The sequence below is a fragment of the Stenotrophomonas sp. GbtcB23 genome (assembly GCF_019091045.1).
Taxonomy (GTDB): domain Bacteria; phylum Pseudomonadota; class Gammaproteobacteria; order Xanthomonadales; family Xanthomonadaceae; genus Stenotrophomonas; species Stenotrophomonas rhizophila_A.
In genome coordinates, this window is the sequence record NZ_JAGXKC010000003.1 from 55738 (window position 1) to 113253 (window position 57516).

Consider the following 57516-nt stretch of genomic DNA (forward strand, 5'->3'; position numbering starts at 1 on the left):
TCGGCACCGTCCATCCAGCCCACGCTGTCGGACGCCACGTACAGGGTGAAGCCGTCGCAGTCCACCGCCCACTCGTCGCCGAGCAGGTCGGCCGGTTCGGCGAACTCCAGCCGGGCATCGGCACGCGGGGTGCCGGCATCGACGGCGCTGAGGCGCACGCCCATACCGGGCACGGCTTCGCGCTCGATGAGCTTGCGGAAATAGGTCTGGGCAGTGTCGGAGATCTGGATCATGCGGCTATTCTAGCGGCTTACATGTTATGCGCTCATTCGGTTTATACACTGTCCGGCGCATTGTTCAGGCATACACGAGGTGGAGGATTTCATGGCCGACCTGATTCCGCTGGCGCAGGCCCGTTGCGTACCGCGCAAGGGCAGCGACCACAAGCTGGGCGAAGCCCGCATAGCCGAGCTGCTGCCGCAGGTTCCCGGCTGGGAGCTGGCCGAACTGGGGCAGGCCCTGACCCGGACCTTCCGCTTCGCCGACTACTACAAGACCATGGCGTTCGTGAACGCCCTGGCCTGGGTGGCCCACGCCGAGGACCACCACCCGGACCTGGGGGTGCATTACGACCGCGCCGTGGTGCGCTTTTCCACCCACGACGTGGGCGGGTTGAGCGAGAACGACTTCATCTGTGCAGCCAAGGCTTCGGGCCTGACGGAGTGATTTTGATGAACATCCAGGTACGCGTGGCGGTGACCGCAGCGGTGCTGACCCTTGCCGGGTGTGGCGGGTCGTCGGAGCCGGCCGCACCGGTGGCGGCGCCTACCGAGGTGGCTGCGGTGAAGACCCCGCCGCCGGTGTACCCGATCGAGCTGGCCTGCCAGGCCATTGGCGGCACCACCACGCTGAAGGTGGTGGTGGGGACCGACGGCAAGCCCGGCCAGGTGCAGCTGGTGAGCGGCAGCGGCAACGCACAGCTTGATGAGCAGGCGCAGAAGGCGGTGGAAGGCTGGCAGTTCAAGGCGGCCACCCGCGCCGGCCAGGCGGTGCCCACCACCATCCAGGTGCCGGTGAGCTTCAACCCGCCGCAGCCCAAACCCGATGAGTGCTTCGCGGTGGAAGAACGCCTGCGTCGCGGCGGCTGATCAAAGGACGCTGTGGCGGATGCCGGAAATCTCGAGTGAAAACGTATGGGTCGCCCTGCTGGTGACCCTGGCTGCCGGGCTGGCCACCGGCCTGGGCAGCCTGATGGTGTTGTTCTCGCGCCGCCCCAATCCCCGCCTGCTGGCCTTCGGCCTGGCCTTCGCCGGCGGCGCGATGGTGTTCGTGTCGCTGACCGAGATCCTGACCAAGGCGATCGATTCGTTCACCCAGGCGTATGACGCGCGCGTGGGCTATGCCTACGCCACGGCGGCGTTCCTGTGCGGGGTACTGCTGATCGTGCTGATCGATCACCTGATTCCGAACCCGCACGAAAGCCTGGACAAGCAGGACCCGATGTTCCGGGAGAACAACAAGGCCTACATCAAGCGGGTGGGCCTGCTGACGGCGGTGGCGATCACCGCGCACAACTTCCCGGAAGGCCTGGCCACGTTCTTCGCGACGCTGGAAAGCCCCTCGGTGGGGATGCCGCTGGCGTTCGCCATTGCGATCCACAACATCCCCGAGGGCATCGCGATCGCGGTGCCGGTGTATTTCGCCACCCAGAACAAGTTCTATGCGTTCGGCGCCAGCCTGCTGTCGGGCCTGGCCGAGCCGATCGGCGCGGCCATTGGCTACGTGGTGCTGTCTGGCGTGCTCAACCACGCCACCTTTGGCTGGGTGTTCGGGATTATTTCCGGGGTCATGGTGTTCCTGGCCCTGGACGAACTGCTGCCGGCCGCCAAGCGTTATGCCAAAGGCCACGAAACCGTCTACGGCCTGGTCGCCGGCATGGCCAGCCTGGCCATCAGCCTGGTGTTGTTCAAATGGTGATGTGCGTGCGGGCGTGGCGCAGATTGCGTGGGCCGGCCAACGGCCGGCGCTACCGGATGCGGGTTGATTTGATTCCAATCCCGATGGGCCTGCGACGGTTACCGGGCCTCTGGTTGGTTGATCCCGATCTGTGGACGTTACGTAGCGGTTCGTAGCCCCGGCCGTTGGCCGGACACCGCGCGCAGCGCGGCCCAAGTCTCAGGAGGTGGCCGAATGCGGCCTCCCGATACTCCGTCCGGCGTTTAGACGATCCGAAGCGGTAGCGCCGGCCGTTGGCCGGCTGCTCTTCGTTCCGGGATCATGAACGCCTGACGGGCGGCTTCGGAACGTCTAAACGCCGGGTGGTGGCGGCAATCGTTGGGTGACCGTCTCCGGACGCTTGGGCCGCGCTGCGCGCGGTGTCCGGCCAACGGCCGGGGCTACGAATTCATATGGGCCCATTGGGATTGGGATCAATCAACCAACGGTCGACGACTTTTTCCGGGCCCATCCGGGCCCGGATCAATCAACCAACAGTGTCACCCCAACCGGTTCAACGCCTCGGTCAGCTCTTCGGCCAATGGCGCATTGAGCAGGTAGGGGGTCTTGCCGGCGTCCAGCGAGAACTCCAGCGAGGCGGCGTGCAGGAACAGGCGTTTCAGGCCGATCTGGTCACGAAGCCGCTTGTTGACGTCCGGATCGCCGTATTTGTCGTCACCGGCCACCGGGTGACCCAGGTGCCGGGCGTGCACGCGGATCTGATGGGTACGGCCGGTTTCGATCCGGACTTCACAGAAAGAATGGCCGCCCTTGCGCTCCAGCACGCTGAAGTGGCTGATGGACTCCTTGCCGATCGCATTGACCTGGACGTGGCGCTCGCCGCCCTGGCGCAGGCCCACGTGCAGCGGCGCGTCCACGGTCATGGTGCCGTCGGGCATGCGCCCCACCAGCAGGGTCAGGTAGCGTTTGCGGATGCCGGCGCCGTGGTCTTCCCGCAGCAGCGCCTGCAGCTCGCTCAGCGCCGAGCGCTTCTTGGCCACGATCAGCAGGCCCGAGGTGTCCCGGTCCAGCCGGTGCACCAGCTCCAGGGTCTTGCCGGGGCGAAGGGCGCGCAGGGTCTCGATGGCGCCGAAACTGATCCCGCTGCCGCCGTGGCTGGCCACGCCGGAGGGCTTGTTCAGGGCCAGAAGCCGCTCGTCTTCGTAGACGATGGCGTCTTCCAGCCGCTTCATGAACGCCGCCGGCGGGCCGGCCTTGTCTCCCTCTTCGGTGAGACGGACCGGCGGGACGCGCACTTCGTCGCCCTCCACCAGCTTGCGTTCGGCCTTGGCGCGGCCGCCGTTCACCCGGACCTGGCCGCTGCGCACGAGTTTGTAGACCAGACTGCGTGGCGCACCCTTCAGCTGGCCGAGCAGGAAGTTGTCCAGGCGTTGCCCGGCGCGGTCGGCCGGGACAGTCAGGAGACGGACGCTGGTCTTGCCTTCAGCGGGTTTGGGGGACGGCACGGTATCAGTCATTGGCCTTTTATTCTGTTACACTCGGCGGGCGAGATAAGGGATTGATTTCGTTGGAAGTTGCTCTGGGCCAGAAGCCCGACTTCCCTCGATTCCGGCACAGTGCGCAGCCACCGCCCCCGGGGCGGCCATGTTAGCGGCTCACCGGCAGTCCCGGCCATCGCCGGATGCCTGACACGCGTCTGCGCTGAAAAAATGTCCCTGTGGCGCTCCAGCCTGGCTGAAAGCTGCCTCCGGCCCGCAACACCCAAACCAAAACAAAATGAAGCGCTCCCGCGGCCTGCCGTGGTGTTGTAGCGCTGGAAACCCAAGCCGCCCTCCCCGCGCATGCGCGATGGGCGTGCAAGCGTGACCAGAAGCGAAACCCCATGGCGTTCCGCGCGGTAGCAGCGCGCGAGGAACGCAATATGAAGCGAATGCTGATCAACGCCACGCAGGCTGAAGAGCTGCGGGTAGCCATCGTGGATGGCCAGACGCTGTACGACATCGACATCGAACAGCCGTCCAAGGAACAGAAGAAGTCGAACATCTACAAGGGCCGCATCACGCGCCTTGAGCCGTCGCTGGAAGCGGCCTTCGTGGAATACGGTGGCGAACGCCACGGCTTCCTGCCGCTGAAGGAAATCTCCCGCGATTACTTCCAGGCCGGGGTCGACCACAACAAGGCCGGCATCCGCGAACTGCTGCGTGAAGGCCAGGAAGTGGTGGTCCAGGTCGACAAGGAAGAGCGCGGCAACAAGGGCGCCGCCCTGACCACGTTCATCTCCCTGGCCGGCCGCTACATGGTGCTGATGCCGAACTCGCCCACCGCCGGTGGCGTGTCGCGTCGCATCGAGGGCGAAGACCGCGCCGCGCTGAAGGAAGCGCTGGACAAGCTGAACATCCCCGACGACATGGGCGTGATCATCCGCACCGCCGGCGTCGGCCGCGATGCCGAAGAGCTGCAGTGGGACCTGGACTACCTGCTGCAGGTCTGGAAGTCGATCGCCGAAGCGGCGCTGACCAAGCCGGCCCCGTTCCTGATCTACCAGGAATCGCGCCTGATCGTGCGCGCCCTGCGCGACTACCTGCGCGCCGACGTGGGCGAGATCCTGGTCGATACCCAGGAGCTGTACGACACCGCCCGCGAATTCATGCAGCAGGTGATGCCGCAGACCCTGCGCAAGCTCAAGCACTACACCGACGACATTCCGCTGTTCAACCGCTTCCAGATCGAATCGCAGATCGAAGGCGCCTATGAACGCAACGTGCGCCTGCCCTCGGGCGGCTCGATCGTGGTCGACCAGACCGAAGCGCTGACCGCCATCGACGTGAACTCCTCGCGCGCCACCAAGGGCAGTGACATCGAGGACACCGCGTTCCAGACCAACCTGGAAGCGGCCGAGGAAGTGGCCCGCCAGCTGCGCCTGCGCGACCTGGGCGGCCTGGTGGTGATCGACTTCATCGACATGTCCTCCAACAAGCACCAGCGGGAAGTCGAGAACCGTCTGCAGAACGCGCTCAAGTACGACCGTGCGCGCGTGCAGCTGGGCCGCATTTCGCGCTTCGGCCTGATGGAAATGAGCCGCCAGCGCCTGCGTCCGAGCCTGGGCGAATCCAGCCAGATCGTCTGCCCGCGTTGCGACGGCCATGGCCGCATGCGCTCGGTGGAATCGCTGTCGCTGTCGATCATCCGCGTCGCCGAAGAGCATGCGATGAAGGAAAACACCGGGCAGGTGCTGGTCCAGGCCCCGGTGGAGATCGCCAACTACCTGCTCAACGAAAAGCGCAGCGCCCTGCGCGAGATCGAACAGCGCCATGACGCGCCGATCGTGATCGTGGCCGACGAGCAGCTGCACACCCCGCACTACGAAGTGACCCGCCTGCGTGAAAACGAGCTGGGCGAAGAAAGCGGCAAGCCGAGCTACCAGCGTGGCACCCCGCGCAAGCTGCCGGTGCATGCCCTGACCAAGGCGCAGCTGAACATCCCGGTTGCCCCGGCGGTCACCAACGTCAAGCACAGCTCCCCGGCGCCGGTCCGCGAGGTTGCCGAACCGGTGGCTGCTGCCCCGGCCCCGGTCGCCCCGGCGCCGGTCGCTGCGCCGGCCGCCACCGGCGTGGTCGGCTGGCTCAAGCGCATCTTTGGTGGCGAACCGGCGCCGGCCGCCGCCCCGCAGACCAACGCGCGCCCGGCCCAGGAAGGCAACCGCAACGGCCGCAACAAGGACCGCAACGGCAAGGACCGCAACGGCCGCCGCGATGAGCGTGGCGAACGTGGCCAGGGTCAGGGTCAGGGCCAGCAGGGCCAGGCCCGTGGCAAGGACCGTCGCGACGACCGTGGCGAACGCGCCGGCAAGGGCGAGCGCCGCGATGACCGCCGCCAGGACGTGGCCGCACAGGCGTCCGCACCGGCCGCCGGCCAGGCCCAGCAGGGCAAGCCGCGCAACGAGCAGCAGCAGCCCAAGGCCCCGCGCAATGAGCAGCAGCAGCCGAAGCTGAACCAGAACCAGAAGCAGAAGCCGCCGCGCCAGCAGAACGAGGGCGACAAGCCCGCGCGTCAGCCGCAGGCCGATGCCGCCAAGCCGGTGCAGACCGGCGTGACCGCTGCCGATGCGGCGCTGGTTGCAGCCGCGGTGACCGTGGCCGATGCCGCCACCCCGGCGACCACGGCGCCGACCGCGGCCCCGGTGTCGAACAACGCACCGGCCGATGAGAACCAGGTGACCGCCGTTGCGGTGGATGGCGAAGCCAACGAGCACGGCGAAGCGCCGGGCACCGGCGATGATGCCAGTGGCGAGGGCGCCTCGCGCCGTCGTCGTGGCCGTCGCGGTGGCCGCCGCCGTCGTCGTGGCAATGGCGAGCAGGCTGCAGGCAGCGATGGCCTGAACGATGACGGCGGCCTGGATGACGACGCCGACGGCGACGAGCAGGACGGCGACCAGGACGGTGACACCACCGCCCAGGCCGCCCGCCCCGCCGCCCGCAGCACCGGATCGAACCCGGAGTTCGACTTCGATGACGACGGCGCTGCTCCCGCTGCTCCGGCCGCGCCGGTGCAGGCCCCGCGCCCGGCCCCGGTGGCTGCCGTGGCCGCCGCCGCGCCGCTGGCCGTGGTCAGCAGCCCGGTGGTGACCGCCGGTCACAGCGAGGCCGCCCCGGCCCCGAAGGCCGAGCCGGTGGCAGAGCGCACCCCGTCCTACACCGACCGCGTGCCGTTCGTGGAATCGCCGATGCCGGCCTCCGCACCGGTCGCCAAGGCGCCGGAGGCTGAGAAGCCGGTGGTGGCGGAAGCACCGAAGGCGGTTGAAGCCCCGGTCGCCCCGGTCGTGACCGAAGCGCCGAAGGCTGTTGAAGCCCCGGCTGTGACCGAAGCGCCGAAAGCGGTAGAAGCGCCGGTCGCCGCTGAAGCGCCGAAGGCTGTTGAAGCTCCAGTCGTGACCGAAGCGCCGAAGGCAGTCGAAGCCCCGGTCGTGACCGAAGCGCCGAAGCCGATTGAAGCGCCCGTCGTGACGCCGGCCCCGGTGACCCCGGCCCCGACCGCACCCGTCGCCGTCGAGACCCCGAAGGCCGCCGAAGCCAGCACCAGCGCGCCGGTTGTAGAGCACAAGGGCCCGACCGAAGTCGGTCGTCCGGTGCAGACCAGCATGCTGGATGCAGTGGACGCCGTTCCGGCCGCGCCGGCTGCCCCGGCACCGGTGGCACGCGCGGAATCGGCCGCAGTTGCACCGGCGGTACAGAACGGCCAGCTGTTCGGCAGCGCCGCCAGCGACGCCGCACCGACCGACGCCGCCGCCCAGGCCGCGCACGCCGAAGCCCGCGAAGACATCCCGACCGATGTCGCCAAGGCCGACGATGCCGACAAGCAGGACCCGGAAAAGACCGACAAGGCCTGATCCGGTTCCAGCGGCAAGGTAAAAAAAGACAGCGGCCTTCGGGCCGCTGTCTCTTTTTGGATCCGGATCACGTAGCGCCACGCCCTGCGTGGCTGCCTGCCTCACGGTGCGAACTGCAGGCGGGTCCACACCCCGTAATGGTCCGACGCCCAGCGACCTTCGGCGTAGGGCTGGTCGAACAGCAGCCGCGCTTCGCGGGCCAGCAGCTTGTCCTGCTGGAAAAAGATGTGGTCGATGCGCGAGGGCGCATCGTAGTAATGCCGGTTCAACGTACTGATCTGCGCCAGTTCGTTGTTCACGTGCACGCTGCCATAGCTGTCGCCATAGCGCTGGCGCAGCGCACTCAGATCACTCGCATCCACCAGCGCATTGAAATCCCCCGCAATCACCACCGGCGCATCGCCCGATGTCGTCGCGATGAACGTCAACAGGTCGGCCACCTGCTCGGCACGGATGCGACTGCCGCGCTCATCCGAACGTTCGTTGAGATGGGTGGCATAGACATTCACTGGCTGCCCCTCCACATCGATACGCAGGTGCGCCACGGTGCGGTAGTCGGTCAGCGGCGCCAGCAACCGTTCACCGCGCGCCAGCACCGGGCGCCGGGTCAGCAGCGCATTGCCGTAACGCTTCAATCGGCCCGGCGGATCAGTGGACACGAACTGATAGTCATAGCCGAGCCTGCGCGCCAGCCAGGCGGCCTGGTTGCGCACATGCGGCTTCTGGATCACCTCCTGCAGCGCGATCGCGTCGGGCTGCAGCGCCTGCAGCTCGCGCAGGATCACCTTGCGCCGCTGCGGCCAGTCTTCCCGGTCGTGGTGCAGGTTGAAGGTCACCAGGCTCATGCCCTGCTCCACCGGCATTGCCGCGCGCGCCGGCAATGCCGCCAGCGCAACGGCCAGCAGCACGCCAAGCATGCCGGGGCGGGCGACCACCGCGGTCACGGCGCCTTGCGTTCGGCGCGCCGCACCGAGGCCGGGATCTGCACTTCCACCTTGGCCGGCACCTGGGTGATGCGCAGCTCGCCGTTGAGCCACTGCGCCGGCTCGCCGTTGACGGTGGTATCCCCCGGTTCGCCACTGAACGGCCACGGCAGGATCACCCCGCCCTGCGGTACCAGCAGCCCGGACGCGATCTGCAGCGTGAGCTGCCGGTCGCTGCGGGCCAGTGTGTAGCTCAGTTGCCCATTCGGCGTGCGCAGCCCCTTCACCCCGACCCCGGCGCCGTCCAGCCAGCGGCTGGGCACGCCGGCGGCCAGCACCAGGCTGTCGTCCACGTCGCGGTTGTAGGCGAACATGTCCAGCGCCGAGCGCACGAAGTCCGACGCCACCCACGCATGCGGCAGGTCGCCGACGAAGAACGGCTTGCGCGGCGTGTGCGAGACCACTTCGGCCCACTGGTTCCAGGCCTGCGGCGCGCGGTCCTTGAAGAAGAACTCGGTGGCCTGCCAGGCGCGGTCGCGCCAGCCCAGGCGCACGAACGCGGCCACGTTGCGCCACTCGTACGGGGTGTAGTCCTTCCACTCGCGCTTGCCGTCGCGGCGTTCCTCGAACTGCTTCCAGTAGCGCTCGAACGTGTTGTCCAGGTACGGCTGCGGCAGGCGGCCCTGTTCGCCGCCCGGGGCCAGCGCGATGGTGGTGGAGGTCGCGTCGAAATCACCCAGCTCGGCCGAACCGGGCAGGAAATCGATCTTGTGCAGGGCCGTGGCCGCCAGCAGCGAGGCCTGCAGGTCGTCACGGAACTGGTCGCGCGACTCGGCGATCTGCATCGCCTCCATCTTGCCCAGCGTGGAGGCGATGATCGCCGCATCCTTGTAACCGCGCAGCGCCCAGAAGTTGTCCCAGTACGAATGCATGGGCTTGGCCGAATAGCCTTCATGGCTGATCGACACCGGCATCATCCCGAAGAAGGCCGGGTTGCGCGCGCGGTTTTCCTCGGTGCGTTCGCTCAGGCGCAGCTGTTCCATGTACTGGTAGGCGCCCTGCACGTGCGGCCACATCAGTTCCAGGAAGGTGCTGTCACCGGTGTATCGCCAGTACTCGGCGATGTTGAAGATCAGTTCGCCGTGGCTGTCGTTTTCCGGCACCGGGTCGGCGCCGCGCGGGTCGACGCAGCACGGCACCTTGCCGTTGTCGAACTGGTACGGCGCGTACCAGTTCACGTACTCACGCACCGCATCGCTGCGGCCCATGCGCAGCAGGCCTTCGGAAATCATCGCGCCATCGCGGATCCAGCTGCGCGAGTACGAGCGCGTGCCCGGCTGCAGGCTTGGCCCGATCCGGGAGATCAGCATGTGCGCCAGTGCGGTGCGCAGCGTATCGGCCAGCGGCTTGCCCGCCGCTGGCACCTGCAGCGCCACCTGGTCCAGCTTGGTGCGCCACATCGAGGCCACCTGCTGCTGGGCCTTGTTGGCGTCGAAGTCCTTCGGGGTGGTCCACGCGCCGGTCTGCGGCAGCACGATGGCCACCTCCCTGCTCTGCCCCGGCTCCAGCCGCCAGCGGTACAGCAGCGCGCCCGAGGCCAGCCCGGTGGAATCGCGCACTTCGGTGGCGGTGGGCAGATTGCCAGTGGCCAGGTGGGTAACCTCCAGCTTGCCGTCGAACGGGCTGGCGAAAGCGGCGTCCGGCGTCTGCACCGGGTACACGCGCGGCTTGCCGTTGACCTCGACCTGGCCCGGTTCGAAATCCAGCGTGTCGATCCGGCTCACGCCGCCCACGGTGTTGAGGAACTGCCGCGGCGGATTCACCTGCCACGGCCGCACGGCCAGGGCCAGGGTGTAGTCGTGCGCCACCTTGTCCGGGTTGTGCAGCGTGTAGCGGCCTACCAGCTGCGCCTTGTCCGGGCTGCCCTGCACGAAGCCGGTCACCTTCAAGGCGGCCTTGGGGTGGGCCCAGTCGACGCTGGCAATGGGCAGGTAATCGTCCTGCAGCGACTGCTTTGCCTCGACATCGGCCCAGCTCAGCACCTTCTTGTCGACCACCACGAACGGCTCCACGCTGAAGCTGGCCTTGGCCACTTCCAGTGCACCGTCTTCGCCGATCAGCGCCTGTTCGCGGCCGCCGTCCAGCCCGAGCAGGGTCCAATACGGTTGTTCACCGCTGAAGCCGCGCGGCACGAAGCCACGGGTCAGGTCGGCGCCGACCGACTCAACGAATTCGTTCGGCGTGGCAGCGAAATCCAGCGGCTTGATCGCGATATCGCGGATGCCGTACCGCCAGCTGCTGCCGTGCTGCAGGTCGAAGCGCAGGTAGCGCGCCTCGGTATCGGGCAGTGCCAGCCAGTCGCGCTCGCCGCCACCGCCGGCGGTGATCTCGCGCAGGGTGCGCCAGTCCCGGCCATCGGCCGAGGCACGCACCACGTAGCGGGTAGCTTCCAGGCCGGGCACCCACTGGATCACCGCACCGCCGAACTCGCGCACGTTGTGCAGGTCCAGGCTGATGGTCTGGTCGGGCACGCCACCGCTGATCCACACCGTGTCCGGCTTGCCATCGGCAATACGGCTCTGCAGCGCGGTGGCGGTATCGGCGATCACCGACGGTGCCAGCGCCGAGGTATCGGCCGGCGGCAGGGCCTGCAGGGTGAGCCGGTCGAAGCAGACCGTGCCGCGCCCGCCGACCTTGCTGTAGATGGTGAACTCCACTGCCGCGCTTTTACGCAGGGTCTTGTCCGGGTCCGGGCCCCAGGCCTTCTCGATCTGGCGCTGGCGGTACTGCACCGGCGTCCAGGTCTTGGGGAAGGCGTAGCCGGGGCGGTTGACCCACCACACATTGTCGCCGCTGGCATCGATCAGCTTGAACTGCAGGTCATTGCCGGGCGAATCGCCGCGCAGCTGGAAGCCGACCTGGTAGTTGTCCGGCCAGGTGATGGGCAGCTCGCGGCGGATCGCCACGTAGCCGGAGACTTCGTGGAAGTCGTAGTCCACGCACAGCGCGCGGCCGCCGTTGGCGCCGGCCACGCTGCGCAGTGAGCCGCTGACCTGGTCGGACACCACCAGCTTCCAGGGCGACATGTCGTCGAAGCTGTCCAGGACCTTAGCCGCCGCCGGCACTGCCGGGGGCGCGGCAGGCGCCGCCATCGAGCACACCAGACCCAGACCCAGAACCCCCGCGACGACGGCACGCTTCACCCTTTCACACTCCCCAGCAGCAGACCTTGGATGTAGTAGCGCTGCAGCACCAGGAACAGTGCCAGCACCGGAACCACCGTGACCACCGCGCCGGCCATCATCATTTCAACGTCCATGATGTGTTCGCGCGACAACGTGGCCAGGGCAACCGGCAAAGTGTAGTGCTCCTGGTCGGTCAACACGATCAGCGGCCACATGAAATCGTTCCAGGCGCCCATGAAGGTGAAGATCGACAGGGTCACCAGCACCGGCTTGAGCATCGGCAGCACGATCTGGAAGAAGATGCGCAGCTCCCCTGCCCCGTCGATACGCGCCGCTTCCAGCAGCTCATCGGGAATCGAGCGCGCGTACTGGCGCACCAGGAAGATGCCGAACACGCTGGCCAGCGCCGGCACGATCACCCCACCGAAGCTGTTGACCAGGCCCAGCTGTTTCATCAGCAGGAACAGCGGCAGCATGGCCACCTGCGCTGGGATCACCAGCGCGGCCAGCAGCACCTGGAAGATCCGCTCGCGGCCGACGAAGCGCAGCTTGGCGAATGCATACCCGGCCATGGTGTTGAGCAGCAGCGAGCCCAGCGTGATCGCCAGCGAGACGAACAGGCTGTTGACGAAGTTGTTGGCCATGCCGGTGCGGGCGAACAGCTCGTGGTAGTTGTTGGTGGTCACCGACGAGGGCAGCAGCGGCGGCGGGAAATGCGCCGCTTCGCCGGTCGGCATGAACGACACCGACAGCATCCACAGCAGCGGCGCCAGGCTGACCGCGGCCAGCACCAGCAACCCTCCGTTCACCCACCACGCATGCCAGCGCGACTGGCCAATCTCACGACTCATACCAACTGCCTCTTGCGGCCGAAACGCAGCATCAGGCTGGTTACCGCCAGGATGATCAGGAACAGCAGGAACGCCACGGCCGACGCGCGGCCCAGGTTCCACCACTTGAAGCCTTCCTCGAACATGAAGTACAGCACGCTCACGGTGCTCTGCAGCGGGTCGCCGCGGGTCATCACGTAGGGTTCGGCGAACAGCTGGAAGTAGCCGGACACGGTGATCACGCCCACCACCAGCAACACCGGGCCGAGCATCGGCAGGGTGATGTGCAGGAACTGCTTCCAGCGCGAGGCGCCATCGATGCGCGCGGCCTCGTACAGGTCATGCGGGATCGCCTGCAGGCCGGCCAGGAAGATCACCATGTTGTAGCCGAAGTTCTTCCACACCGCGAACAGCATGATGGTGGGCATGGCCCAGTTCGGATCGCCCAGCCAGTCGATCGGGCTGATCCCCAGATGGCCAAGGCCGTAGTTCACCAGCCCGTAGCTGGTATGGAACAGGTAGCGCCAGATCACTGCCACCGCCACCAGCGTGGTCACCACCGGGGCGAACAGCGCGGTGCGGAACAGCGCCTTGAAGCGCGCGGCCGGGGCGTTGAGCAGCATCGCCGCGCCGAGCGACACGCCAATGGACATCGGCACGCCGACCACCACGAAATACGTGGTGTTCCACAGCGACTTCCAGAACATCGGGGTCTGCAGCAGGTCGATGTAGTTGCCCAGGCCGACGAAGCGCAGATTGCCGCCATCGGCGAGCGCGTACAGGTCAAAGTCGGTGATGCTCAGCGCCAGCGCCGAGAACACCGGCAGGCCGAAGAACACCCCGATCACCAGCAGCGAGGGGCCGGCGAAGATCCAGCCGGCAAGCGAGCGCTGCTTCATGGCAGCACCTCCGGCGCGGCGCCCTGTTCGGCCTGGGTACGCTGCTCATGCATCCAGCGGCGCTTGGCCAGGACCTTGTCCACGCGGTCATCCAATCGATTCACGGCTACATCCTGATCCAGCCCACCGCGTACCACCTGTTCGGTGACGATGCGCATTTCCTGCACGATACGTTCCCACTCCAGCACCTTCGGGGTCGGCCGCACCCGTTCGAGCTGGTCGCGGAACGGCTGCGCCAGCGGGTCGTTGGCCAGCGAGGGGTGTTTCCAGGTGCTGCGCCGTGGCGGCAGGTCACCGATGATGGAATGGAAGCGCTGCTGGATGTCCGGGCGCGACAGGAACTCGATCAGCTTCCACGACGCTTCCTTCTGCTGCGAGCCGCGGAAGATCACCAGGCTGGTGCCGCCGGCGATGCCGGCGCCGGGGCCGTCCGGGCCCGGCAGTGCGGCGGTGCCCCACTTGCCTTCCAGTTCCTTGGGCTGCAGCTTCTTGAACTCGCGGATGTTCCAGGGGCCGGACAGGTAGAACACGTTGAAGCCCTTGAAGAACTCATCCCACACGTTGGAGATCTGGGTTTCGGACATGCGCGGCGCCCAGCCCTGGGCGAACATGTTCTCGTAGAACGCCAGCGTGCGGCGGAAGCCGGGGCTGCGGAAGTTGCCGCGGGTGTCGTGGTCGCGCAGCAGCGGGTCGGGCTGCTGCAGGGCGAAGGACAGCTGCTGCTCGAACTCGTTGATCGGCATCAGCACCGCGTAGCGGTCCGGACCCTGCATCTTCTTGATCGCCGCCATCATGGTGTTCCACTCGTCCCAGGTGCGCGGCGGGTGGTCGAAGCCGGCCTTGGCCAGCAGGTCCTTGCGGTAGTACAGCAGGCGCGTATCGACATACCACGGCACCCCGACCAGCTCGCCGTTGATGACGTTGGTATCCCAGATGCCCTGGAAGTAATCGGCCGGGTCGACCACCTTGGATTGGGCCACGAACGGCGCCAACGGGGTCAGCGTGTTGAGTTCGGCGAACTCGGGAATCCAGGTGTTGCCCAGCTGGCACACGTCCGGCAGGCCGTCGGCGGCGAAGGCGGTGAGCAGCTTCTCATGCGCGGCCGTCCACGGGATGTTCTGCACATCGACGTGGATGCCGGGATTGTCGGCTTCGAATTCGCGGATCAGTTCGCTGACCACTTCCGCTTCGCGGCCCATGGCCCAGAAACGCACGGTCACCCCTTCCGGTTCCTTCCGGCAGGCACTCAACAACAGGCTGCCGGCAACCAGCAGCAGAACACTCACCCACAGCTTGGGGCGCGACGACAATGGCACTGCTTACTTCCCCTGGGGCTGGTTGCGGTTCGAATTGGAATTGTTCTTCTGTTCCTGCGCGGCGGCCGCGCGGGATTCGGCGATGCCCATCGAGCGGGCCGAGGCGGCCTTCTCGTCTTTCTCCAGCGCCATCGGCTGGTCTTCGCCTTCCGGGGTGAGCCAGCCGCCGGTGAAACCGGCGCGCTCCAGGCCGCGACGGATGTGCGGGTTGTTCTTCATCGTGTCCCACACGAAATCGTTGCGGTAGTTGGCGATCATGGTCAGGATCGGACCCTGGTCGATGCCGATGTAATCACTGGCCACCCAGCCACGGTCGGGCACGATGCGCCCGGTCTTGAGCGGAATGTCGAAATTGAAGCTGGGGTTGAACGAATCCAGGAAGCCGTAGCTGGAATACAGGTAATCGCCGTAGCGCTTGTGCATTTCCAGCGTGGCCGGGATCACTTCTTCCGGCGCGAACACCACCGAGGAGATCGCCGCCGTCGGGGCGATGGTGCCGTCGTCGAAGTTCTCGCGCAGGCCGGCGCCGCGCGAGGAATAGTGGCGGAACTGGCGCTGCTCGCCGCGGAATTCCTGCGTGGTGTTCTGCGGGCCGTCGCTGGCGGTCAGACCCCACACATTTTCGCCGTACTCCTTCCACTGCGCCGGGTTGGCGATGGCGTACTCGCGCTGGGCCAGGGCAGCCGAGCGGCTGTTGAGGAAGTAGGTGCTGCCGCGCTCGCGCATGTACGCGTCCTGGATGTCGCGGAAGTCGATCCAGACGTGGGTGTACTGGTGGCCGAACAGCGGGCCGAAGGACAGGTATTCCTGGCCCTGGAACACGCCCCAGTCGTTGTCGTAGGTGCGCGTCCACACCGTCCACGCATCCGGGCTCACCGGGTGGGTGGGCGAACCCAGCGCGAGGATATAGACCATCATCGCCTCGTTGTAGCCCATCCAGTCGTGGTCGATGAAGCCGCTTTCGGGGAACCAACCCATCGAGATCAGCGGGGCGCGCTGCTGCAGCCACGGCCAGTCCACGCGCTTGTACAGCGTATCGGCGATGGCGCGGATTTCTTTTTCGCGCGAATCGTCGCCGGTGTAGTACGACTGCGCGAACAGCACGCCCATCATCAGCAATGCGGTGTCCACGCTCGACAGTTCCACCCAGCTGTCATAGCGGTGGCCCTGCTGCATGTCCAGGAAGTGGTAGTAGAAACCCTTGTAGCCGCCCTTGCCGGTGCGCTGCGGGCCCATCGGCATGTCGCGGAAGAACTTCAGCGTGGTCAGCGTGCGGTCCACCGCCTGGGTACGGCTGACCCAGCCGTTTTCCACGCCGATCGGGTACGCGGTCAGCGCGTAGCCCACCGAAGCGATGCTGGCGAACGGGCGCGACGGATAGCGGTCCGGGCTGAGCCCGTTGATTTCATTGGTGGTGTCCCAGAAGAACTGGAACGTGCGGCGTTCGATATCGTCGAACAGCGGGGGCAGTTCTGGTTTCATCGGGCGCGGGGGAACGTCGGCCTCTACGAGGATGACCGGCGGCTTGGGTTTGGCTGGCGTTTCCTGCGCCTGCGGCTTGCAGCCGACCACGGCTACCGCCAGTACTCCCAGTGCCAATACGCGGGGTACCTTCATCGTGCCAACCCTCCGGAATCTTCGAATTTCAGGCCAGCATAGCTGGCCTTGGAGTGAAATCGTTTACAGCTTGGGTTCATTAAAAGCCGGTTCTCCCCAGACCGCGAGGACACGCATGGCGTGTCTCTACGGCTGGGGGACCGGCCCTCATTTACATCAGAAGCGGAAGCCCACTTCTGCCTTCACCTGGCGCGGCGTACCGACGATATCGCCGGTCTCGTTGTAGCTGGCCAGCAGCTTGCCGTTGGACTTGGTGTAGTTGTAGTTGGAGAAGTTGTCGAAGTTGAACACGTTGATGATGTCGATACGTGCGTACAGCTCGGTGTCGCCCGGCATCTTGAACGTCTTCGTGGCCTGCAGGTCGACCGAGCGGTAGCCCCAGATCTTGCCACCGACCAGGAAGCGGCCGTTGCCGTCCGGCACCGCAGCGCCCGGGGTCGGCAGGTCGAAGCCGCTGGACTGTGCCACCGGGTACCAGTCGTTCACCGCGGTCGGGGTCGCCAGGGTGATCTTGCCACCGAAGGTGATGTCCCAGAAGCCGGCATACGAACCGGTCAGCACGATGCGATGGCGCGGTGCACCGTTGGAACGGATGGTCGGGTAATCGGTGATCAGGCCGCGGTCAAAGGCGTAATGCTCGTTGATGTCGCGATTGTGGCGCGCGGTGGTCCAGGTGTAGGCGATCGAGGTACCCCAGCCGCTTTCCTTGGTGAACGGCTTCTGTGCCGACAGCAGCACCTGGGTGGCACGGGTCTTGATGCCCTGCTGGCCGATGATCAGGCTGCCGAAGCCCGGGATGTTGCAGCTCCAGGCCTGGCTCAGGCCCGGCTCGGTGCCGCCGCACAGGCGCGGGTCATCGAAGAACTGGCCGGTCGGGTAACGGTTGCCCAGGGTGAAGGCGAAGCCGTCATAGGTCAGCGTACGGGCAACGGTGGCGTCGGTCAGCCAGTCGCCAACCTGGTTGGACATGCCCAGGCTGAACTGGTCGGCGTACGGCGCCTTCAGGTTGTTGTTGAGCATGTCCACTTCCAGCCCGGCATTGCTGGTGGAACCCACCAGGGCCTGCAGGTTCTGGATGCCGTTGAGCAGGTTCGGATCCCAGTCGTAGCACGCGGCCTGGCCGTTGAGGCAGGCGCCGGTGGCCGGGTTGCGGAAGTAGATGGTCGGCTGCGGCAGGGCCAGCTTGGTGGTTTCCAGCTGCAGGTAGTCGAACAGGTCGCGGTCGTAGGAACGGCCGGCACCACCGTGGATCACGTGCTGCTCGTCGGCGTTGAGGTCATACGAGAAGCCCAGTCGCGGCTGCCAGGCATTCTTGAATGCCTTGCGGTTGTGGCCGTTGCTGATGTAATCGTTGATGTTCAGCCCGCCCAGCGCCATCGACTGCGCATAGGTCTGGCCGGCGGCTGCACGCGGATCCTGGCTGTTGAGTGCCGCCACCACTTCCGGCGGGGTCACGAAGTCCAGGTAGGTCGGGTTCTTTTCGTAATCCCAACGCAGGCCGAGGTTCAACTGCAGATGGTCGTTGACCTGCCAGTCGTCCTGGATGAACAGGCCGATCTGCTTCACCTTCGAGCGCACTTCACCGGTCACGCCGGACACACCGGTGACCGGCTTGACGAACTGCGCCTTGTACGGGATGTCCGACGGGAAGTCCGGATCGCCCAGGGTGTAGGTGAACTGCGGGTTGATCTCCTGCGCGTCGGACGCGTACAGGTCGATTTCCTTGTACTTGGCGCCCATCTTGATGGTGTGGTCGCCCGCCCATTCGATGCCGTCCAGGGTCAGGTTGTCTTCGATCGACCAGCCCTTCTGGCCCTTCACCTGCGAATCCAGCGCCGAGGCGCCGCCGATCTGCACCAGGGTGCGGTCGTCGGTGCCATCCGGTGCGGTGTACACGTAACCGTTGCCGATGGTCAGCGGCACCGGGTTGTTGAACGAATCTTCGTGGGTGAGCATCAGTTCGTTGTAGAACCGCTCACCGCTGTGGTTCCAGCGCAGCGCGTAGCGACGGTCGGTGTTCTCGGTTTCCTTGCCGTGCGACGGCGCGGTCTGCCCACTGAACTGCTGCTGGGTTTCGTCGCGGTCCTGGAAGGTCAGCTCGATGCGATCGTTGTCGGTCGGCTCCACGTCGATCTTGGCGAAGATCAGGTCCTGCTGGAACGGCTGGCTGGCCGGGCCCAGCTGGGCGGCGGCATCGGCCGGCAGCAGGCCGACACGGTTGGTCACCGAGCCTTCCGGGGCGATGGTCACCGGCAGGTCGAAGCGCTTGGCTTCGTAGGTCACGAAGAAGTGCGCCTTGTCCTGCACGATCGGGCCGCCCAGGGCGAAGCCGTATTCCTTCTCGGCCGAGACTTCCTTGGTCTTGCCTTCCTGGCGCTCGGCCGGGGTCTTGGCGCGCATGTCTTCGTCGGTGTAGCGGTAGAACGCCTCACCCTTGAATTCATTGGTACCGGACTTGGTCGCGGCGGTCACTGCCGCGCTGGAGACCTGGCCGTATTCGGCCTTGTAGTTGCCGCTGATGACCTTGTATTCGCCGATGGCCAGCTGCGGGAACGGGTTGCCGGCGCTGCCGGACTGGCCAGCCACGCCGCCGCCCTTGACGTAGCTCTTCTGGCCCACGCCGTCGATGTAGACGTTGGTGCCGTCGGCATTGGTGGCACCGCCGCGCAGCGAGGTGTTGCCCTTCGCATCACGGGTGAAGATCATGCCCGGCACCGCGTCGGCGAATTCCAGGAAGTTGCGCGACACCTGCGGGGTGGTCTGGATCTGCTGCAGGCTGACCGTCTTGCCCACTTCGGACGTACGCACTTCCTGCAGCAGGGTCGGGGCAACCACGTTGACGGTGTCGAGGTTGGTCGCGTTGGCGGTGCTGCCATTGGCCGGAGCGCCGCTGAAGTTCAGCGTCGCGGTCGAGGCCACGGTCACCGTCACCTTCTGGGTCTGGCCGTTGGCCACCACGTCATAGGTGCCCGGGTCCAGGCCCATCAGCGAATAGGTGCCATCGGCACGGGTGGTGGCGCGGCGCACGCTGCCGCTGGCCACGTTGGTGGCGGTGACTTCGGTGCCCGCCTCGGCCTGGGCGACCTGGCCACGCAGCGAAGAGGTGGCCGACTGGGCCATCAGGGAAGGTGCGGCGCCCAGCAACAGGCAGCTGACCAGTGCGCTCGACAGCAGGCGGCGGGCCGGCATGCGGGTGCGGTGATTGGAATACGTCATGTAAATCTCCGGGTGGTGGAAGCCGTCGTTGCGGCCGCCTGTCTTTTTTTTGGATTGCGTGAAATACCGATACAGCGTTCAGCGGCCCAACAAGTCACGACCAACGGTCGTGACCTACCGCGTTCCGCCTTTCGGCGGAACGCTTGAATCACGCACGATCAGGCGCGGTACAAGTGTCTGCTTGTCACCGGCCGTTTCCGTGTTGTTGCCATCCATCAACTGCAACAGACGCGTCGCCGCCTTATCGCCAAGCTCGGCGATACTCACCTGCATCGTCGTCAACGACGGGTGAACGAAACGCGCCAGGGGGATGTCATCGAAGCCTGCCAATGCCACGTCGGCCGGCACGCGCACGCCGGCCTGCGCGAACGCGTACAGGCAACCGAGCGCCATCATGTCGTTGGCTGCGAATACCGCATCGGGCAATGCACCGGCGGCCAGCAGCTCCTGCCCGGCGCGGTGGCCGGAGGCTTCATCGAAGTCGCCGGGCAGCTCGATGCCCTCGGCGGCACCGCCGAACGCGGCCAGCGCATCGCGGAACCCCCGCAGGCGTTCGCGCGCATCGAAGTTCAGCTCGGGGCCGCCGATGAACGCGATACGGCGGTGGCCGGCCTCGAGCAGGTGGGCGGTCATCGCCATCGCACCAGCATGGTCATCGATGCTCAGCACCGGGTGATCCTGCTCGGGCAGGTACGTGTTGATCAGCACCGTGGGCAGCGCCTGGGGCAGGTTGTCGGTCAGGAAGCCGGGGCTCTCCGCATACGGGGAAAGCACCAGCAGCCCGTCGACCCGGCCGCGCATGGCCCGCAGGGCCGCGCCCTGCTGCTCCTGGTCGCCGTGGTAACTGGACACCAGCAGGTGCTGGCGGCGCGCGCGGGCCACGTTGTCGATGCCGCGCATCAGCTCGGAGAAGAATTCGCCATACAGGTCCGGCAGCACCACGCCAATGGTATTGGTGCGCCGGCTGCTCAGGCTGCGGGCCGCCGCGTGCGGGGTATAGCGCAGGCGCGCCGCCACCTCCAGCACCAGCTTGCGCACCGGTTCGGCGACGTTTTCATGGCCATTGAGCGCACGCGATACCGTCGCCACAGAGACGCGGGCTTCGCGGGCTACATCTTTGATTGTGATAGCTGCCTTGTTCACTTCGCCGCCCTCCACGGCTTAGAGATCTGGGCTTGGCGCGGAATGTAAGCGTTTTCAATCCCGGATGTAAACACTACGTTAGGCAAATGTCGCACGGCGGTAACCTCGGGGTGTCTTGGAGAGGTCGCCCCGGGACTCACCGGGACAAGGCAGGACAAGGGTTTCAGCCCTTTTTTGACGGCGCTTCGGCACGAATGGACAACGCGTGGATATCGGTCTCCATCAGGGTGCCCAAGGCGTTGAAGACCGCGCGATGGCGCGCAAGCGGCAGCTTGCCTTCGAAGGCCGCGCTGACCACGTGGACATTGAAGTGCCCGCGCCCATCGCGCGCGCCCTCATGCCCGGCGTGGCGGTGGCTGTCGTCCTCCACCTCCAGCAGTTCCGGATCGAAGGCGGCCTGCAGCGCCGCCCGGATCATCTCCACCCGGCTCATGGCAGCACCTTGCGGAACGGGCGGACCTCGGTGCGCACATACACCCCGGCCTCCACATAGGGATCGGCCGCCGCCCAGTCCTGGGCTTCGGTGAGCGAATCGAACGCGGCGATCACCACGCTGCCGCTGAAGCCGGCCGGGCCCGGGTCTTCACTGTCGATGGCCGGGCAGGGGCCGGCCAGCAGCAGCCGCCCCTCGTCGCACAGGGCCTGCAGACGGGCAAGATGGGCCGGCCGGGCCGACAGGCGGGCGGCCAGCACATCGGTGCCGTCATAGCCTTCAATCACATACCACACGGGCAACTCCTGGGGTTCAGCTAAACAAACGCCGCGATTCTAGCCCGCCTCGCTGGACACTGCCGTTGTGAAGCCGTACTCTTGACCACATTGCACGTGGCTGGACGCAGCAACCCTGTGGCTACAGGGCCCCACTGCCCCACACCAGCACACGTAGACGACCTCCCGTAGTTCTGTCGCTGCATTTGAGCAGCGCGTCCTGCTGCTGTTTGAAATGTCATGGCTAGCGATCCTGCCGCCCGGGTGTTCCGGTTGCGCCAGGCGCAGCAAACTGGTCCGTTGCAATACCGACGTCAATCTTGATGACCTCTGAACTCGCGCTCGACGCGAACCCGCAAATCCGGCCGACCGCCCCTCAGCAGCAGGAAATGCCGCTGGCCGTGGTGCATGGGCAACCGGTCCTGCAGATTCCGCAGGACCTGTACATCCCGCCGGATGCGCTTGAAGTCATCCTGGATGCCTTCGAAGGTCCGTTGGACCTGCTGCTGTACCTGATCCGCCGGCAGAACCTGGATATCCTGGATATTCCGGTGGCCGAGATCACCCGCCAGTACGTCGAATACATCAACGTCATGCAGGAGCTGCGCTTCGAACTGGCGGCCGAATACCTGGTGATGGCGGCGATCCTGGCCGAAGTGAAGTCGCGGATGCTGCTGCCGCGGCCGCCCAGCGTGGAAGGCGAGGAAGCCGACCCGCGTGCGGAGCTGGTGCGCCGGCTGCAGGAGTACGAACGTTTCAAGCAGGCTGCCGAGGATATCGACGCCCTGCCCCGCCAGGACCGCGACACCAGCCTGGCCCATGCCTTCGTGCCCGACCGCGCGGCGATCAAGCTGCCGCCGCCGGTGGACCTGAAGGAAATGCTGATGGCGCTGCACGACGTGCTCAAGCGCGCCGAGCTGTTCACCGGCCACGCGATCAAGCGCGAGGCCCTGAGTGTCCGCCAGCGCATGGGCGATGTGCTGGGCCGTCTGGAAGACGGCAGGTTCTACCGGTTTGAAACGCTGTTCACCGCCGAAGAAGGCAAGCTGGGGGTGCTGGTCACCTTCCTGGCCCTGCTCGAACTGGCCAAGGAACAGCTGCTGGACATCGTCCAGGAAGCTCCGCTGGCGCCGATCTACGTCAAGTCACTGGCCGCCGGCAACACCAACGAACCGCTGCAGTTCAACAGCGAGTTCGACGACAACGACGCCGCCAACGACCCTGACTGAGCACCCGACCCACGCATGGATCAACCGCTGATCAACCGTATTGTCGAAGGGGCGCTGCTGGCTTCCAGCCAGCCGCTGACCCTGGCCCAGCTGCAGGGCCTGTTCCCGGAAGAAGAGCCGGCGCCGCCGGGCAGCATCGAACGCGCGCTGGAACTGCTGCGCGAAGGCTGCGCCGACCGTGGCGTGGAGCTGGTCGAGGTCGCCTCCGGCTTCCGCTTCCAGGTCACCAACGAAGTCCACGGCTTCATCACCCGGCTGTGGACCGAGCGCAAGACCCGCTACACCCGTGCCACCCTGGAAACGCTGGCGCTGATTGCCTACCGCCAGCCGATCACCCGCGGCGAGATCGAACAGGTCCGTGGCGTGGCGGTCAGCAGCAACATCATCCAGGCCCTGGAAGAACGCGAATGGATCCGCGTGATCGGCCACCGCGACGTGCCCGGCAAGCCGGCGCTGTTCGGCACCACCAAGGGTTTCCTGGATTACTTCGGGCTCAAGCGCCTGGACGAGCTGCCGCCGCTGTCCGAGCTGCGCGACCTGGGCGAACTGGAACCGCAGCTGCCGCTGGACAACGACGGCCAGCTGGCCGGCCGGATCGCCGCAGGCGCGGCGGATCCGGACGCCGAACCGCAACCGGAACCGGAAACCATCCCGGAACCGGAATCCGAACCGGAACCCGAACAGGACCCGGCCACTGCCCGTTCCGCCGCCCGCGCCGCCCTGATGGCCGCGCGACTGGCGGAACAGGACGCCGAGTCAGACAATAGCGATACCCCATCCCATGCGTCGCCGTCGCTCCCCGACGACGACGCGGATACAACCGCCAGCGATGGCGAGCCCGATACCGTGCCGGGACCCCGCGCGGCGCACCAGAACGAAACCGAAAACAACGCCGTCGCGAAGACGACCGTGGCTGTTGACGAAGCCGATCCCGAACCAGAGGCCGACGAAACCGTCGCCGGCCGGAGCCAAGTAAATGAGTGACACCCCCCGCAAGCTGTCGTTGAACAAGCTTTCGCTCAAGCGCGAAAACGAAACCGAACAGCCCAAGCTCGAAGAGCGCCTGCACAAGGTGCTGGCCCAGGCCGGCCTCGGCTCGCGCCGCGCGCTGGAACAGCGCATCGCCGATGGTCTGGTCAAGGTCAACGGCGAAGTCGCCCAGACCGGCCAGTCGATCAAGAGCGGCGACAAGGTTGAACTGGACGGCCGTGGCTTTGTCGCCACCGCGCTGACCGAAACCTCGCGCGTGCTGGCCTACAACAAGCCCGAAGGCGAAGTGACCACCCGCGAAGATCCCGAAGGCCGCCCGACGGTGTTCGAAGCGCTGCCGGCCCTCAAGGGCGCGCGCTGGATCGCGATCGGCCGCCTGGACATCAACACCACCGGCCTGCTGCTGGCCACCACCGATGGCGAACTCGCCAACGCGATGATGCACCCCTCCTACGAGGTCGAGCGCGAATACGTCGTGCGCGTGCGTGCCCCGGAAGGCGAAGAAAAGGTGCCCGACAGCATCGTCGACCGCCTCTCCCGTGGCGTGGCGCTGGAAGACGGCCCGGCCAAGTTCGACGAGATCGAACGCATCGGCGGCACCGATTCGCACGACTGGTTCCGCGTGGTCGTCAAGGAAGGCCGCAACCGCGAAGTGCGCCGCCTGTGGGAATCGCAGGGCTGCCAGGTGAGCCGCCTCAAGCGCACCCGCTACGGCAAGGTCTCGCTGCCGCGCGAACTGCTGCGTGGCCAGTCGGTCGAACTGCCGGCCAAGCAGGTTGAAGCGCTGCGCGCCGAACTGAAGCTGGAAGAAGGCGCCCCCTCGGCGCTGACCCTGCAGCCGGTGATCGGCCAGCGCCGCGCCGCCAAGACCACCGTGCGCGTGTCGCGCGAAGGTGGTCGTGGCAATGCCTACGTCAACGGCCACAACCAGGCCGACGAAGGCCGCGAACTGCGTCGTTTCGACAACGTGCGTGAAGACCGCGGCCGTGGTCGCGGCGGCAAGGGCGGCGGCTTCAAGGGTGGCCTGACGGTCACCGGCGAGGCGGCGGCCAAGCAGTCGCAGCGCCCGTTCAAGCAGCGCCCGGACAAGGGCAACCGCGCCCTGCCCGAAGGCAACCCGGCCGCGTTCCGCAGCTGGTACGTGCCCGATGGCGTGAGCACCGGCCCGAGCAACCACCGCAACGCCGGTCCGGGCGCAGCCCGTGGCCCGGGCGCACGTGGTCCGGGTGCCGGCGCAGGCGCCGGTGGCCAGGGCCGTCCGTACGGCAAGCCGAAGGGTCCGGGCGGCGCAGGCGGCCAGGGCCGTGGCGCCTACGGCGAGCGCAGCGGCGGCGGCTTTGGTGGCGAAGGTCGCGGTGAAAACCGTGGCGGCTACGGCGGCCAGGGCCGTCCGGCCGGTGCCGGTGCCGGCGCGGGCAACCGCAGCGGCCAGGGCGCACAGCGCCACCCGTACGGTCACCCGGGCAATGCCCCGAGCTTCCCGTCCGATCATGCCAATCCGGGCGCCAGCCCGTACGGCACGCCCCGCCCGGCCGGCCGTCCCGGCGGCAACCGCGGCCCCGGTGGCCCGGGTGGCAACCGTGGTCCGGGCGGTCCCGGCGCACGTGGTCCCGGCGGCCCGGGTGGCAACCGTGGCCCGGGTGGCCCCGGTGCACGCGGCCCGGGTGGTCCCGGCGGTCGTCCCGGCGGCGCGCGCCCGGGTGGCAGCCGCGGTCCCGGTGGCGGTGGCCACCGTGGCGGCGGCCCGCGCGGCGGCTGATGCATGAAAAAAACCCGGTCATTGACCGGGTTTTTTTTCGTCGCTATCGGTTCCAGCTCCAATCGGCAATCTTGAAGTACGTAGCATCGTGGTCGGGCGTGACGAAGACGGCATGGATACCGCCGTTGCGGCTGCCGCCGGTCACGATGCGCCAGTTTTCGTAGGGGTGCCCTTTGCCCCACATCACCGGATAACGGTGATAGAAGTTGCCGGTACGGTCGGGCGGAAGCAGCCCTTTGGGGTTATCGAATCGTTTGGAGATTCCCACCTTTGAAGGGTCCGGGGTGGTTCCGCGCGGCCCGAATTGACGGATTTCGACGATCCTGTCCTGGACCGGCGATGGAAGGTCGCCCATGCGCTTCATCACCATGCCGGTCTTGTCGCGATGGATGACGCCCGTGGCGTCCGCCGGCGAAAGTGTCGGCGCCGCACCTTGCGCAGTTGCAGGCGTTGCCCGCGCTGGAGTGCGCGGCGCCGCCGGTGCGGTGCGCGCGACCGGATTCCGCCAGGATGCGGCTGACGTGCCTGGACCGGGCCTGTTGAGATGCATCCGCTGATAGCGCCCGGCCATGCCCACGCCAGCCATCAACCCTACCGCTGCGATCGCGCCACCGATGATCCACGGAAGTGCGCTGCTGCCGCCGTCATCGCGGTCGCCTGCGCCGGCCGATGCCGCGATGCCCGCCCCGCCTACGCCTGCCACCAGGCCCAGCAGCATCACCGGCAGCGCGAACTGCCCGCTGGGGTCGCCGTAGTTGAGCGGATCGCCGCCACAGTAGGCGTAGGCGTTGATTCCCCCGCGGCCGAACGGGCTGAGCCGGTCAGGACTATGGAAGCGGTGCAATACCGGGTTGTACACACGGCGGCCGTTGCCCAGGATCTGCCAGTAGACGGCAGGTTCGTGCAGCTGGCCGTTGAAGCCAAGGCGCGTGAACCGGTTCGCGCGCGTGCTGGTTTGAAGCGACATGGATTCACCCCTCGCGTAGCCCCCGCAGGCGGAGATAGTGTCGGTGCGGTGGGTGTTTTTGGGGCGTGATGGGTCAGCGGCGTTCGATGGTGAAGCGGCTGCCGGCTACGCCGAGGTCCCAGCCCTTGCCGGTGCCTGCCAGGGCGAGCGATACGTCGCCTTTGGTGACGACCTGCGCGCTGCTGGATTTGTCCGCGCCGGCGTGGGCTTCGACGGCGGCGTAGGAGCCGATCAGGTCGTCGACCGAATAGGCGCCGGAGAATCTGCCCTTGCCATCGGTGATCTTGGACTTGCCAACGGTCAGGCCGCCGCCCTTGACGCTGATCTTGACCGGAATGCGCGCACCGTTGTCGCAGGTGATCGTGCCCGTGCCCGAGGCGGTCTTGTAGATCACCGACCAACCGGCCAGGGAGTAATGCAGTTCGCAGTCGATGTTGCCGGCGGCCTGCGCGGCCGGAACCGCGGCCATGCTGGCAAGGGCGAACAGGGCCAGGGAAAGCTTCTTCATAGCGGTGCGCTCGTGCGGAGTGGGAACTGAGCCGAATCTAGCAGTGCCGGCGTCGCGCCGGCATGAGGCCCTTCCACGGCATGCAATCGCCATTCACCTACCGCCCGCCAACGGCCGCCGCAATGCCGATCGATGTACGGGTCAGCCCAGGGTAAAGGTGTCTGCGTCCAGCATCGCCGGGAAGCGGGCGCGGTGCGCGGCGAGCGCCGCAGCGGAAATGGTGGTGGTGACCACCTGCTCGCGCTCGCGGATCTCCACCTGCGGCTGCCCGAGGAAATCGATCACCGCGCTGTCGCCGGCGTAATGCAGGTCGTTGCCGTCCACGCCCACGCGGTTGACCGCCGCGACGTAGCACAGGTTTTCAATCGCTCGCGCGCGCAGCAGGGTGCGCCAGGGATACGCACGCGCCGAGGGCCAGTTGGCCACGAAGATCTGCAGGTCGAAATCCAGGTCGTCGGCACGCTCCACGTTGTAGCGGTTGCGGCAGAACACCGGGAAGCGCAGGTCGTAGCAGACCTGCGGATTGATCCGCCAGCCTTTCCATTCCACGCTCAGCCGTTCATTACCGGCGGCATAGCGCAGGTGCTCGTTGCCGTAGCGGAACAGATGGCGCTTGTCGTAATACTCCAGCCCACCATCCGGCGTAGCCCACAGCAGCCGGTTGTACACGCCCTCGCCCACCCGCAGCTGCACGCTGCCGGTCACCGCTGCGCCCAGCCGCGCCGCCTGCTCGCGGATCCAGTCCACGGTGGGGCCGTCCATGCCTTCGGCACGGAAGATCGCGTCATTGGAAAAACCGCTGGTGAAGGTTTCCGGCAGGATCACCAGATCGGTCTGCCCGGCCAGCGGCGCCAGCAGCGCGCCGTAGTATTCGCGGTTGCCCTCGGGGTCGTGCCAGCGCGTGTCCCCTTGGACCAGACTGATGCGCAGATCGGGACGGTTGGCGGCGCCCATCACAGCACCTGCAGGCGTTCGATCGCCGCGCTGAGCGTGGCGTCGTTCTTGGCAAAGCACAGCCGCACCAGGCGCTGGCCTTCCGGCGCCGTTTCGTAGAACGGCGACAGCGGAATGGCGGCCACGCCCTTTTCGATGGTCAGCCACTTCACGAACTCATGGTCCGGCAGGTCGCTGATGGCCGAATAGTCCACCAGCTGGAAGTACCCGCCCGGCACCGGCAGCGGCTTCAGGCGCGTGGTGAGCAGCTGCTCGCGGAACGCATCGCGCTTGGCCTGGTAGAACGCGCCCAGTTCCAGGTGGTGTTCCGGCTCATCGCGGATCATCGCGGCGAAACCGTACTGGGCCGGGCCGAAGCTGGTGAAGGTGTTGTACTGGTGCACCTTGCGGAATTCCGCCGTCATCGCCGGCGGTGCCACCGCATAGCCGATCTTCCAGCCGGTGCAGTGGTAGGTCTTGCCAAAGCTGGAAATGACGAAGGCGCGCTCGCGCAGTTCCGGGTAGCGCAGCGCCGATTCGTGGCGGCGGCCGTCGTAGATGATGTGTTCGTAGACTTCGTCGGAAATCAGGTAGATACCGGTGCCGCGCAGCACGTCGGCCAAGGCCTGCATGTCATCGGCGGTGAGCATGGCGCCGGACGGGTTGTGCGGGGTGTTGACCATCAGCAGGCGGGTGCGCGGGGTAATGGCGGCGCGCACGCGGTCCCAGTCGACCGCGAAGGTCTGCGGGTCCAGCGGGACGTGCACGGCGCGGGCGCCGGCCAGGTCGATGGCCGGTTCGTAGCAGTCGTACGCCGGGTCCAGCACGATCACTTCCTCGCCGGGGCGGACCACGGCGTGGATGGCGTTGAAGATCGCCTCGGTGGCGCCGCTGGTGACGGTGATTTCGGTGTCGGGGTCGATCTGGGCGCCATACAGGTCCAGCGACTTCTGGGCAACGGCCTGGCGCAGCGGGGCCACGCCGGTCATCGGCGGGTACTGGTTCAGGCCGCCATGCATGGCCTTGACAGTTTCATCGATCAGGCGCTGCGGGGCTGAAAAATCCGGGAACCCCTGACCCAGGTTCACGGCGCCGTGTTCGGCCGCCAGCTGGGACATCACGGTGAAAATGGTGGTGCCCACCTTGGGCAGCTTGGTCTGGGGGTTCATCGGCAACCGGGGGATCAAAGGCGGAGACCCCGAAGTGTACGAAATCTGGAGGCCGAGGCCTCGGCCATTGGGTTCGGGATCGATCCGCCGGTACACTGCGCCGATGCTGAATTCTTCGAATACCCCTCCGTTGCTGGCCGCGCATGGCCTGGCCTTCAGTCGCAACGATGAACCGGTGTTCGGGCCGCTTGACCTCCAGGTCGATGCGGGTGAGGCGCTGCTGGTGCAGGGCGACAACGGCGCCGGCAAGACCACCCTGCTGCGGGTGCTGGCCGGGCTGCTGCGCCCGGGCAGCGGGACGATCCAGATCGATGGGCGCCCGGCCGGGCACCGCGAGCGCGCCCAGTTCGTGGCGTACCTGAGCCACCTGCCCGGCCTCAAGCCGGACCTGGACACGCTGGAGAACCTGAATTTCCTGTGCGGCCTGCACGGCCGGCGCGCGCGGCAGATGCCAGGCAACGCGCTGGCCATCGTGGGCCTGGCTGGCTTTGAGAACACCTTGGTGCGGCAACTGTCGGCCGGGCAGAAGCGGCGGCTGGCGCTGGCCCGCATCTGGCTGTCGCCGGCGCCGCTGTGGCTGCTGGACGAGCCGTACGCGAACCTGGACCTGGACGGCATCAACCTGGTGAACCGGATGATTTCTGCGCACCTGCGCAGCGGCGGGGCGGCCCTGGTCACCACGCACGGTGCGTATGCCGCGCCGCCGGTGCGGACCCGGCTGGTGCATCTGGGGAGTGCCGGGCAGCCCGTGGCCGGGCAGAGCCCGGCACTGCCGGAGGTGCGCGCATGATCGCACCTGGTACCGAACCCGGCCTGTGGCAGACCGCACGCGCCCTGGCCGGGCGCGACCTGCGCCTGCTGTGGCGCCGCCGCGGCGATGCGCTGCAGCCGCTGCTGTTCGCGCTGCTGGTGGTGGTGCTGTTTGCGCTGGCGCTGGGCCGCGATCCGCCGCTGATGGCGCAGGTGGCCGCTGCGGTGCTGTGGCTGGCGGTGCTGCTGGCCGGGCAGCTGTCGCTGGACAGCCTGTTCCGCAGCGACGCCGAGGATGGCTCGCTGGAACAGTGGCTGCTGGCGCCGGTGCCGCTGGCCTGGCTGGTGCTGGTGCGGGTGCTGGTGCACTGGGCCACCACCGCCCTGCCGATGATCGTGGTGGCACCGCTGCTGGCCGAAATGCTGCATCTGCCACATGACCAACTGCCGATATTGCTGGCATCGTTGCTGCTCGGCACGCCGCTGCTCAGCCTGATCGGCGGGGTGGTGGCAGCGCTGACAGTGAGCATCCGTCGCTCTGGTATTCTCGTGGCGTTGCTGGCGTTGCCGCTGTTCGTGCCGGTGCTGGTGTTTGGTGCAGGCAGTGTGGCGGCCGCCGCGCGCGGGCAGGATCCGGTGGGGGCGTTGCTGCTGCTGGGTGCCGGGTTGGTGGTGGCGCTGGTGTTGGCGCCGTTGGCGACTGCTGCGGCCATCAGGATTTCATTGAGTTGATGTGCAAGTGGATTGCGCTGCTTCGTTCGTCATGACACGCATGGCGTGTCACTACGTGTTTGTTGCTTTCTAGCTGGATAGCCATCGCTGCATGAATAGCCTTGTCCGCTGGTTCCACCAACTCGGTTCGCCCCCCACCTTCGACCGCTTTGCGTCGCGCTGGTCGCGTGTGTTCACCATCGCCGCGCTGCCGGTGCTGCTGATCGGCATCTGGCAGGGCATCTTCGTGGTGCCGGCCGAGCAGACCCAGGGCGACGCCTTCCGCATCATCTACATCCACGTGCCCAGCGCGTGGATGAGCCTGTTCGTGTTCGCCTTGATGGCACTGTATTCGGCCATCGCGCTGGTCTGGCGGATCAAGATCTGCGAAATCCTGGCCATGGCCTGCGCGCCGATGGGCGCCGGCTTCACCCTCATCACCCTGCTCACCGGCAGCATCTGGGGCAAAGGCACCTGGGGCACGTGGTGGGATTGGGACCCGCGCATGACCAGCGAACTGATCCTGCTGTTCCTGTACCTGGGCGTGATCGGCCTGTACCACGCCATTGAAGACCGCCGCAGTGCCGCGCGGGCCGCGGGCCTGCTGGCCATCGTCGGCGTGGGCCTGCTGCCGATCATCCGCTACTCGGTGGACTGGTGGGGTGGCCTGCACCAGCGCCAGTCGGTGAACGTGTTTGGCGACAACGCCGTGCGCCCGGAGCTGATCGCGCCGCTATGGTGGATGGTGGTGGCAACCAAGTTGTGGTTTGTCGGCTCGCTACTGGCCAAGGCCCGCGCCGACAACCTCAGCCGCGAAGCCGGCAAGGCCTGGGTGGCGCAACGCCTGGGCACCGAGCCTGCCGGGGAGCTGCAACGATGACGCATGTCGGGTTCATTGCCGCCGCGTACGCGGTGTTCGTGCTGGTGCTGGCGGCCGACGCGCTGGGTTCCTGGCTGCGCCTGCGCAGCGCGCGTCGCCAGGCCCTTCAGCGCCAGCAGCGCCAGGCCGCGCGCGACCAGCGCACGCCGGGCACGCCGCTGGCCACGGAGCTGAGCCGATGACGCCGGTACAGCGCCGTCGCCTGGTCTGGGTGCTGCTGCTCCTGCTTGCATCCGGTCTTGCCACCACGCTGGTGGCGTTCGCGCTCCAGCGCAACATCGCCTATCTGTACACGCCTTCGGAAGTGCTGCGCGGCGAACAGGGCACCCAATCCAATTTCCGCCTCGGCGGCATGGTGGTCAAAGGCTCGTTCCAGCGCGCCGAAGGCTCGCTGGAGGCCCACTTCGTGGTGACCGATGGCGATGCCACGCTGCCGGTGACCACCTCGCGGATCCTGCCGGACATGTTCCGCGAAGATTCGGCCGTGGTCGCGCTGGGCACTCTGAAGAACGGCGTGTTCGTGGCCGATGAAGTGCTGGCCAAGCACGACGAGAACTACATTCCCAAGGAAGTGGCCGACAAGATGGGCGCGGCCCACACCAAGCACGACGTGCCGGTGCCGGCCGTGGAGACACGCTGAGTGCTGCCTGAGCTGGGGCAGGTACTGCTGGTCTGTGCGCTGCTGGCCGCCCTGCTGCAGGCGGTGCTGCCGCTGTGGGGCGCGCAGCGCGGGCGCGGTGCGTGGATGGCCGTGGCCGTGCCGGCCGCCTTCGCACAGCTGGCGCTGGTGGCCGGCGCATTCGCGCTGCTGACCGTCGCCTTCGTGCAGCAGGATTTCTCGGTGCGCTACGTGGCCGAAAACTCCAATACCCTGCTGCCGCTGGCGTATCGCTATTCGGCCGTCTGGGGCGCGCACGAAGGCTCACTGTTGATGTGGGTGCTGGTACTGGCGCTGTGGGGCGGCGCGGTAGCGCTGTGGTCCAAGCGCCTGCCAGACACCGTGCGCGCGCGCGTGCTGGGGGTGATGGGCATCATCAGCCTGGGCTTCATCGCCTTCCTGTTCTTCACCTCCAATCCGTTCGCGCGGCTGCTCCCGGCACCGCTGGAAGGCCGCGACCTCAACCCGCTGCTGCAGGACCCCGGGCTGATCATCCACCCGCCGATGCTGTACATCGGCTACGTGGGCTTCGCGGTGCCGTTTGCGTTTGCCATCGCCGCGCTGCTGGATGGCCATGTGGATGCGCGCTGGCTGCGTTGGACCCGGCCGTGGACCAATGTTGCCTGGGGCTTTCTCACCCTGGGCATCGCGCTCGGCAGCTGGTGGGCGTACTACGAACTGGGCTGGGGCGGCTGGTGGTTCTGGGACCCGGTGGAAAATGCCAGCTTCATGCCGTGGCTCGCCGGCGCCGCCCTGATCCATTCGCAGGCCGTGACTGAAAAACGCGGCAGCTTCGCCAGCTGGACGCTGCTGCTGGCCATCGCCGCCTTCGCGCTGTCCCTGTTGGGCGCGTTCCTGGTGCGCTCGGGCGTACTCACCAGCGTGCACTCGTTCGCCGCCGATCCCTCGCGTGGCGCCTTCATCCTGGTCTTCCTGGCTTTGGTGATCGGTGCGGCGCTGCTGCTCTATGCGCTGCGCGCCGGTGCACTGGGCAGCGATGATCCACGCCGTGGCTTCATGCCCACCTCGCGCGAAACCCTGCTGCTGGCCAACAACCTGCTGCTGGCCGGCGCCTGCGCCATGGTGCTGCTGGGCACCCTGTATCCGTTGCTGGCCGATGCGCTGGGGCTGGGCAAGGTCTCGGTGGGCCCGCCTTACTTCGGCACCCTGTTCATCGTGCTGATGGCGCCGCTGGTGGCGCTGCTGCCGTTCGGGCCGCTGGTGAACTGGCAGCGCGACCAGGCCTCGAAGCGGCTGGCGCTGCTGGCGCCGTGGGCTGGGTTGGCCCTGCTGCTGGGCGTGCTCGCCTGGTTCGTGGCCCCCCAGGGCAAGCTCAAGGCGGCCGCCGGCGTGGCTGCGGCGGCGTGGGTGGCCTTGGGCACCGCACGTTTCATCTGGACCCGCGTGCGTGGCAACGGCCGCTTCAACGCCGAAATGGTCGGCATGCTGCTGGCCCATACCGGCGTGGCGGTATTCCTGGTCGGCGCGTTGCTGGTGGAAGCCCTGAACGTGCAGCGCGAAGTGGCGTTGAGCCCCGGGCAGGACCTGGAGGTGAGCGGTTACACCCTGCGCTTTGAAGGCGTGGACCACCAGGAGGGCCCCAACTACGTGTCCGACCGCGGCCATGTGCGTGTGCTGCAGGGCGGGCGCGAACTGGCCCTGCTGCACCCTGAAAAACGCGCCTACGCCAGCGGCGGGCAGATGATGACCGAAGCCGGCATCCATGCGCGCGTGCGGGGCGATGTCTACGTGGCGCTGGGCGAGCCGCTGGGCAACAATGCATGGGCCGTGCGCGTGCATATCAAACCCTTCGTTCGCTGGGTCTGGCTGGGCGCATTGCTGATGGCGCTGGGCGGCTTCGTCACCGCCGCCGACCGCCGCTTCCGTCGTTTCCAGGAGTAGTACCGTGTCCGATCCCCGCCCCGCCTCCCGCCCGCTGCCTCCGGTCGCCATCGTCATCGGGGTGCTGTTCTTCTTCGGGCTGCTCGGGCTGATGGTGTACGGGGTGATGAAGTCCGGCGCGCCGGACCGCGACATCCTGCCCTCGGCGCTGATCGGCAAGCCCGCGCCGGCGTTCGCGCTGCCGGTCCTGCACGACCCGTCCATCACCGTGCACAGCAGCGAACTGCGCGGCGCTCCGTACGTGCTCAATGTGTGGGGTAGCTGGTGCGCGGCCTGCCGCGAGGAACACCCGATCCTGACCCGGTTTGCCGAAACCAAGCGCGTGCGCGTGATCGGATACAACTGGAAGGACGAACCGGCCGATGCGCTGCGTTGGCTGGAACAGCTGGGCAACCCGTTCGTGCTGGTGCTGAGCGACATCGAAGGCCGAACCGCCATCGACTGGGGCGTAACCGCCGCGCCGGAAACCTTCCTGGTCGACGCCAGCGGCGTGGTGCGCTGGAAATACAGCGGCGCGCTTACCCAGCGTGTGATCGATACGAGACTGCTGCCCGAGCTGGAAAAGCTGGAGCGTGCCAATGCACAATCGCAACGTGCCCTGCCCGCCTCGCCGTAAGCTGCGCGGCGTGCTGCACGCCGTGGGGTTGGCCGCCGCGCTGCTGCTGCCGCTGGCGGTGCAGGCCCAGGCCGTGTCCGACCCGACCCCGCTGCGGTACCGCAGCGCGGAAGAAGAAGCGCGCTTCCATGCGCTGGCCGCCGAACTGCGCTGCGTGCAGTGCCAGAACCAATCGCTGGCCGATTCCAACGCACAGATCGCACATGACCTGCGCCGCGAAGTGCTCACGCTGATGCAGCAGGGCAACAGCGATGCGCATATCAAGCAGTTCCTGGTGGAGCGCTACGGCGAGTTCGTGCTGTATCGCCCCACCATGGACACGCGCAACAGCCTGCTCTGGTTCGGCCCGCTGGTGCTGGTGCTCGGCGGTGCCGGGGTGCTTGTGTGGGTGGTACGCCGGCGCAGCCGCCAGGTGCAGCCCATGGGCGAAAGCGAGGAACGCTGGTGAGCGAATGGATGCAGGTGATTGCCGGGCTGTGTGCCGCCGTGGTGGCGATGGTGGTGCTGTGGCCGCTGCGCAGCAGCGGGAAGCGCGCACCGTTCGTGGCGGCGGTTATCGCCATCGGCGTGGCCGGCGTGGCGCTGTACCTGTTGGTGGGCACGCCGAAGGCCGTGGATGTTGTCGCCGACGGGGGCCCGGCCACGCTGCAGCAGGGGGTGCGCGAGCTGGAGCAGGCGCTGGAACGGGAACCGCAGCGCGCTGATGGCTGGGCATTGCTGGGTCGTTCCGAGTTGGCGCTGGGCAACACCGAAAAAGCGAATCAGGCGTTTGCCCGCGCTGTTGCGCTCGCCCCCGATGAAGCGCCACTGCTGGTGGAAGCGGCGCAGGCGCGTGCGCAGGGCGATGCGGGCAAGCAGTTCGATGACACCGCATTGCAGTGGTTGAAGCATGCGCAACAAGTGGACCCGGCCAGCGAGCGTGCGGGCTGGCTGATCGGCATAGCCCAGCGCCAGCGCGGGCAGGATGCTGAAGCGGCCGCTACGTGGGAGGCACTGCTTCCCCGCCTTGAACCGGCGGCGGCCGCAGCGCTGCGCGAGCAGATTGCGATTGCGCGGGAGAAGGCGGGGATGCCGGCGCCGGCGGGCGCTGATGCGCCATCGGTGGGGCTGGATATCGAGGTGACGCTGGATCCGGCATCGGCGGGCAAGGCCTTGCCCGCCGGCACGCAGGTATTCGTGATCGCACGGGGGCCCGGTGGGCCGCCGATGCCGGTGGCGGTGGAGAAGCATCCGGCAACGGCACTGCCATTGAAGATCCGCCTGGACGACGCCGACAGCCCGATGCCGACGGCGAAGCTGTCCTCGCTGAAGGACGTGGAGGTGTTCGCGCGCCTTTCGGCCTCGGGCACCGCCAGCCGGCAGGACGGCGATGTGGATTCGAAGCCGGTGCGCGTGACGTTGCCGCACAAGGGCACGATCCGATTGGTCCTGTAGATCTCGCCCTGCGTGGATGGATTTCGATGGGCGCCAGGCCGGTACGAAGCGTCCCAGCCGTGACACGGCGCCGTTGACCTGCCCGGTTAGAATGGCCCCATGACTGAATTCATCCCGCCCGGCACCCGCTACCACGCCCTGCCCTCGCCCTTCGCGTTCAAACGCGGTGGGCAGCTGCCAGGCGCGCATGTGGCCTACGAGACCTGGGGCACGCTCAACGCCGATGCCAGCAATGCCGTGCTGATCGTCACCGGCCTGTCGCCCGACGCGCATGCCGCCGCCAATGACGGCAACCCAGCGGCCGGCTGGTGGGAAGGCATGCTTGGCCCGGGCAAGGCGATCGATACCGACCGCTGGTTCGTGGTGTGCGTGAACTCGCTTGGCAGCTGCAAGGGCTCAACGGGGCCGGCCACCATCAACCCCGCCACCGGCGAACTGTACCGGCTCAATTTCCCGGAGCTGTCCATCGAAGATGGCGCGCGCGCCGCCGTGGACGTGGTGAAGGCGCTGGGCATCACCCAGCTTGCCTGCGTGGTAGGCAATTCCATGGGCGGCATGACCGCGCTTGCGGTTCTGCTGCTGCACCCGGGCATCGCGCGCAGCCACATCAATATTTCCGGCAGCGCACAGGCGTTGCCGTTCTCCATCGCCATCCGCTCGCTGCAGCGTGAAGCGATCCGCCTCGACCCGCAGTGGAACGGCGGCCAGTACACCGACCAGCACTACCCGGAATCGGGCATGCGCATGGCGCGCAAGTTGGGGGTGATCACCTACCGCTCCGCGCTCGAGTGGGATGGTCGCTTCGGCCGCGTGCGGCTGGACTCGGACCAGGCCGATGACGATCCGTTTGGCCTGGAATTCCAGGTGGAGAGCTACCTCGAAGGCCACGCGCGCCGCTTCGTGCGCTTCTTCGACCCGAACTGCTATCTCTACCTGAGCCGTTCGATGGACTGGTTCGACCTGGCCGAATACGCCGACGGCGATGTCATGGCCGGCCTGGCCAGCATCAAAGTGGACAAGGCCCTGGCCATCGGCGCCAACACCGACATCCTGTTCCCGGTGCAGCAACAGCAGCAGATCGCCGACGGGCTGCGCGCCGGCGGTGCCGATGCGCAGTTCATCGGGCTGGACTCGCCTCAGGGGCATGATGCGTTTTTGGTGGATTTCGAGCGGTTCGGGCCGGCGGTGCGTACGTTCCTGGATACGCTTTGAGCCATGCGGCAACAGGGCAGGCTCAGCGAATGGAACGACGCGCGCGGCTTCGGCTTCGTGCAGCCCAATGGTGGGGGCGACCGCTGCTTCGTGCATATCCGCGCCTTTGCCGCGCGCGACCGGCGCCCTGCCCTGAATGATGTGATCACCTACGACGTGCAGCGCGATGGGCAGGGCCGGCTCAACGCGGTCAATGTACGTTTCGCGCTTCAGCGTGATGGGCTCAGGGCCGGCACCACGACCAAGGGCAACGGCGGGCCCGACAGGCTGCCCCGGCGCACCATCGCACTGCTGTTCCTGTCGGGCGTGGCCGCTGCCAGCTTTGCGGGCTACTGCCCACCGTGGATTGTGGTGACATATCTGGGCCTGAGCGCCCTCACCTTCCTGTTTTACTGGCACGACAAGAGCGCCGCCCAGCATGATCGGCGGCGCACGCCCGAGAGCACCCTGCAGGTGATCGCGTTGCTAGGTGGATGGCCCGGCGGGCTTCTGGCGCAGGCCGTCCTGCGCCACAAGAATCGCAAGGCTTCGTTCCAGACCACCTTCTGGGTCGCCGTGGTGGTCAATCTCGTGGTGATGGGGTGGATTGCCGGCGGTGGATTTTCCATCGCCGGGTGACGTGGTCGGGGCCGACCAACGGTCGGCGCTACCGAGAGGTCCGCTACTTTCCGGCGACGGCGTCGTTCAGTTTTTCGATTGCCTGGTCGGCGGTGAAGGTGTTGGGCTTCTGGATCTTGGGGAACTCATCGAAGGTCGCGTTGAATTTGGTCAGCAGCGCGATGGCGCCGTATACGATGTAGACGTGGTTGATGTACCAGTCCCAGTAGGTATTCGAGGTGACATCGGCGAACTCGTACGGATCGGTGCGCAGGTTGTAGATCTTGGGGATGCGCATGGGGGTGAACGGTTCGCCCCAGACCGCCATGGTCCCTTTGCAGCGCTGCTCGATGAAGGTCACCTTCCAGTTGTCGTAGCGGATGCCCAGCGTGTCGCCGTCGTCTGAGATGTAGACGAACAGTTTGCGTGGCGAATGGTCGGCCTTGCCGGTCAGGTAGGGCCACAGGCTCACGCCGTCGATGTGGTTCTTGTAGGTGCGCCCGATGGCCTTGACGCCCTTCTTGAGGTCGTCCACCACGGTCTTGTTCCCCGCCACTTCCAGGAACGTTGGCAGCCAGTCGTGGTGCTGCACGATTTCAGTGGAAATGGTGCCCGGCTTGATCTTCCCCGGGAAGCGCGCAACCAGCGGGATGCGGAAAGCGCCTTCCCAATTGGTGTCCTTCTCGCTGCGGAACGGGGTCATGCCGCCGTCCGGCCACGAATTGCGGTGCGGGCCGTTGTCGGTGGAATACACCACCAAGGTGTCGTCGGCGATACCCAGTTCGTCCAGGTAATCCAATAGCGAACCCACGTTCTTGTCGTGGTCAATCATGGTGTCGTGGTACGGCGACTGCCAGCGACCGGCCTGGCCCAGGCTTTCGGGCTTGGTGTGGGTGATCAGGTGCATGTGGGTGAAGTTCACCCAGGCGAAGAACGGGGTGTCATCATCAGTGGCCTGCTTGATGAAGCCCTTTGCGCGTTCGGCAAAGTCGTCGTCGCAGGTGACCATGCGTTCGCGGTTGAGCGGGCCGGTGTCTTCGATCTTCTGCTTGCCGACCTTGCCCCAGCGCGGCTGCTCCGTGGTGTCGTCCTTGTCGGTGGCGAAGCTGTGGATCACCCCGCGCGGCTTGACCGTGGCGATGAAGTCACCGAACTCGTCTTCCGGGAAGTAGTCGTACATCTCCGGCTCTTCTTCGGCGTTGAGGTGGTACAGGTTGCCGTAGAACTCATCGAAGCCGTGGTTGGTCGGCAGCATGTGGTTCAGGTCGCCCAGGTGGTTCTTGCCAAACTGGCCGGTGGTGTAGCCCTCGTTCTTCAGCAACGCGGCGATGGTGACGATCTTCTCGTTCATGCCGATCGGCGCGCCGGGTATGCCCACCTTCGACAGGCCGGTGCGCAGCACGCTCTGCCCGGTGATGAACGAGGAGCGGCCGGCCGTGCAGGATTGTTCACCGTAAGAGTCGGTGAACATGATGCCTTCGCGGGCGATGCGGTCGATGTTTGGCGTCTGGTAGCCCATCAACCCGTGCGAGTAGCAGCTCAGGTTGGAGATGCCGATGTCATCGCCCCAGATGACCAGGATGTTGGGCTTTTTCTTCTTGGTGGCGGTGGCCATCGGGTTCTCCGGGAGCGCTTTGGCGGGTCCTTGGATGATCCCTGCGTGGCTGGGGGGCGACCACCGTGTTTCTACTTATGTCGGCTAAGTAATTCTGTCCCTTCGGTGTATTGGCTGCGGATGCCATGTACCGACCAACGGTCGGTACCTACCGGGGCCGTGTGCCGACCAACGGGCGGTACCTACCGGGGGCGTGTACCGACCAACGGTCGGTACCTACCGGGGCCGTGTGCCGACCAACGGTCGGTACCTACCGGGGCCGTGTGCCGGCCCACGGTTGGTACGTGGCGTGGATGCATGGCGTGGCGCCGCCGGTAGGTACGGACCGTTGGTCCGTACGGCGTCAACGCCACGCGCTGCCTACCTGCACATAGATGGTGTCATCTTCCGGGCCGAAGGCGTAGTCCAGGCCGACGTAGAGGCATAGCTGGCGCGCGATCAGGTAACGGCCGCCTACGCCCTTGGCCACCTGGCTGGTAGCACCGGAGAAGCTGACGTGCTCGCCCCAGGTGCGCCCCGCTCCGACGAAGCCAATGGCTGCCCAGCGCGGGGTGAGGTTCCAGCGCAGTTCGGTTTCCACCGTGGCAGCGCGCGTGTCCTGGTAACGGGCCGAGCCGATGCCGCGCAGGTCGATGTACGGCAGCCGGTAAAACGGCACGTCGCCGCCCACCCAGCGCACGTCCACGCGCCCGCCCAGCACCATTCGCTTGTCGGCCAGCGGAAGGTAGCCGAACGCATGCGCGCGGTAGCTCTGGAAGTCGTTGTCGCTGCCGATGGCGTCGTCGTAGAAATTGCCCTCCAGCATGCCCAGCCAACCGCTGTTGGGGGTGAACGAGTTGTCGCGCTGGTCGTACTGCAGCGACAGCCCAAGGCCGGAGGTTTTCCGGTTCAGCTCGTGCGGCTTGAAGTACTGCCGGTCCGAATCGACGTCGAAGCCGATGTCCAGGTCCATGTAGACCCATTGCAGGCCCAGGAACAGCGACTGGTCGCCCAGGCGCCGGGCAATCTTCTGGAACGCCATGTAGCCGTCGGAGCTGTAGCCGATGCCCACTTCCGGCAGCAGGTTGCCCGGCGTGTAGAAGTCCAGGTTGAACGAGGACTTGGCAACGCCGCCGGTGTAGCGCCAGCGGTCGTCCTTGAAGTGCAGCATGGCGCCGGCCCCGTAGGCCGTGCTGCCGTTCTCGGTCTTCATCCCGGCTACGCCGTAGATATTTGGCGGGATCATCTGCTTGCGCCCATCGGCAGCATTGCGTTCCAGCGCTGCGCCCTCCGGCCGGTGGAAGAACGCCAGGGCCACGCCGCCGCCGTAGCCCACGGCGGGGTCGCTGATGATCACCGGCACGGGCAGGAAGCCCTTGCGGTCGAGCAGCCAGCGCGACATGTCGAAATGGCCGTCCTGCGGGTCCTTGAACATGCCGTGGCGGGATGCGGCCGGGGCCGGCGCCGTGGTGTCAGGCACTGCCTGCTGCGCCAGTGCGGGCGCAGCCACCACACAGTGCAGGAGCACTGCGGCCACCGAACCTGCCTTCCATCCACGCATATCGTGCTCCCGGACGCTTCATCCCGTTCCCGGACAACACTGACAGACCCGGCCACCTTCCAGCCACGGCCGTTCTACGTAGCAGCCCTAAGTACAACTACCGAGAACAGGCGGGAACATCGCAGCGTCGGCGGCAACACGGTAGATGGCTGATGCACCGCCCTCCCGGGCGCCTTTCAGCTTCCCGGGCCACTCTCGGACGTCGCGTTCTTGTCCGCATCCGGTGGCGCGTGCCCATGCCCACCGGCCGGATCCTCGATCTGGATGACCCGCCCCTTCTGCCAGGCATCCGCGCCGGCATCTATCGGCGGTGCAACGATATCAGCGCGGCGCTCGCGCTTGTCCTGGCTACTCACGCCCAGCCGGTCGTCCCGTGCAGCGACCATCTGAGGGTCAGCCTGCCCATCCGCCGTGAATCCCATCATCAGCTGCGGCATGCCACGCGGCAGGTCCTTGTCCAGGTCGGTGTGCCAGGTGTGCCAGGTTTTCCCGTAGGTATGGATGAGCTTCTCCATCAACGCATGCTCGGCCACCTCCGGAATGCCGGGCGCAACCAACTGCCCCGATTTCACTTCGTGGACGTGGCTGTGCCATAGCACCTTTTCCTGATCGGGCAAGGCGGCAAACAGCTTGGCGCTGATGATGTACTCCACCCCCATCAGCTTGGCGTCCTTGACGTTGCCGTCGTAGATCGTGCACTGGATGACATCCTCATTGAGGATGGAGCAGTAGTGGTGCGCCTCCATCTGCACCTTCATCTGGCCGTTGTAGAAATGGAAGCCATCCAGATATGCGTTGATTGCCTCGATCGGCGGCCGATCCTGCAACACCGCAGCACCCGTTTCGAGCACCTTGGTCTTGGCGGTTTCTTCCACGCCCGGTGCCCGGACGCTGGATTCGGTATTGCCGCCCCCGCATCCGGCCAAGGCAAGCGAGACGACGCCGCAAATGATGGATCGATGCATGGGTGGCCCTCCGGGGAAGCTCCTGCATCGTGTCCCCTCGGATGTAACGTCGGGAGCATGGGAGCGTGAGACCCGGATAAAAGCGCGGAGGGGTTCCACCAAGGCGCAACTCGCTTTTCCTTCACCTCCCCGCCCCACACGCAGGACTAACGTCGATACGGATGATTTGAGGCTGTGTAGTCATGTGGCGGAGAAACGGTCTCTCGATTGTGTTGTTCCTATTGCTCGCCTTCTTCCTTGTGGGCCAGGTATGGACAGGCTTCCTCAGCCATAACCAGGAACTGCACGAGGCCCACCGCGCCGGCCTGGACCTGTGGGCCTACCTGCACAGTGGTCACTTCGTCAGCGCGACCTTCGAGAACTGGGAAAGCGAGTTCCTGCAGATGGGCATGTACGTGCTGATCACGGTCAGACTGCGGCAAAAGGGCTCTGCGGAATCGCGCCCGCTGAAGGGGGAGCACGAGGAGGAACGCATTCTGCCGGGGCCCACTCCCTGGGCAGTCCGCAAAGGGGGAATCTGGAAGCTTCTCTACGGTCACTCGCTGGCCATCGTCTTTTCCATCCTTTTCCTGGCGAGCTTCTTCCTGCACCTCGCCGGGAGCTGGCGCGCGACGGTGGATGAGCAGGTCGCCCGGGGCCTGCCCGCCCCTACCTGCTGGGAGCACCTGTGGAGCAGCAGCTTCTGGTTTGAATCCTTCCAGAACTGGCAGAGCGAGTTCCTGGCCGTCCTCGCCCTGGTAGTGCTGACCATCTTCCTGCGCCAGAAAGATTCGCCCCAGTCCAAACCCTTGGCTGCGCCGCACAGCCAGACGGGGGACTGAACCCCCGGCCAGCCCACTCACGCGAACCGGCGTTTGCCGGATCGTTACAATGGGCCTTACGGCGGAGAAATCCTGGGGAGGGTGAACGTGGACCAGTTGCCCAGCCCGAAAGACGCTCTAAACGACGAGTCCCGGCAGTTCGCACGAGCGGAGACTCTGCCAGACCTTGCGCATGCGAATCGCATATACAACTTGGGTCCAAAGAGGTTCCTGCCATAGGATTGACACGCCGAGGCAACCTACCATCTACCGGGGGAACAAATGGACGTCGAATCGAGGCTGGCAGTTCTCGAACAAAACCTGATGGAACGGCTAGCAGCGGAAATCGCGCAGGATGCTGTTCTAGACGCGTTGATAGCAACACACCCTGATCAACGGGCGGTTCGAAATGCATACCAGGCCATTTCTGCATATCGTTTAACGCAATTCGGCGACCTGGGGTTCGAGCAGCAGGCACCCGCAAAGAGTGTCGCTAATGTGTTTGGGCTGCTTCGTGAGCAGTTCGACGCTTGGCAGGGGAAGCTCTCGGCGGACAACTGACCGCAAGCCAGCAATTGCACAGCTGGCAGGCGAGTCGACCACGCCCGGCCGCGGCCAACACCCACGCCGTCACGACGGGTTCCCAGCTTAGAACTACTTCGCCATCTTCTCTTCCATCGCAGAGCGCTGGATCCAGCTCATCCTGGAGCCGCCTTTGTAGCCATCAGCGTGCTGAATTGTCGGGTCCTCCAGCGCGCTCTCAAGGGAGGGGGCAGCCTGCCCAGCAGCTGCTGCGAGCGTTGTTCATAGTAGTCCCGCTTGGCCGAGTCGGATTCGGTGTCACGTACGCGGTCATACGCAGTTGCGCACTGGGTGGCCCGGTCTTGGTGACCACCCCAGCTTAGCTGGGGTGGGCGACGGTGTGGTGCGTACGTCGGATTGGTGGACGGATCTTTGAAAAACACAGCCCGGTATTACGGGTTGGGTTGCTGGCGTTGTCTCTCGAGGCGGGCTTTTTGCAGGCGGCCCATTTGGCGGACTTTTGGGATGGCCGGGTCGGGTTCGGGCTCTACGGTGAGCTGGATTCCGCCGGGGATGAGTTCCAGCTTCAGGCGGGCGCCTACGTTCAACCCTGCCCTGCGCATCCAGAGGCCACGTAGTTTTACGCAGGGGATGGGGATGTCATCGTGTTCGTCGTTGCCGCCGGGGTGGTACAGGGCCTCGACGCGGACGCGGGCGGGCTGGGTCACGTGAAGCTTGCGCTTGGGGAGTTCGGAATAAGGGGTATCAGGCCGGGAATTGTGCATGGTGGACCTCCAACAAGAAGCTCCCTCGCCGGACGGCGAGGGAGTCGGGAGGCTGAGAACCGCTGTAACCTTCGGCGCGACGTATTTCCACGAGGGTGTTGTATTTCGCCACCCACCCGACGCATGACATCAATCTTCAACTGGTTACAGTGGAGTTTCTCAGGCTCCTAGCGCACACCATGCGTTGGAGCGAAGCTTAGCTCCAATTGTTTCTCTCTTGAGTTCGGCTTGCTTCAATTGAGCCTGTCTACCATGATGCCGCGATCCGCATGATTGCCGCCGATTGCTTGCGGCACGTCGCGTTCCGGATGGAACCGCATCACGTTGCGCATTGAGCGATGGGTGGCGTCGTGGGGATGTTGGCGCCGGAATGGGATGTCACATCTGGCATGGAGTGCGCGGGTGATCTGGCGTCCATGCGTTAATGGGTCGATCGTTGTTATCGGCGGTCGTCTTGCGACCGACCCTACCAATTCGTCGGCCGGACGGGTGCGGTAGGGTCGCATCCCTATCGACCGCCGATGGCGGGTCACCGCGCGATAGGGCATGACGTTTGGAGCAAAGGCGGTTGCGTTTGGCGTCCATGCATCAATTGCCGACCGTCTCGGCGCTGGCGTTACGACAGCCTGCCTTCGCGCAGGTGGTAGCTCCGATGGACGATGCCTTCAGGCAGTTCGTCGTGGGTGATCATCACCAGGCTGCGCCCGCCCAACGCCGCCACCATGTCATGCAGCAGGGCATGCGCAGTATCCACATCCAGCCCTTCGGTCGGCTCATCCAGCAGCAGAATCGGTGCGCCACGCAACAACGCGCGCGCCAGCGCCAACCGGCGCGCCTGCCCGGCCGACATCGTGGCGCCGTTCTCGCCCACCCAGGCATTAAGCCCACCGATCTGCGCCGCCCAGGTCTGCAGCCGCACGTCGGCAAGCACCTGCCACAAGCGCTCATCAGTGGCCTGCGCATCGCCCACCCGCAGGTTATCGGCAATGCTGCCGGCAAATACCGGCGCGCTCTGCGGCAACCACGCAATCTGTTTGTGCCATGCGTCCTGCGCGACGTTGCGGATGTCCTGCCCGCCGTACAGCACGCGTCCTTCGTCGGGGTCCCACAGGCGTAACAGCAGCGCGGACAAGGTGGTCTTGCCACTGCCGCTGTCACCGCGAATGGCGATGCGATCGCCCGGCGCCACGGTCAGTTGCACGCCCTCCAGCAGCGCCCTCGCCTGCCCCGGCCAGCGGAACGCCACCTGTTCCAGCTGCAGCGTGGCCGCCTGCGCAGGCAGGGCTACCGGTGCCGCTGCATCCTGAACCCCCGGCGGCTGATCCACGATGCTTTCCAGCCGGGCCGCCGCCACGCGCCCGGACAGCAATGACTGCCAGGCCAGGCCGATGCCGGCCCACAGTTCGATGAGGGCCACGGTGAGGAACACCAGCGCGGCCGCCAGGGCCGCATCAATCGCGCCGCGCTCGAATCCGCGCAGCGCCACCCACAGCATGCCGACCAGGCCCACCGATGCGCACAGGCCGTGCAGCGCGTTGCCGCCCACCAGCCGCCAGCGGCGCCGGCGGTCGCGCGAGCGCAGCTGCTTGGCCGCGACCAGCACGCGCAGGTTCCAGTCTTCGCGCGCGTGCAGTGCGGTGAGGTCGGCCGCGCCTTCCAGTCCTTCAAACGCCTGCGTGCGCAGCTGTGCACGGTGCAGCGCGCGGTCGCGCTCCTGCCCGCCGGCGCCGCGCACGGTGAGCCACGGCACGCCCACGCCGATGGCCAGCGCCAGCACGGCCAGCAACAATGCGGCCGGCGGGTAGATCAGGCCGGCGGAGAACACGGCCACCAGCGAGACGCCGCCCAGCGCCAGCAGTGGGCCAATGGCGCGCACCAGCAGGCCGTCCACTTCGCCGATGTCCGACATCAGCCGTGCAAGCAACTCGCCGGTGCGGATGCCGGCCAGCCGCGCCGGTGCCAGCGGCAGCGCGCGGCGGAAGAACCACACGCGCAGGTCGCGGGCGATGCGCAGGGTGACGTCGTGCCCGACCAGTTTTTCGAAATAGCGCGAGACGATGCGCGCCATGGTCAGGCCGCGGATGCCGGCCGAGGGCGAGAAGAAATTGAACCCGCTGCCCAGCCCGGCCGCACCGGCCAGCGCGGCTGCGGTCAGGAAGCCACCGGACAGCCCGAGCAGCGCGGTGCCGGCCAGCATGGTGGTCCACAGCAGCAGCACGGTGAGCAGCAGGCGGCCGCGATGGCGGGTGAACACCTGCTTCAGCGAATCGTCGCGGTGCAGGCTCATGCCGGCTCCTCCGTGGTCTGCGCGCGGCCACTGGCGGTGAGCACCAGCCGCGTGTCGGCCCAGCGCATGGCGGTGTCGCTGTGGGTGGCGATGACCACGGCGCGGTCGCGCGCGAACGCCGCCAGGGTCTGCAGCAGCGCAGCTTCGGTATCCGGATCGAGGAAGGCGGTGGGTTCATCCAGCAGCAACAGCTGCGGGTCGCGCAGCAGCAGCCGCGCCAGGCCGATGCGCCGTGCTTCGCCACCGGACAGGCCGAAGCCGCGTTCGCCAATCACGGTGTCCAGGCCATCGGGCAGGTGCGCCGCGAAGCGCATCACCTGCGCCGCTTCGGCTACTGCGTGCAGGCGTGCGTCGCTCACGCCGGGGTCGGCCAGGCGCAGATTGTCGGCGATGCTGCCGTGGAACAGGTACGGGCGCTGCCCGGCGTAACCGACCTCCAGCCCTGGGCGCAGCACGATGCTGCCCTCGCGGGGCGGCAACCAGCCGGCCAGCGCTTCCAGCAGCGTGCTCTTGCCGCTGCCGCTGGGCCCCACCAGGGCCAGGCGCTGGCCCGCCTCGATCTGGAAAGACAGCTGCTGCACCACATCGTGCGAGGCGCCCAACGGGCGCAGCACCAGGTTGCGCACCACCACTGGCAGTGCATGCTGTTCCAGCAGCTCCGGCGCGCGGGCGGCTGGCGCCGCGTCTTCGACGGCCACAGCGGCCGGCAGCTCGCCCAGCAGGCGCTCCACTTCCGCAGCGGCGGCCAGTGCGTTGGCGCGGTCGTGGTAATGCGCGGCCAGCCGCCGCAGCGGTGCGTAGAACTCCGGCGCCAGCAGCAGGCAGAACATGCCGGCACCCAGGGTGGGCACGGCGGCATGCAGCGACATCAGGCCCAGATAGCTCAGGCCCAGGTACAGCGCGACCATGGCCACGCTGACCGAGGCGAAGAACTCCAGCACGGTGGAGGACAAGAACGCGATGCGCAGCACTTTCAGGGTGCGCTCGCGCACGCCTTCGGCGGCGGCGGCCACGCCGTCCAGTTCGGCCTCGCCACGGCCGTACAGGCGCAGCAGGCCCAGGCCCTTGATGCGGTCGGCGAAGTGGCCGCTCATGCGTGCCAGCTCACCGAGCTGGGCACGGCCGGCGGCTTCCGCGCCCCAGCCCACCAGCATCATGAAGAACGGCACCAGCGGTGCGGTGAACAGCAGGATCAGCGCCACCACCCAGTCCACGTACGCCACGGCCAGCAGGATCAGCAGCGGCACGACCACCACTTCGATCCGCACCGGCTGGTAGCCGGCGTAGTAGCTCTCCACGGCGTCGGCATGGGCCAGCATCAGTTCGCCGAGCTCGCCGGTACGCTGCTGGCGCAGCCACAGCGGGCCCAGCCCCAACAGCCGGCGGTACACCCGCTCGCGCAGGGTCAGCCGGGCCGCATCGGCCACATCGCCGGCGGCGGCCTGGGTGGCGCTGCCCAGCAGGGCCCGCACCGCCAGTACCGCCAGCAGGCCCAGCAGCACCGGGATGGCGGCGGCCACGGGACGGTGCTCGACCAGCACCGCCTGGATCAGCCAGGCGATGGCCGCGGCCTGCCCGATGAGCAGTGCGCCGGACATACATATGCATAGCGCGGCCAGGCGCTGGCGGCTGCGGGCGCTGGCGGCCAGCCCATTCAGCCAAAGCAGGCGCTGCCGGCGGAGGGCGGTGGTCTCGATGGCGGACGCGTCGGGGGGTATGCTCAAAGCGGATCACTGGCGGCCACAGGGAGGTACCGACCATTGTAAGGGGCGCCGGCCTACCCTCCCGGTGCGGCGCGCGGTCGCAGGTCGGAGGCCTACGATCCCCCTCCCTGCCCGTTCGTACATTGATCTGAATCAAGGCTAATAGAAGTTGCTGGTCACAGAATTCACTCCGTAGACCCCCTTCCCGCCACCTGAAACGGCAAAACCCCACGAGGTAGCCAGGCCATGATCGATTCGACAGTCGTAGAACTGTCGCGGCTGCAGTTCGCTTTGACCGCGATGTACCACTTCCTCTTTGTTCCCCTCACGCTTGGCCTCTCGTTCCTGGTGGCCATCATGGAAAGCGTGTACGTCATGACCCGCAAGCAGGTCTGGCGCCAGATGACCCTGTTCTGGGGCACGTTGTTCGGCATCAACTTCGCCATCGGTGTGGCCACCGGCCTGGTGATGGAGTTCCAGTTCGGCATGAACTGGTCGTACTACAGCCACTACGTGGGCGATATCTTCGGTGCGCCGCTGGCCATTGAAGGGCTGATGGCGTTCTTCCTGGAAGCCACGCTGGTGGGCCTGTTCTTCTTCGGCTGGAAGCGGCTGACCCCGGTCAAGCACCTGGCGGTGACCTGGTTCATGGCGCTGGGCACCAACCTGTCGGCGGTGTGGATCCTGATCGCCAACGGCTGGATGCAGAACCCCACCGGCGCGGTGTTCAACCCGGACACGATGCGCATGGAAGTGGTGGATTTTGCCGCGGTGCTGTTCAACCCGGTGGCGCAGGCCAAGTTCGTGCACACGGTCAGCGCAGGCTACGTGACCGGCGCGATCTTCGTGATGGGCATCAGCGCGTTCTACCTGCTGCGCGACAAGCACAAGGACATGGCGCGCCGTTCGTTCGCGGTGGCCGCGGCGTTCGGCCTGCTGTCGTCGCTGTCGGTGGTGGTGCTGGGTGACGAAAGCGGCTATGCCGCCAGCGAACACCAGAAGATGAAGCTGGCCGCGATCGAGGCGATGTGGGAAACCGAGCGTGCCCCGGCCGACTTCACCGCCTTCGGCATTCCGAACCAGACGACCCAGCAGAACGATTTCGCCATCAAGATTCCGTACCTGATGGGCCTGATCGCCACGCGTTCGTTCAACCAGCCCATTCCGGGCATTCTGGAACTGGTGGAACGCGCCGAGCACCGCATCAAGGGCGGGCAGCTGGCGTACGGCGCGCTGGAACGCGTGCGCAAGGACAAGAACGATGTCGAGGCGCGCGAGATGTTCGACCGCCACTGGCAGGATCTGGGCCATGGCCTGCTGCTCAAGCGTTACCGCGATGACATCCTCAACGCCACGCCGGAGGAAATCTCCAAGGCGGCGATGGACACCGTTCCGCGCGTGGCACCGCTGTTCTGGACCTTCCGCATCATGGCCGGGCTGGGCTTCTACCTGATCGCGTTCTTCGCGGTGGCCTTCTACTTCTCCTGCCGCAACACCTTCCATGAGAAGCGCTGGTTCCTGCGGTTGGCGGTGTGGTCGATTCCGGCACCGTGGATTGCGATCGAGTGTGGCTGGTTCGTGGCCGAATACGGCCGCCAGCCGTGGGCGGTGGATGGTGTGCTGCCCACCTTCTACGCCGCGTCCGGTCTGGCCCTGCATGAAATCCTGACCACGCTGGCGGTGTTCACCCTTACCTATACGGTGCTGCTGATCATCGAGGTGAAGCTGATGCTCAAGACGATCCGCACCGGGCCGGCCGACATTCTTCCGTCGCTGCAGCCTTCACGCACGCCGCTTCCCCACCATGCCGCCACGCCGGCCCCCGGCCAGGCATAAGGCAGGAGATTCCAGATGGACATTCTTGGACTTGATTACACCACGCTGCGCGTGATCTGGTGGCTGCTGCTGGGCATCCTGCTGGTGGGCTGGGCGGTGATGGACGGCTTCGACCTGGGCGTGGGCACCCTGCTCCCGTTCGTGGCCAAAACTGATGAAGAGCGGCGCACGGTAATCAACACCGTGGGCCCGGTTTGGGAAGGCAACCAGGTATGGCTGGTGCTCGGTGGCGGTGCGATCTTCGCCGCGTGGCCGCCGCTGTATGCGGTGAGCTTCTCCGGCTTTTATCTTGCGATCTTCGCCATGCTGTTCGGACTGATCCTGCGCCCGGTGGGCTTCAAGTACCGCAGCAAGATGCCGAGCAAGCGCTGGCGCGACACGTGGGACTGGGTGCTGTTCGTGGGTGGGCTGCTGCCGGCGCTGATTGCCAGCGTGGCGGTGGGCAACGTGCTGCTGGGCGTGCCGTACCACTTCGATGACAGCATGCGCATCTTCTACACCGGTTCGTTCTTCGGCCTGCTCACCCCGTTCGCGCTGCTGGCCGGGCTGGTCGGCGTGGCGATGATGGTGTCGCACGGTGCGGCCATGCTGGTGCTGAAGACCGACGGACCGGTGGCCGAGCGTTCGGCGCGTTACGGCAGCATTGCCGCGCTGCTCAGCTTCGTGCTGTTCGCTGCGGGCGGCGCCTGGGTGGCCTTCGGCCTGCCGGGCTATGAGATCACCTCGCAGGTGGTCACCGACGGCCCGACCAACCCGCTGTTGAAGACCGCTGCGGTGGGCACGGCGGCCGGTGGCTGGCTGCGCAACTACAGCAGCATGCCGCTGACCCTGGTGTTCCCGCTGCTGGGCCTGGCCGGTGCTCTGGCCAGCGCGGTGCTGCTGCGGGCCCGCCGCGGCATGGCCGCGTTCCTGGCTTCGGGCGCGTCGATTGCCGGCATCATCCTCACCGTGGGCTTTGCGATCTTCCCGTTCCTGCTGCCTTCTTCCAGCCAGCCGAGTGGCAGCCTGACGGTGTGGGATGCCTCGTCCAGCCAGCTCACGCTGTTCATCATGCTGGTGGCCACGGTGATCTTCCTGCCGATCATCATTGCCTATACCAGCTGGGTCTACCGGGTGATGAAGGGCAAGACCACGGCCGAAGACATGGCCGACAACCCGAACGCGTATTGATATTACCCATCGTGCCGACCCACGGTCGGCACCTACCGAAGTGACATTGGAGGTTTTGCCATGTGGTATTTCGCCTGGATCCTCGGCACCGGCCTGGCCTCGGCCGCCGCCATCCTCAACGGCATGTGGTTCGAAGCACGCGAGGTCGGCGCCACCGACCGCGACGCCCGGTAGCACACGACCGTTGGTCGTGTGACCTTTCAAAAAAAGGTTGCCGATAATCCCTTCACACCGTATCCTTGTCGGCTCCTTCGGGGTGTAGCTCAGTCTGGTAGAGCGCTACGTTCGGGACGTAGAGGTCGCAGGTTCGAATCCTGTCTCCCCGACCACTCCGGTGGTCGCATTGAAGCCTGGAAACCTGATTTCCAGGCTTTTTTGTCAAGGTCGTGGCAACACGGCATCCGAAGGTGAACAAACGGTCCCCCTTGCCGCCGAAGGGCGGGATCGATACAATAGGCGGCTCCTTACGGGGTGTAGCTCAGTCTGGTAGAGCGCTACGTTCGGGACGTAGAGGTCGCAGGTTCGAATCCTGTCTCCCCGACCATACAAGTGGTCACATTGAAGCCTGGAAGACATCATGTCCTCCGGGCTTTTTTGTATCTGTCGCCCGCAGGCAGCCACGCAGTGCGTGGCGCTACCGCGCGTACAATGCGGCAGCGTTTGTCCTTCACGGCCTGCGCCGAGCGCCCGCACTCCGCTGCACCCCCACGTGCCGCGCCACCTGCAAGAGATTCCTGCCATGACCCCTGCCGACCCCCATTCCACGTCCCTGCTGCGCGGACGCGTGCTGGCGTTTTCCGCCATCCTGCTGGCCGCGCTGAACCTGCGTACGGCGGTGACCTCGATCACCCCGCTGCTGGACCAGCTGGGCCAGACCTTCGGGTTCGGCACCACCATGACCGGCGTGCTGGGCATGCTGCCCACGGCCTCGTTTGCGCTTTTCGGGGTGACCACGCCGCTGGTGGCCCGCCGCATCGGGCTGGAACGCACCGCCCTGCTGGCCATGGTGCTGGCGGCGGTGGGCCTGCTGCTGCGCTCGATGGCCGGCGGCGTGGGCAGCCTGCTGTTCGGCTCGGTGGTGGCACTGGCCGGCATGGGCATCGGCAACGTGGTGGTACCGCCGCTGGTGAAGCGCTACTTCGCCAACCGCGTGGGCACGGTGAGCACGCTTTATATAACGGTGCTGCAGCTGGGTACGATGGTGCCGGCGCTGATGGCGGTACCGCTGGCGGAACAGGCCGGCTGGCGGGTGTCGCTGGGCATCTGGGCGATCTTCGCGGTGGCCGCTGCCCTGCCCTGGATCGCGCTGGCCCGCCGCCGCCCGCACCCGGACCCGCTGGATACCGCCGCCGACCCGGCCGCGCAGCCACACGGCAAGGTCTGGCGCACGCCGCTGGCCTGGGGCATGGCGCTGATGTTCGGCATGACCTCGCTGATGACCTATTCGATGTTCACCTGGCTGCCGCGCATCGTGGTGGAAGCCGGGGCGACGCCGGCGTTCGGCGGGATCATGGTGGCGATCTTTGCCGCCCTGGGCCTGGTGCCGTCGCTGACCATGCCGGCGCTGGCGGTGCGGTTGCGCAATCCCTTCCCGCTGGTAATTGTCGGGTTCAGCGCGTTCCTGATCGCGTTCGCCGGGCTGCTGTTCGCGCCGATGAAGGCGCCGTGGCTGTGGGCGGTGCTGCTGGGCATCGGCCCCTCGACCTTCCCGCTGGCGCTGACCCTGATCAACCTGCGCACCCGCACGCCGGCCGGTTCGGCGGCGTTGTCCGGCTTCATGCAGGGCGTGGGCTATGCCTTCAGCTGCCTGGGCCCGTTCCTGTTCGGCTGGCTGCATGCCGTCAGCGGCGCCTGGTACCTGCCGTTCGGGTTCCTGCTGGTGTGCGCGGTGGTGTTGTTGTCCGCGTCGTGGGTGGCGTGCAAGCCGCAGAAACTGGAAGACGTGTGGTGACGTCCGCGCGGACCCGCAGGGCGTGTCGCCCTGTTTCGGTGAATGCATCACGGATTGTGCGCACCTAGTGACGTAGCGTGTCGGAAACTGACCTGCGTTGCGGGTCAGCAGGCATAGCAGCAACCCCGGGGTGTCATGGCCCCGGGGCCGATGAACGGTTTCAGGGTGTCCAGACCCCGGGAACAGCGCCGTGGCGGCGGCCGGATGGTCTTGCTTTTCAACAACTTGCAGTCCCCATCACGCCTGTTTTCACAGCTGCGGAGGCCGTGTTGCGCCTTAACAATTTGTCTACATCGACGAAGTCGTGCACGATTGGCATGTGATGTGCGTCACATTTCCACGCACAAATAGATTCTCTGAAGGGATGCTCCCGGGGGTTCCATGTACAAGCATCGGCCGCTGGCGCTCTGCGTCGGTTTGGTATGCGCCACACTCTGTCTGACCGCTCTGCCTGCTTCGGCGGCCACCTCGCGGGAAGCTCATCTGGCGGAAATCAGCACCTACCGTGACCAGGCGCGCTGGCTTGACGCGCTGGGCGCGATCGAGCGCGCCCGGGCGGATGCGCCCAACGATGACCTGCTGTATCGCCTGCAGGTGCTCACCCTGTCCGACATCGGCAATGCGCACCGTGCGTGGCAGCTGTACCAGGCGCGCCCCGACCTGTTCGACGAGGCGCAGAAGCAGCGCTTCGAAGCCAATTACCTGGCCAAGCGGGTCGGCTGGAGCCTGGCCTACGGCGCCAGCGAAGACACCCGCCTGGACGAAGCCGAAGACGCGCTCGCGCAGATGGAGCGCTACCTGCAGCGCGACGGCCTCACCGTGCAGACCGCACCGCTGCGCATCCGCTATGACCGGCTGATCCTGCTCAACCGGTTGGGCCGCCACGAGCAGCTGCGCGACGAATACCGCGCCCTGCTCGCCGAAGGCCATGAGGTGCCGAACTACCTGATGGCGGCCGTAGGCGATTCGCTGATGGCCAGCCAGCATCCCGACGAAGCCATCCCGGTCCTGGAAGCGGCGCTCAAGGCCGATCCGGGCCGCTCCGAAGTGCATTCGGAACTGGCCTATGCGCACCTGGAAAGCGAGCGCGCCGATACCGCGATCAACGTGCTCACCCAGTGGCAGGCGCAGGAGCCGGCGTGGCGCTGGGCCAAGGGCGCACGCGCGCCCTACGCCAACTGGCCGCGTTATGAGGCCGATCTCAACCTGTCGATGATCCGCGCCTACAGCGGTGACCTGGCCACCGCCCAGCACGATCTGGAAAAGATGGTGGAACTGGCCCCGGCCAACGGCGGCACCCAGTCGTCGCTGGGCAACGTCTACATGATGCGCGGCTGGCCGCGGCGGGCGCTGGAGCGCTACAGCATGGCCAATACGCTGGACCCGCGCGACGTCTCGGCGCGCCTGGGCCAGTACGACGCCTATGTGCAGCTGCAGCGCGATGACCTGGCCCGGCCGATCCACGATTCCCTGCTGGAACGCTACCCGAACCAGTCCTCGGTGCAGCGCATGGACCGCAGCTGGAAGGCCCACCGCGGCTGGCAGCTGCATGCGTACGCCGAAGGCGGCCGCAGCGAAGGCGGCGGTGGCACCTCGCCGCTGGGCAACGACGATGCGCGTTACGGCGTGGAACTGCAGTCGCCGGTGATCGATGACCGCTGGCGCGTGGTGACCTTCGCCGACCGCCGCAGCGTGGATTTCCAGGACCAGACCATCCGCCCGCTGTGGTTCGGGCTGGGCACGCGCTACCGCTTCGGCCGCGCCGACGCCGAACTGTTCGTCAACCGCGCCAATGACCACATCGGCGATACCGGCCTCAGCGCCGGGTTCGGCTGGCAGTTCAGCGATACCTGGCACGCCGGCGTGACGGCGGCACGCAACGCCGCCGATGCCTCGCTGCAGGCGCGCATTTCCGGCATCACCGCCGACAGCGTGGCACTGGCGGTGGATTACCGCCGCAACGAGCTCACCCACTGGAGCGCAGGCGCCAGCCAGTTCCGCTACGACGACGGCAACCGCCGCGACACGCTCAGCACCAGCATCGAACAGCGCCTGCTCACCCGCCCCACCCTGTTGCTGGATGGCCTGGGCAGCCTGTACGCCAGCCGCGGCAGCCGCGACGACGTGCCCTACTTCAATCCGTCCGAAGACCATTCGGCGGAAATCGGCCTGCGCGTGGACCAGCAGTTGTGGCGCCACTACGAGCGGCATTTCCGCCACCGCCTGACCGTGTCGCTGGGCAATTACTGGCAGCAGGGCTTTGGCAGTGCGCTGGTGCCGTCGGCCGAGTATCGCCACGAGTGGCAGCTGGCCGATGGCCGGATCTTCGAATACGGGATCAGCTGGTCGCGGCCGGTCTACGACGGCAACCGTGAACGACACATCGGCCTTGATGCCGGCCTGCGCTGGGGACAATGAGATGCGACACATGGACTTGAAGCGCTTTACCTCCTGGCTGCTGCTGGCCGTGCTGGCCGTGCTGGCCGTGTGCGGCAGTGCGCACGCCGCCCCGCCGGTGCTGGATTCGGCCGACAACGGGCTGCTGGTGCTCAGCTACCACGACATCCGCGACGACGTGGCCACCAAGGGCGACCCGGACGCGTACTCGGTGAGCACGCAGAACTTCGCCGCGCACCTGGACTGGCTCTCGGCGCACGGCTACCACCCGGTGTCGCTGTCGCAGCTGATCACCGCCTCGCAGGGCGGCGCGCCGCTGCCCCCGAAGCCGGTGCTGCTGACCTTCGATGACGGCCTGCGCAGCGTGTACAGCAAGGTGTTCCCGCTGCTGCGCGCCTACAACTACCCGGCGCTGGTGGCGGTGATCACCGATTACGTGGACATGCCCGCCGGTCGCCAGATCGATTACGGCTACCGCCCGTTCACCCGCGACGACTTCCTCACCTGGGAACAGCTGCGCGAGATGCAGCGCAGCGGCCTGGTTGAACTGGCCAGCCACACCGACAACCTGCACCACGGCGTGCAGTCCAACCCGCAGGGCAATTCGACCCCGGCGGTGATCACCCGCACCTACGACCCGGCCACGCAGCGCTACGAAACCGAAGCCGAGTACCAGGCACGGCTGCGTGCCGACCTGGGCCTGAGCGTGAAGCGCATCCAGGACAACGTAGGCGTGAGTCCGAAGGCGATCGTGTGGCCGTATGCGGCCTACAACGCGATGAGCAACCGCATCGCCGAAGAACTGGGCATGCCGGTGTCGTTCGACCTGGAAGGCCGCAGCACGCCGGTCACCCGCGACCTGCACGGCCTGGCCCGCCTGTTGGTGACCGGCAACCCGCCGGTGACCCAGCTGGCCTATGAGCTGCGCCGCGACGTCGAACGCGACGGCATGCGCGCCCTGCAGATCGACCTGGACGCGGTGTACGACGCCAACCCGGCGCAGCAGGCGAAGAACCTGGATGCGCTGCTCGAACGGGTCAAGAAGATCGGCCCCACCCACGTGTTCCTGCAGGCCTTCGCCGACCCGGACGGCAATGGTTCGGCCGATGCGCTGTACTTCCCCAACCGGCACCTGCCGATGCGCGCGGACCTGTTCAACCGCGTGGCCTGGCAGCTCAAGACCCGCGCCGGGGTGAAGGTGTACGCGTGGCTGCCGGTGCTGGGCTATGAGCTGAAGGACCCGGCGATCCGCAAGGCGCTGGCGATCGAGAGCCCGGAAAGCGATGGCATCTTCCGGCTCGATTTCACCAACCCGAAGGTGCGTCACATCATCGACGACATCTACGAAGACCTGGCGATCAACTCGTATTTCGAGGGCCTGCTGTTCCACGACGATGCCTATCTGCGCGACACCGAACTGGCCAACCTGCCGCAGGAAGGCGACGACGGCGCGCGCACCCAGGCGCTGATCGACTTCACCCTGGAACTGCGCGGCGCCGCACAGCGCTGGCGCCCGAAGCTGGCCACGGTGCGCAACCTGTACGCGCAGCCGGTGCTGCAGCCGCAGAGTGCCAGCTGGTTCGCGCAGCGCCTGGACCTGTTCAACAAGGCCTACGACCACACCGCGCTGATGGCGATGCCGTGGATGGAAGGCAGCCGCGACCCGCAGAAATGGCTGGACCGGCTGGTGCAGGCCGTGCGTGAGCACGATCCACAGCTGTCACAGACGATGTTCGAGCTGCAGACGGTGGACTGGCGCACGCAGAAGCCGATTTCCGGCACGGTGCTGCGCGCCCAGATCCGGCGCCTGCAGGCGCAGGGCGTGCGTCATTTCGCCTGGTACCCGGATGACTTCATTGCCGGGAAGCCGTCTACCTACGATGCGCGCGCGGCCATGTCGGCACGCACCTTCCCGTACGAGGAAAAGTGAGGCCGCCATGCATCCGCTCCTCTACCTGCTGTTCCAGTTCGCCTTCTTCTACCCGATGGTGATGGCGTTCTTCTGGATGTCCGGGGGGTTGTATTACTTCTTCCGCCGCGAGCGGAAGGCGCGGCTGCGCGACGATCCGCCGCCGATGGACAGCTACCCGTTCGCGTCGATCCTGATCCCCTGCCACAACGAGGCCGACAACCTGGCCGATACGCTGGGCGCGGCGCTGGCGCAGAAGTACCCGGATTTCGAGGTGATCGCCATCAACGACGGCAGCCGCGACGATACCGGGGCCCGACTGGATGCGATGGCCGCCGAACACCCGCGCCTGCGCGTGGTGCACCTGGACCGCAACCTGGGCAAGGCCAATGCACTGCGCATGGGCGCGCTGGCGGCACGTTCGGAATACCTGGTGTGCATCGATGGCGATGCGATGCTGGAAGAGCACGCCACCCACTGGATGGTCTGGCACCTCACCTCGGGCCCGCGCGTCGGCGCCGTCACCGGCAACCCGCGCATCCGCAACCGCTCCACCCTGCTGGGGCGGCTGCAGGTGGCCGAGTTCTCCTCGATCATCGGCA

The 57516-nt window shown here is 66.6% G+C and carries 49 protein-coding genes and 2 tRNA genes (2 of these 51 cut by a window edge); 29 read left to right on the plus strand and 22 right to left on the minus strand.

Annotated features, from left to right (window positions below):
* Nucleotides 1–233: the 5' end (the start) of an NfuA family Fe-S biogenesis protein gene (locus KVS69_RS02050; protein WP_068853063.1), read on the minus strand. 367 nt of this gene lie to the left of the window's left edge; the window shows 233 of its 600 coding nt (coding positions 1–233); it begins with the start codon at nucleotides 231–233; its stop codon lies beyond the left edge, outside the window.
* Nucleotides 234–324: 91 nt separating this feature from the next.
* Here KVS69_RS02050 and KVS69_RS02055 point away from each other — a divergent pair, with 91 nt between their 5' ends.
* From KVS69_RS02055 to zupT, 3 genes are read left to right on the plus strand one after another with little or no spacing between them, the layout of a single operon-like run.
* Nucleotides 325–666, plus strand: coding sequence for a 4a-hydroxytetrahydrobiopterin dehydratase (locus KVS69_RS02055; protein ID WP_217536183.1), 342 nt, complete (start codon nucleotides 325–327; stop codon nucleotides 664–666).
* Between the two features lie 5 nt (nucleotides 667–671).
* Entirely contained in the window at nucleotides 672–1088 is a 417-nt protein-coding gene (locus tag KVS69_RS02060) for an energy transducer TonB (protein ID WP_217536187.1), read from the plus strand.
* Nucleotides 1089–1107: 19 nt separating this feature from the next.
* Nucleotides 1108–1917: a zinc transporter ZupT gene (gene zupT, locus KVS69_RS02065; RefSeq protein WP_217536188.1), complete on the plus strand. Its 810-nt coding sequence runs from the start codon at nucleotides 1108–1110 to the stop codon at nucleotides 1915–1917.
* A 518-nt stretch (nucleotides 1918–2435) separates the two neighbouring features.
* On the opposite strand, the gene KVS69_RS02070 is transcribed toward zupT, so the two are convergent.
* The gene (locus tag KVS69_RS02070; RefSeq protein WP_217536190.1) at nucleotides 2436–3413 is read right to left on the minus strand and encodes an RluA family pseudouridine synthase; all 978 of its coding nucleotides are present in this window, start codon (nucleotides 3411–3413) and stop codon (nucleotides 2436–2438) included.
* Nucleotides 3414–3817: 404 nt separating this feature from the next.
* Between KVS69_RS02070 and rne the strand changes: the two genes are divergently transcribed.
* A complete protein-coding gene (gene rne / locus KVS69_RS02075; protein WP_217536192.1) occupies nucleotides 3818–7282 on the plus strand; it encodes a ribonuclease E in 3465 nt (1154 codons plus the stop codon).
* Nucleotides 7283–7383: 101 nt separating this feature from the next.
* Here the strand turns inward: rne and KVS69_RS02080 are convergent, their stop codons facing one another.
* The 10 genes from KVS69_RS02080 to KVS69_RS02125 all read right to left on the minus strand — a co-directional run bounded on the left by KVS69_RS02080 (nucleotide 7384) and on the right by KVS69_RS02125 (nucleotide 21140).
* On the minus strand, nucleotides 7384–8145 hold the full coding sequence (locus KVS69_RS02080; protein ID WP_254621983.1) for an endonuclease/exonuclease/phosphatase family protein: 762 nt from the start codon (nucleotides 8143–8145) through the stop codon (nucleotides 7384–7386).
* A 77-nt stretch (nucleotides 8146–8222) separates the two neighbouring features.
* A complete protein-coding gene (locus KVS69_RS02085; RefSeq protein ID WP_217536195.1) occupies nucleotides 8223–11357 on the minus strand; it encodes a discoidin domain-containing protein in 3135 nt (1044 codons plus the stop codon).
* 47 nt (nucleotides 11358–11404) lie between these two features.
* Nucleotides 11405–12241: a carbohydrate ABC transporter permease gene (locus KVS69_RS02090; RefSeq protein ID WP_068853078.1), complete on the minus strand. Its 837-nt coding sequence runs from the start codon at nucleotides 12239–12241 to the stop codon at nucleotides 11405–11407.
* Complete coding sequence (locus KVS69_RS02095) at nucleotides 12238–13119, minus strand: sugar ABC transporter permease (protein WP_068853081.1); 882 nt, start codon at nucleotides 13117–13119, stop codon at nucleotides 12238–12240. Before KVS69_RS02095 ends, KVS69_RS02090 begins: the two co-directional genes overlap by 4 nt.
* Nucleotides 13116–14396, minus strand: coding sequence for a sugar ABC transporter substrate-binding protein (locus KVS69_RS02100; protein ID WP_254621984.1), 1281 nt, complete (start codon nucleotides 14394–14396; stop codon nucleotides 13116–13118). Before KVS69_RS02100 ends, KVS69_RS02095 begins: the two co-directional genes overlap by 4 nt.
* A gap of 42 nt (nucleotides 14397–14438) precedes the next feature.
* The gene (locus tag KVS69_RS02105; RefSeq protein WP_217536200.1) at nucleotides 14439–16052 is read right to left on the minus strand and encodes a glucoamylase family protein; all 1614 of its coding nucleotides are present in this window, start codon (nucleotides 16050–16052) and stop codon (nucleotides 14439–14441) included.
* Between the two features lie 156 nt (nucleotides 16053–16208).
* A complete protein-coding gene (locus tag KVS69_RS02110; RefSeq protein WP_217536202.1) occupies nucleotides 16209–19268 on the minus strand; it encodes a TonB-dependent receptor in 3060 nt (1019 codons plus the stop codon).
* Between the two features lie 114 nt (nucleotides 19269–19382).
* On the minus strand, nucleotides 19383–20426 hold the full coding sequence (locus tag KVS69_RS02115) for a LacI family DNA-binding transcriptional regulator (protein ID WP_217536211.1): 1044 nt from the start codon (nucleotides 20424–20426) through the stop codon (nucleotides 19383–19385).
* A gap of 148 nt (nucleotides 20427–20574) precedes the next feature.
* Nucleotides 20575–20844 carry a BolA family protein gene (locus tag KVS69_RS02120; RefSeq protein ID WP_217536213.1) on the minus strand — a complete coding sequence of 90 codons (270 nt, stop codon included), beginning with the start codon at nucleotides 20842–20844 and terminating at the stop codon, nucleotides 20575–20577.
* A complete protein-coding gene (locus KVS69_RS02125) occupies nucleotides 20841–21140 on the minus strand; it encodes a YciI family protein (protein WP_068854705.1) in 300 nt (99 codons plus the stop codon). The genes KVS69_RS02120 and KVS69_RS02125 overlap by 4 nt, the downstream gene beginning before the upstream one ends.
* Nucleotides 21141–21442: 302 nt before the next feature.
* On the opposite strand from KVS69_RS02125, the gene KVS69_RS02130 reads away from it, so the two are divergent.
* The 3 genes from KVS69_RS02130 to KVS69_RS02140 are packed head-to-tail and all read left to right on the plus strand — an operon-like array spanning nucleotide 21443 to nucleotide 25097.
* The gene (locus KVS69_RS02130) at nucleotides 21443–22348 is read left to right on the plus strand and encodes a ScpA family protein (protein WP_068853099.1); all 906 of its coding nucleotides are present in this window, start codon (nucleotides 21443–21445) and stop codon (nucleotides 22346–22348) included.
* Between the two features lie 15 nt (nucleotides 22349–22363).
* A complete protein-coding gene (scpB, locus tag KVS69_RS02135) occupies nucleotides 22364–23332 on the plus strand; it encodes an SMC-Scp complex subunit ScpB (RefSeq protein ID WP_217536222.1) in 969 nt (322 codons plus the stop codon).
* A complete protein-coding gene (locus KVS69_RS02140; RefSeq protein ID WP_210130639.1) occupies nucleotides 23325–25097 on the plus strand; it encodes a pseudouridine synthase in 1773 nt (590 codons plus the stop codon). The genes scpB and KVS69_RS02140 overlap by 8 nt, the downstream gene beginning before the upstream one ends.
* A gap of 43 nt (nucleotides 25098–25140) precedes the next feature.
* On the opposite strand, the gene KVS69_RS02145 is transcribed toward KVS69_RS02140, so the two are convergent.
* The 4 genes from KVS69_RS02145 to KVS69_RS02160 form a co-directional block, all read right to left on the minus strand.
* Nucleotides 25141–26064, minus strand: coding sequence for an RHS repeat-associated core domain-containing protein (locus KVS69_RS02145; protein ID WP_217536224.1), 924 nt, complete (start codon nucleotides 26062–26064; stop codon nucleotides 25141–25143).
* Between the two features lie 73 nt (nucleotides 26065–26137).
* The gene (locus KVS69_RS02150) at nucleotides 26138–26572 is read right to left on the minus strand and encodes a hypothetical protein (RefSeq protein ID WP_093532495.1); all 435 of its coding nucleotides are present in this window, start codon (nucleotides 26570–26572) and stop codon (nucleotides 26138–26140) included.
* 141 nt (nucleotides 26573–26713) lie between these two features.
* Nucleotides 26714–27526: an amidohydrolase gene (locus tag KVS69_RS02155; protein ID WP_217536233.1), complete on the minus strand. Its 813-nt coding sequence runs from the start codon at nucleotides 27524–27526 to the stop codon at nucleotides 26714–26716.
* Nucleotides 27526–28674, minus strand: coding sequence for a pyridoxal phosphate-dependent aminotransferase (locus KVS69_RS02160; RefSeq protein WP_217536235.1), 1149 nt, complete (start codon nucleotides 28672–28674; stop codon nucleotides 27526–27528). Before KVS69_RS02160 ends, KVS69_RS02155 begins: the two co-directional genes overlap by 1 nt.
* A 103-nt stretch (nucleotides 28675–28777) precedes the next feature.
* Between KVS69_RS02160 and ccmA the strand changes: the two genes are divergently transcribed.
* From ccmA to KVS69_RS02215, 11 genes are all read left to right on the plus strand, one after another.
* On the plus strand, nucleotides 28778–29464 hold the full coding sequence (ccmA, locus tag KVS69_RS02165; RefSeq protein ID WP_217536237.1) for a heme ABC exporter ATP-binding protein CcmA: 687 nt from the start codon (nucleotides 28778–28780) through the stop codon (nucleotides 29462–29464).
* Nucleotides 29461–30156 (plus strand): heme exporter protein CcmB, encoded by a 696-nt coding sequence (gene ccmB, locus KVS69_RS02170; protein WP_217536241.1) that lies wholly within the window; start codon nucleotides 29461–29463, stop codon nucleotides 30154–30156. The genes ccmA and ccmB overlap by 4 nt, the downstream gene beginning before the upstream one ends.
* Nucleotides 30157–30247: 91 nt before the next feature.
* Complete coding sequence (gene ccmC / locus KVS69_RS02175; protein WP_184126619.1) at nucleotides 30248–31015, plus strand: heme ABC transporter permease CcmC; 768 nt, start codon at nucleotides 30248–30250, stop codon at nucleotides 31013–31015.
* Complete coding sequence (ccmD, locus tag KVS69_RS02180; protein ID WP_093532489.1) at nucleotides 31012–31197, plus strand: heme exporter protein CcmD; 186 nt, start codon at nucleotides 31012–31014, stop codon at nucleotides 31195–31197. The genes ccmC and ccmD overlap by 4 nt, the downstream gene beginning before the upstream one ends.
* Nucleotides 31194–31655: a cytochrome c maturation protein CcmE gene (ccmE, locus tag KVS69_RS02185; RefSeq protein ID WP_093532488.1), complete on the plus strand. Its 462-nt coding sequence runs from the start codon at nucleotides 31194–31196 to the stop codon at nucleotides 31653–31655. The genes ccmD and ccmE overlap by 4 nt, the downstream gene beginning before the upstream one ends.
* The gene (locus tag KVS69_RS02190; RefSeq protein ID WP_217536243.1) at nucleotides 31656–33575 is read left to right on the plus strand and encodes a heme lyase CcmF/NrfE family subunit; all 1920 of its coding nucleotides are present in this window, start codon (nucleotides 31656–31658) and stop codon (nucleotides 33573–33575) included.
* Nucleotides 33576–33579: 4 nt separating this feature from the next.
* Nucleotides 33580–34191: a DsbE family thiol:disulfide interchange protein gene (locus KVS69_RS02195; protein ID WP_217536245.1), complete on the plus strand. Its 612-nt coding sequence runs from the start codon at nucleotides 33580–33582 to the stop codon at nucleotides 34189–34191.
* Nucleotides 34148–34639: a cytochrome c-type biogenesis protein gene (locus KVS69_RS02200; RefSeq protein ID WP_345776785.1), complete on the plus strand. Its 492-nt coding sequence runs from the start codon at nucleotides 34148–34150 to the stop codon at nucleotides 34637–34639. The genes KVS69_RS02195 and KVS69_RS02200 overlap by 44 nt, the downstream gene beginning before the upstream one ends.
* Nucleotides 34633–35625, plus strand: a complete 993-nt coding sequence (locus tag KVS69_RS02205) for a cytochrome C biogenesis protein (RefSeq protein WP_217536520.1) — start codon at nucleotides 34633–34635, stop codon at nucleotides 35623–35625. Before KVS69_RS02200 ends, KVS69_RS02205 begins: the two co-directional genes overlap by 7 nt.
* 99 nt (nucleotides 35626–35724) lie before the next feature.
* On the plus strand, nucleotides 35725–36837 hold the full coding sequence (locus tag KVS69_RS02210; RefSeq protein WP_217536250.1) for a homoserine O-acetyltransferase: 1113 nt from the start codon (nucleotides 35725–35727) through the stop codon (nucleotides 36835–36837).
* A 3-nt stretch (nucleotides 36838–36840) separates the two neighbouring features.
* Nucleotides 36841–37455, plus strand: a complete 615-nt coding sequence (locus KVS69_RS02215) for a DUF1294 domain-containing protein (protein ID WP_217536255.1) — start codon at nucleotides 36841–36843, stop codon at nucleotides 37453–37455.
* 43 nt (nucleotides 37456–37498) lie between these two features.
* Here KVS69_RS02215 and KVS69_RS02220 read toward each other — a convergent pair whose 3' ends face one another.
* From KVS69_RS02220 to KVS69_RS02230, 3 genes are all read right to left on the minus strand, one after another.
* On the minus strand, nucleotides 37499–39049 hold the full coding sequence (locus tag KVS69_RS02220) for an arylsulfatase (RefSeq protein ID WP_217536258.1): 1551 nt from the start codon (nucleotides 39047–39049) through the stop codon (nucleotides 37499–37501).
* Nucleotides 39050–39392: 343 nt separating this feature from the next.
* A complete protein-coding gene (locus KVS69_RS02225; protein WP_345776786.1) occupies nucleotides 39393–40565 on the minus strand; it encodes a BamA/TamA family outer membrane protein in 1173 nt (390 codons plus the stop codon).
* A 200-nt stretch (nucleotides 40566–40765) separates the two neighbouring features.
* On the minus strand, nucleotides 40766–41554 hold the full coding sequence (locus KVS69_RS02230) for an OBAP family protein (protein WP_254621976.1): 789 nt from the start codon (nucleotides 41552–41554) through the stop codon (nucleotides 40766–40768).
* Nucleotides 41555–41736: 182 nt separating this feature from the next.
* On the opposite strand from KVS69_RS02230, the gene KVS69_RS02235 reads away from it, so the two are divergent.
* The gene (locus KVS69_RS02235; RefSeq protein WP_217536267.1) at nucleotides 41737–42375 is read left to right on the plus strand and encodes a DUF6766 family protein; all 639 of its coding nucleotides are present in this window, start codon (nucleotides 41737–41739) and stop codon (nucleotides 42373–42375) included.
* 261 nt (nucleotides 42376–42636) lie between these two features.
* A complete protein-coding gene (locus KVS69_RS02240; protein ID WP_217536269.1) occupies nucleotides 42637–42915 on the plus strand; it encodes a hypothetical protein in 279 nt (92 codons plus the stop codon).
* Between the two features lie 413 nt (nucleotides 42916–43328).
* Here the strand turns inward: KVS69_RS02240 and KVS69_RS02245 are convergent, their stop codons facing one another.
* From KVS69_RS02245 to cydD, 3 genes are all read right to left on the minus strand, one after another.
* Complete coding sequence (locus KVS69_RS02245) at nucleotides 43329–43661, minus strand: hypothetical protein (protein ID WP_217536271.1); 333 nt, start codon at nucleotides 43659–43661, stop codon at nucleotides 43329–43331.
* A 616-nt stretch (nucleotides 43662–44277) separates the two neighbouring features.
* Nucleotides 44278–45948: a thiol reductant ABC exporter subunit CydC gene (cydC, locus tag KVS69_RS02250; RefSeq protein ID WP_217536273.1), complete on the minus strand. Its 1671-nt coding sequence runs from the start codon at nucleotides 45946–45948 to the stop codon at nucleotides 44278–44280.
* Nucleotides 45945–47672 carry a thiol reductant ABC exporter subunit CydD gene (gene cydD / locus KVS69_RS02255; protein WP_217536275.1) on the minus strand — a complete coding sequence of 576 codons (1728 nt, stop codon included), beginning with the start codon at nucleotides 47670–47672 and terminating at the stop codon, nucleotides 45945–45947. The genes cydC and cydD overlap by 4 nt, the downstream gene beginning before the upstream one ends.
* Before the next feature lie 225 nt (nucleotides 47673–47897).
* On the opposite strand from cydD, the gene KVS69_RS02260 reads away from it, so the two are divergent.
* The 9 genes from KVS69_RS02260 to pgaC form a co-directional block, all read left to right on the plus strand.
* The gene (locus tag KVS69_RS02260) at nucleotides 47898–49487 is read left to right on the plus strand and encodes a cytochrome ubiquinol oxidase subunit I (protein ID WP_095362804.1); all 1590 of its coding nucleotides are present in this window, start codon (nucleotides 47898–47900) and stop codon (nucleotides 49485–49487) included.
* Nucleotides 49488–49502: 15 nt separating this feature from the next.
* Nucleotides 49503–50657 carry a cytochrome d ubiquinol oxidase subunit II gene (gene cydB, locus KVS69_RS02265; protein WP_068853172.1) on the plus strand — a complete coding sequence of 385 codons (1155 nt, stop codon included), beginning with the start codon at nucleotides 49503–49505 and terminating at the stop codon, nucleotides 50655–50657.
* Between the two features lie 60 nt (nucleotides 50658–50717).
* Complete coding sequence (cydX, locus tag KVS69_RS02270; RefSeq protein WP_093532473.1) at nucleotides 50718–50831, plus strand: cytochrome bd-I oxidase subunit CydX; 114 nt, start codon at nucleotides 50718–50720, stop codon at nucleotides 50829–50831.
* Between the two features lie 78 nt (nucleotides 50832–50909).
* A tRNA-Pro gene (locus KVS69_RS02275) sits at nucleotides 50910–50986 on the plus strand.
* Nucleotides 50987–51124: 138 nt separating this feature from the next.
* Nucleotides 51125–51201: transfer RNA gene (locus tag KVS69_RS02280), tRNA-Pro, on the plus strand.
* Between the two features lie 195 nt (nucleotides 51202–51396).
* On the plus strand, nucleotides 51397–52608 hold the full coding sequence (locus KVS69_RS02285; RefSeq protein ID WP_217536277.1) for an MFS transporter: 1212 nt from the start codon (nucleotides 51397–51399) through the stop codon (nucleotides 52606–52608).
* A gap of 381 nt (nucleotides 52609–52989) precedes the next feature.
* Nucleotides 52990–55026, plus strand: a complete 2037-nt coding sequence (gene pgaA, locus KVS69_RS02290) for a poly-beta-1,6 N-acetyl-D-glucosamine export porin PgaA (RefSeq protein ID WP_217536293.1) — start codon at nucleotides 52990–52992, stop codon at nucleotides 55024–55026.
* Between the two features lie 10 nt (nucleotides 55027–55036).
* Nucleotides 55037–56935, plus strand: a complete 1899-nt coding sequence (gene pgaB, locus KVS69_RS02295) for a poly-beta-1,6-N-acetyl-D-glucosamine N-deacetylase PgaB (protein ID WP_217536296.1) — start codon at nucleotides 55037–55039, stop codon at nucleotides 56933–56935.
* A 7-nt stretch (nucleotides 56936–56942) separates the two neighbouring features.
* Nucleotides 56943–57516, plus strand: partial view of a poly-beta-1,6-N-acetyl-D-glucosamine synthase gene (pgaC, locus tag KVS69_RS02300; RefSeq protein WP_093532469.1) — the beginning only. It continues 674 nt past the right edge of the window; 574 of the gene's 1248 nt are visible here — the first part of the coding sequence; its start codon is at nucleotides 56943–56945; the stop codon falls past the right edge of the window.

Excerpts from the sequence above, each read along its gene's own strand:
- KVS69_RS02055 (WP_217536183.1), top strand. The coding sequence starts at position 325 with ATGGCCGACCTGATTCCGCTGGCGCAGGCCCGTTGCGTACCGCGCAAG.
- KVS69_RS02060 (WP_217536187.1), top strand. The coding sequence starts at position 672 with ATGAACATCCAGGTACGCGTGGCGGTGACCGCAGCGGTGCTGACCCTT.
- zupT (WP_217536188.1), top strand. The coding sequence starts at position 1,108 with ATGCCGGAAATCTCGAGTGAAAACGTATGGGTCGCCCTGCTGGTGACC.
- KVS69_RS02070 (WP_217536190.1), bottom strand. The coding sequence starts at position 3,413 with ATGACTGATACCGTGCCGTCCCCCAAACCCGCTGAAGGCAAGACCAGC.
- rne (WP_217536192.1), top strand. The coding sequence starts at position 3,818 with ATGAAGCGAATGCTGATCAACGCCACGCAGGCTGAAGAGCTGCGGGTA.
- KVS69_RS02080 (WP_254621983.1), bottom strand. The coding sequence starts at position 8,145 with ATGCCGGTGGAGCAGGGCATGAGCCTGGTGACCTTCAACCTGCACCAC.
- KVS69_RS02085 (WP_217536195.1), bottom strand. The coding sequence starts at position 11,357 with ATGGCGGCGCCTGCCGCGCCCCCGGCAGTGCCGGCGGCGGCTAAGGTC.
- KVS69_RS02090 (WP_068853078.1), bottom strand. The coding sequence starts at position 12,241 with ATGAGTCGTGAGATTGGCCAGTCGCGCTGGCATGCGTGGTGGGTGAAC.
- KVS69_RS02095 (WP_068853081.1), bottom strand. The coding sequence starts at position 13,119 with ATGAAGCAGCGCTCGCTTGCCGGCTGGATCTTCGCCGGCCCCTCGCTG.
- KVS69_RS02105 (WP_217536200.1), bottom strand. The coding sequence starts at position 16,052 with ATGAAGGTACCCCGCGTATTGGCACTGGGAGTACTGGCGGTAGCCGTG.
- KVS69_RS02110 (WP_217536202.1), bottom strand. The coding sequence starts at position 19,268 with ATGACGTATTCCAATCACCGCACCCGCATGCCGGCCCGCCGCCTGCTG.
- KVS69_RS02120 (WP_217536213.1), bottom strand. The coding sequence starts at position 20,844 with ATGAGCCGGGTGGAGATGATCCGGGCGGCGCTGCAGGCCGCCTTCGAT.
- KVS69_RS02130 (WP_068853099.1), top strand. The coding sequence starts at position 21,443 with ATGACCTCTGAACTCGCGCTCGACGCGAACCCGCAAATCCGGCCGACC.
- scpB (WP_217536222.1), top strand. The coding sequence starts at position 22,364 with ATGGATCAACCGCTGATCAACCGTATTGTCGAAGGGGCGCTGCTGGCT.
- KVS69_RS02140 (WP_210130639.1), top strand. The coding sequence starts at position 23,325 with ATGAGTGACACCCCCCGCAAGCTGTCGTTGAACAAGCTTTCGCTCAAG.
- KVS69_RS02145 (WP_217536224.1), bottom strand. The coding sequence starts at position 26,064 with ATGTCGCTTCAAACCAGCACGCGCGCGAACCGGTTCACGCGCCTTGGC.
- KVS69_RS02150 (WP_093532495.1), bottom strand. The coding sequence starts at position 26,572 with ATGAAGAAGCTTTCCCTGGCCCTGTTCGCCCTTGCCAGCATGGCCGCG.
- KVS69_RS02155 (WP_217536233.1), bottom strand. The coding sequence starts at position 27,526 with ATGGGCGCCGCCAACCGTCCCGATCTGCGCATCAGTCTGGTCCAAGGG.
- KVS69_RS02160 (WP_217536235.1), bottom strand. The coding sequence starts at position 28,674 with ATGAACCCCCAGACCAAGCTGCCCAAGGTGGGCACCACCATTTTCACC.
- ccmA (WP_217536237.1), top strand. The coding sequence starts at position 28,778 with ATGCTGAATTCTTCGAATACCCCTCCGTTGCTGGCCGCGCATGGCCTG.
- ccmB (WP_217536241.1), top strand. The coding sequence starts at position 29,461 with ATGATCGCACCTGGTACCGAACCCGGCCTGTGGCAGACCGCACGCGCC.
- ccmC (WP_184126619.1), top strand. The coding sequence starts at position 30,248 with ATGAATAGCCTTGTCCGCTGGTTCCACCAACTCGGTTCGCCCCCCACC.
- ccmD (WP_093532489.1), top strand. The coding sequence starts at position 31,012 with ATGACGCATGTCGGGTTCATTGCCGCCGCGTACGCGGTGTTCGTGCTG.
- ccmE (WP_093532488.1), top strand. The coding sequence starts at position 31,194 with ATGACGCCGGTACAGCGCCGTCGCCTGGTCTGGGTGCTGCTGCTCCTG.
- KVS69_RS02210 (WP_217536250.1), top strand. The coding sequence starts at position 35,725 with ATGACTGAATTCATCCCGCCCGGCACCCGCTACCACGCCCTGCCCTCG.
- KVS69_RS02215 (WP_217536255.1), top strand. The coding sequence starts at position 36,841 with ATGCGGCAACAGGGCAGGCTCAGCGAATGGAACGACGCGCGCGGCTTC.
- KVS69_RS02220 (WP_217536258.1), bottom strand. The coding sequence starts at position 39,049 with ATGGCCACCGCCACCAAGAAGAAAAAGCCCAACATCCTGGTCATCTGG.
- KVS69_RS02230 (WP_254621976.1), bottom strand. The coding sequence starts at position 41,554 with ATGCATCGATCCATCATTTGCGGCGTCGTCTCGCTTGCCTTGGCCGGA.
- KVS69_RS02235 (WP_217536267.1), top strand. The coding sequence starts at position 41,737 with ATGTGGCGGAGAAACGGTCTCTCGATTGTGTTGTTCCTATTGCTCGCC.
- KVS69_RS02240 (WP_217536269.1), top strand. The coding sequence starts at position 42,637 with ATGGACGTCGAATCGAGGCTGGCAGTTCTCGAACAAAACCTGATGGAA.
- KVS69_RS02245 (WP_217536271.1), bottom strand. The coding sequence starts at position 43,661 with ATGCACAATTCCCGGCCTGATACCCCTTATTCCGAACTCCCCAAGCGC.
- cydC (WP_217536273.1), bottom strand. The coding sequence starts at position 45,948 with ATGAGCCTGCACCGCGACGATTCGCTGAAGCAGGTGTTCACCCGCCAT.
- KVS69_RS02260 (WP_095362804.1), top strand. The coding sequence starts at position 47,898 with ATGATCGATTCGACAGTCGTAGAACTGTCGCGGCTGCAGTTCGCTTTG.
- cydB (WP_068853172.1), top strand. The coding sequence starts at position 49,503 with ATGGACATTCTTGGACTTGATTACACCACGCTGCGCGTGATCTGGTGG.
- cydX (WP_093532473.1), top strand. The coding sequence starts at position 50,718 with ATGTGGTATTTCGCCTGGATCCTCGGCACCGGCCTGGCCTCGGCCGCC.
- KVS69_RS02285 (WP_217536277.1), top strand. The coding sequence starts at position 51,397 with ATGACCCCTGCCGACCCCCATTCCACGTCCCTGCTGCGCGGACGCGTG.
- pgaA (WP_217536293.1), top strand. The coding sequence starts at position 52,990 with ATGTACAAGCATCGGCCGCTGGCGCTCTGCGTCGGTTTGGTATGCGCC.
- pgaB (WP_217536296.1), top strand. The coding sequence starts at position 55,037 with ATGGACTTGAAGCGCTTTACCTCCTGGCTGCTGCTGGCCGTGCTGGCC.